Genomic DNA, 57,671 nt, shown 5'->3' on the forward strand with positions numbered 1-57,671 from the left:
GGCATTGGCTGTGTAACCCATCGAACTGCCTACAGAGATAGGAAGGTTCGTGTACCAAACAGGACCGATGCTATACTCGAAAGAAAGGGGCTGTTGCGTATAGTCACACGTGAGCATCTTCTGCATCTCTTTAAATGTATGATTGACATTATACATCAAACCAACATTAAGACTATTCACAAAAGTGCCCTCATCTTTATAAACTTGTGTCGTGATATAGCGTTCCTTTGGCATACGATAAACCGTATGGCTATAGAATAAAGCTAAACTCGGTGTTATATTATAAGTAAGCATTCCACCGAAGTTAAGGGCAAAATCTGTCCCTGCACTACCCATAGCTAAGGAAGGACCACCATATATATATGTATTCCAACGACGATAGGGATTATAACCAGCAATTGCATTGAGAAGGTTCAATTGATAATCCAAGGATACCAATACATTCTCCATCAGATGCTTTTTCGTTGCTGTATGACCACTATTCTCAACCCAAATGGGATCAGTCAGATATTCACCGTTCAAACGAATACCATGGTAGGCATTCAGATTATAGCCGGCGAACAGAGTTCCATTCTTCAGCAAGGGGGAAGCACCAGTAGAATACCTCCATGTACGTACGGTTGTATTCCATCCCAAACCTCCACCAAGGAAGAAGCCACTCAACTGAGAGTAGCGATTAACCACTCCTATACTATCGAGATTGAACTTCTCACGACTCGGTTTGTCACGGAAGAGCATGGTTAATCCCAATTTGATGGCTAACTCCTCATATTGCTTACGTTGGTCAAAGCCCTGATACTGCTCAATAAAGGCGTAAGAGGGTTCTACGTTCAAACGCAAATCGTTTGTCAGCTTCATCCACAACTGAGTTCCTACACGATAACTGACATAATTACTCTTTACATAATGGTTGTGCTCCTCATTAACAACCCTCATTCTACCAAATTCATAGCCGGCAAGAAGATTCACTCCTACTTTATTATCCCAATTGAAGTTACGATTGAAACCAAACGGATTAAAAAGAAGGTCGAGTGCCATTCCCCTCACGCCCAATAAACTTTTTGTGCGCAATGGGCCATGAGATGGGACTTTGGAATTATCTGCCCAATCTGCATTGGTGATATGAATACCCGAGCGGACACCAAGAACCGGCGACAACCACCATCCGAAATAAGCGTTGGCAGTGTAACCAATTGAGTTGCCCATAGAGAGATTCGTTTTATTAAAGTAAGCTGGGCCTATACTATAGTCGAAGAACATGGGACGACGCCAATGTTTCTTGGCATACTTCTCTTGGAACATACGTTCATCTTCCTCAAACTTCTTCATGAAGTCACCCAAATCATTCTTCTTGGATACTTCCGGCCAGAAATACCAGATATATGAGAGGTTTGCTCCATAACCAAAATCAAGGCTATTGAACTTCGTACCTTCCACTAAATCTTGCTTGCGGGTGGCCAATCTGATAAAAGGTTCTACCGCGAATGCAGCATGTGGACTAGTCGAGACCCTAAACTGCAGGCCAAAGCGTGCATCATAGGACATCGCCGAAGTAGTGGCATAACTTGTAATAATGCTTCCGTCCGTAGCAGACAGTTTGGAACTCTGCAAGCCCAAACCGGCTACACCAGACACCGTTAGTCTGCGTTCCGGACGATAACCCAGCATATAATTCGTAAAATTAAAAAGGTAATCTACATGGGCTCCAAACGATTGATAAGTAGTCTTTGAAGTGAGTAGATTGGCTTCTTTCACAAATCCCCAACCGCCGGTTAATTGCAATCTAACCGAACTCATCGGACTCAAATCCTTACCGAAGCCAACATGGAAATTGGCAAATGGTGTATACCGGAAATGATCATTAGGCAGATAATTCGTAATTCCTCCGCCGAAATCCAGATAAGTATGGTCTAAAAAGCTCTTATTCACAAAGTTATCTCCGCTATATCGATGACGTCGATCCAATATGAAGCGCAGACCATTGAATCCTTTAGGTCTTACCGGCCCGTAATAAACGGTATCTTCGTGCAGAACAGAGTCGCCTATCATGGCCTCCAAGTCCTCCAAATCTGCCACAATCGTGTCACTTTGCTGCACAGTTGTGGGGTTATCTATATAGGTATGCTTGATGCTTGGAAGAAAGTGCGTACCTGCCTTCATAACAAAAGGCGATAACGCAACAACCAATACGACAAATACTCTTCTTTTCATCTTACCTTATCTTAATATTACTATTGTTCTCTTATTTATCATCGCCTTATTCTTCAGCATCCAGTGATGCTGCTTTCGGCTTCTTCATCAGGAGTTTGAATCTCTCTCTATATAAATCTTTCTTCGTTTCATCATAAGGATATCTCTTCCGAATATCATCCGGCACATTCGCATCCGAGGTGAAGAACTTGCTATAAAAAGTTCTATCCATATCAAAACAGTGCTGGAAATAAGCCAAGAAATTAGGCATACCATTGGATTGCAACTTCATTCCCAAATCTGTTCCGTAGTCTTGCAAAAGTGTAGCATAATCGTTTTCAGATTCAATATCAGGATCATTAGCAGCAATAATACCCATCATATACCACTTCTTTGCAAGGTTATCCGGCAACGAATCCACAAGCGGAACCAATGAAGGATAACTAAATTCCAACTCCGGCGCAAGCTCTATACTCAGAATGGCATCATTAAGATGGCTGGTTCCTCTGATATAAGACAGTGCCCTTTGCGAAGCCTCATCTTCTTCTTGCGTTTTATTCTGCTTAAAGAACAAGGCCTCAAGATCAATTAGCATCTTTAAAGCATGAAATTCTTCTGTATCGGGCAGCTTATTGGCCAAGTGATTGGCTTCAGAAAGTTTCCGAGATTTCAGATACATCAAAGCCTGATTAGCCACAATTTCACGGAAATTGACCGTATACATATAAGAACTTTCAAAAGATACTGGTCGAGAAACCTCCAGACCTGCTTTCATATCAATGAATGGTTCCAAAACGGAAAGATCCACACTGTCTTTCTCCAACAGATAACAAGCCACTCTATTGGCAAGATAAGCAGCAAAAGGACTATATTTCATTGTCTTTCTTGCCTTATTTTCATTATAGGCACGATATGTCAATTTGCGCAATTCGGCACTATCAGTAATCTGATTGAATAGGTTATAATAGTCTCCATTAGAGAATACTTCCGTACCTCCTACAGCATAACGAGGGTCATTGTTATAAGTCCAAAGGACTTCTTTCGGCTCCAAAATCTTGTTACGACGAAGCGTATAAGTACTCTTAATCAATCGTTGGTTCTTCATAATTTGCTCAATCGTGGGGTTGCTGACCATCATTCGACCGATATTTGTCAGATTATTAGACTGTGCATAACGCCTCAACTCTTCAGACTCGGACTTCTGCCCACGCTCCATCAAGGAGTCGGCGACATCAAACCATGTGTAAACCTTAGGCTCTTTAATATTCAAACCGGCACTCCGTATATTTGCTCCCACCATCTTCAGAATCTTTTGGGCACGCCTTCTTGCCAAGTCTATATTAGAAGCTTGGTTACCTTCAGGCGATGCTGTGCCCTGAATGCTAAAGTTCATCAATGAATTACCGTAAGATCGCAATTCCTTCACCAATAATTCCAATGTCTGCTGATTTGTAATATCCTCTGTCAGCTCATCTTTTCCTACGATAAAAGTCAATTGCAAATCGCGCGGAACCTCACTCAATCTGGCGCGTACTTGCTCATAGAGTTTCGGCTCCAATTTCATTTCTTTTGCCGTGAAACCTACGTCAAGCATCTTCCATGGCCTGCGCACATTGTTGCTTCCTTCCTTATTATCTCGATAATAAACATGCGTATAATCTTCAAGACTAAGTGTAGATACCCATTTATAAAGGGCATCAATGTCCGGCTTAGGATAAGTGAAGTCCCATCCGAAACTGAAGACATCGTCTGTCAACGTATTACCATAAACATAATAAGAATGGAGTGAGTCCCAACGTTCAAAATCGTAACTCTTTCTTTTTATTTGATTGGCATGATACTTATCGCCTTCAAAGACCAGAGGCTCTAAATACTGTATGGTATCATTCGTCTTTGTATCAACAACTATCGGCTGGAAAATCAGACGGGAATGCTTTGTCGTATACCAAGCTGGCAGGGCAACATTCACCGTCCACCGCATATTAGGTCCGTCATCAATAGGAGGTAATTCCTTGAAGCTCATACCCCTCCGTTTAGAAACGACACTCACATTCTGAATCATGATACCATCTGCTCTCGATGGGGCAAAAATAATCTCATAATTCAAACGAGCTGCAGTGACATCTACTAACTTCAGAAAGCCTTCACTAATTAAGAGCAAAGCTCCTCCGGCCGACACATCTGCCTCGAAATGGCCTTCGTAGTCCGGTATGACAATATCATTACTCTTTATCTTAACAACACTTCCAAAAGTCCGGTTTTGGGAATTATAGAGTTGTGCCTGTCGGCGTGCCTCGGCTTTGTTATCAAATACATAGACCGGAACTGACAGGGGAAGTTTTCCCTGCCCGTCTCCCGACAGTCCTTTCATGGCCTTGTACACCGTACCCGTTATATGCATTGCCTGCGCATGTCCCTTTGTGGCAAATCCAAGGAACAGGAAAACAGACAACATTCCATAAAATATATTCTTTTTCATCATCAGTTCCCTTTAAAAAACTTTACCATATTGCGTATGAAAGTGTAACACCTATCTTTGTCGGCAGTATGCGATGACTCCAAAAACCTTCTGCTGCGGGCGCATCGCCATTCACCACTAATGCAGAACCGTCTAACATTGTTTCTTTATGATGGGAAAAGACAACGCCTACACCGGCATGTGCATCTATCGACAAACGGTCGGTCAAAGGAATCACATAACCAAAAGAGAGGCCGGCTCCCCATGCTGTGCCATCATAATTCCGGTTGTTCCATGTCATATCATAAGAAGCGGCAAGCAGACTAAGACCAACGAAATGATGGTACATAGGCCGTCCGCCAAAGTAATAACGATATTCGGGCTGTACACCCACCACTTTCATCTCCTTATGGAAATAGGGCTTATTGTTCACAAAGACAGACAAGCCAAGGGTCGAACGATTACCCATCGTCATTTCTGCTCCCATATTATAAGTTTGCAGAGCGAGCATCGTAAGATCGGTATTCACAGAGAATGTCTGTGCCTTTGCTGCATGATTTACTCCCAGCAATAATGCAAGAAATATAATTATCTTCTTCATCTCGACTCTTCTTTATGATTCCTTATTTACGTCTTTATTCTCTTCTTCACCGCTTGTACCCGTCTCAGAGTCTCCGGGATTCTCTTCCTTACCGGCAGTATTCGTTGCTTGAGGCTCCTCCTCGTCTTTCTTCTTAGATTTGGATTTCTCCTCGTCTTTCTTCTGCTTCTTCAGTTTTTTCTCTTCTTCTTTTGCTTTCAAAGCTTCTTGCCTCTGTGTCTGCTTCACCTGTGCCAAGGAATCTCGTTCCCGTTTGGCTCTCTCACGGTCTTGTTCTTTCATCAGAGCGGCTTCTGCTTCTTGAGATTTGCGAACAGTCTTCAATGAGTCTGCCTCGCGTTTGGCTTTTTCTCTATCGAGTTGCTTCTGCTGTGCAGCCTCTGCAGCTTTCTCTCTCTCCACTACTTTCAGTGAATCAGCCACTCTCTTGGCATTTTCTCTATCGAGTTGCTTCTGCTGTGTAGCTGCTACGGCTTTCTCTCTTTCCACTACTTTCAGTGAATCGGCCACTCTCTTGGCATTCTCTCTATCAATCTGTTTTTGGCGTGCAGCCTCTACGGCTTTTTCTCTTTCCACTACTTTCAGTGAATCAGCCACCTTTTTAGCTTCAGCCTTAGCCTTAAGTGCTTCTATATGTAATGCCTCATTCACTTTCTTCAAAGAGTCGGCCTGATACTTCCGCTCTATTTCGAGATGCTGTTTCTCAAATCGTTTCTCATAATCTACCTTTTCCAAAGAATCGGCTTTCAACCTACGCTGTTTCTCTAAAGCGGTATTGATGCTATCCATCCTCATCTTCTGGGCATCCAATGCTATGCGATAATCAGTATCAACCAACATACGATTCTTATACTTATTAGATAGCTTGGTTCCGAAATGATAGACTAAAGAAGCCTTGATAATATCGGTAGATGCGGCATAAATCCATGGCGAAAAGGTGAGTGCATAACCGCTCTCCGGTTTTGTTACGGTATAAACGTATTGATTTCCGGCAAATTCTCTGCGATATTCGTGATATTTAGCGAAAACTACACCGGCATTCACGCCCAAATCCAAATCAAGACTTGCGCCATTCTGATAACCATAAAGCTGCGTAATCGTACCGACCATAAGGCCTCCGAAGACACCCTGACCTTTCCTGCCGACGCTTCCCAACTTAATATCAAACTTGTTAGCACCGGCATAAGCGCCTACATAAAACACTCGTTTAGGCATATGGGCATGCCAATATTTACGCAGCTCCACACGACCGTCATAGAGGTCATACACATAATAAGGACGCACTTTCGTATCGGCATGCCAATTAAAACGACCATACAAACCTACAGTCCATGTATTCCAGTTTTTATTACCTGTGGCAAATTCCACTCCGACATTAGGAGTCAGCACAAGCCAATCCACGATATTCGCTCTCAGGTTGAAACGTTCTATTACTTTCAACGTGTCCACCTTATTATAATATAACAAGCGTCCTTGGGCGAATAATTCCGGTGTTCCGAGGAAGAACAACAACATAAGCAACATAAAATGCCTACGTCCTCTTGACTTTATCATAACCTTTAAATTATCAATACGTTTCATATCTATCGCTATCCCTGCCGTTATCCAAAGGCGTCTATAATCTGTTTCGCATATTCATCAGAGGGATTCAGCGCTTGTATCTTATGTGCATAGCTGGAAGCCATCTTGTAATCCTTGCGCGTATAATAATAGAAAGAGAGCTGTTTGTAGCATTCTATAAGCACAGGCTGGCTCTCTCCGCTCTGTTCCAACAGTTCTGCCGCTTTCAGGAAATAAGGTTTGGACAGTCCCTTCTTATCCCCTTGGTCGAGCAAGCCGTTTACTTTTGCCTGCCAATAATATCCCAAATAGGTATCAGGACGTAACGCAACGATTTCTCCGTAAATTCTGTTTGCCTGAACAAGTGCATCAGACTGCTCCAATGTCAGCGGCTTACCTTCTTCCATATTATCGGTTGCCTTTCTCCAATAGAGACGTCCTAACTGAAACAACTCATAGGCCATGTTCTTATCCTCCTTATCCAACGACTTCACATAAGCCTCATAATACTTGATGGCATTATCGTAGTCATTGATATGGGCGTAAGATTCTGCAATCTCCTTCTTAATGGTGGGCAGGTCTGGATTTTTCTGTAAAGCGATATTAAATTGGTCTATCGCTTCCTTTCTCTTGCCTAATCCGTTCAGCACATAGCCATAATAGATGTAATCGCGATATTGCAATTTTGTCTCGTCACCATTATATAATAGGTCATTGGCATTCTTTTGGGCTGCTTCAAAATCGTTGATCTCCGTATTCGTGTATAGCAGCAAACGGTTGAACACGACGTTGCGGGGCTCACGTTGATGTCCCAATTCGGCCAATTCCAATGATTTTACGTAGTCTTTCTTCAAGAATTCAAACAGAGCGTAATGTGTCAGTTCCTCGATATCCAACGAATCGGCACCAATCTTTTCATACGTAGCAAGGGCATTGTCAATATCGTTGGCTGTATAATAAAGCTCTGCCACCTTTTTATCAATATTGATATCCGGTCTGTTCTGGCCAAGAACTCTCAGTTTCTCTATAGCCTTTGCGATATCCGTCTTTTGCACCAAATCCGCATATTTATAATAGGCATCAGGGTCACGCCTGTCAAAATACATGGCACGACCATAATAATATAGGGCTGAATCGGGAAGATTCTTCGCACGTGCTATATCGCCTCCAAGGTTTAAGGCTTTCGTACTGATACGAAAACAACGCTGTGCCCGATTAAAGAAGTACGTTGCTTCATCCGTTTTACCGGCATCCAGAAAGACTGTACCCACAGCTGCAATCAAATCCGTATTGTCCTTGTTTTTTTTAATCAACTTCTCTGCATTCTCTTTTGCCATTTCTACGTCATCTTTCAAAAATGCTTTGATGACCAAAATGTCACTACTTTCCATTATGTTTTGCGAAAAGATGGGCAGGCAAATCAATAGAGATATTGCACATAGCAACCATTTCTTATCCATTCCTATTCGTTATTTATCATTTTACATTATAAGCAAATCCCTAATAAAGAAGAGGCAAAGACAAGAAACTTGGAAAAACCCATCGCAGAAACTTTATCTTTTATACCTCGTAGCTATTCCATGATAACCAAAAAGTATCCCGTCCTCACAACGTGTGAACCTCGACACTCTTGAAATCGGAAAACAGCTGCAAAGGTATTATATTTTTTCTAATAAAAAAGAAATAACCGCGTTTTTTAACGCAACTGCCCTTATTTTCCTCTCTACTCACGAGTGCACGAGGTGTTTTATAACATAATTTTATAAATTTAAACTATATTATTTCATCTAATACTTCATGTGGCAGCAGGCATTCAGAGATGCAGGTCGTGCCCCATGCGGTCTCTCTTTGTCTTCAAGTAACGATAGTCGTACTTGTTGGGAGAAATCTCTATGGGTACGATTTCGCTAATCTCCAATCCATAGGCCTCTAATCCCACGCGCTTCACGGGGTTGTTGGTCATGAGGCGCATCTTGTGGATACCGAGGTGGCGGAGCATCTGTGCACCACATCCGTAGTCGCGTTCGTCGGGCTTGAAGCCGAGGTGTACGTTGGCATCCACGGTGTCGAGTCCCTCTTCCTGCAACTTATAGGCAGCCATCTTGTTCATCAGTCCGATGCCGCGACCTTCCTGTTGCATATAGATGAGCACGCCTTTGCCTTCTTCTTCAATCATTTGCAGCGACTGGTGCAACTGCTCTCCGCAGTCGCATCGCATACTACCGAGGATGTCGCCCGTAGCACAGGAGGAGTGTACACGCACCAAAATGGGCTCATCGGGCTTCCATTCGCCTTTGACAACGGCCATGTGTTCCACGCCGTTAGCTGTCTGACGGAAAGGAATCATCCTAAAATGTCCGTAACAGGTAGGCAGGTCTACCTCTGTGCCTACTTCTATCAGTGATTCGCGTTCGAGCCGATAGGCAATCAAATCTTTAATGGATATCATCTTGAGATGGTGCTCCTCGGCTACTTTTACCAAATCAGGCATACGCGCCATGGTACCGTCTTCGTTCATAATCTCCATGAGTGCTCCCGCGGGATAGAGACCTGCCAACTTGCAAAGGTCTACAGCTGCCTCGGTATGACCACTGCGGCGCAACACACCGTTGTCTTGGGCATAGAGCGGATTGATATGCCCCGGACGTCCGAAAGTTTGCGGTGTGGATGCAGGGTCGGCCAAGGCACGAATGGTTGCAGCACGGTCGTGGGCAGAGACCCCTGTGGTACAGCCCTCGAGTTTGTCTACTGTCACCGTAAAGGGGGTACCGAGTACCGATGTGTTGTCTGTCACTTGGTGAGGCAAGTCGAGTTCTTTACACCGCGAAATGGTAATGGGAGCGCACAGCACCCCTCTGGCATGTTTCAGCATAAAGTTTACTTTCTCGGGGGTAATTTTCTCTGCTGCAATAATGAAGTCGCCTTCATTCTCACGGTCTTCATCGTCTACTACGATAACGAACTTACCGTCGCGAATGTCGTTTACGGCTTCTTCTACACTGTTTAACTTGAAGTTCTCCATATTGATGTGATGATTGGGTTTTTCGATTTATGCGAGTTGCCGCTCGACAATGCGAGCGATGATGTGTTCGTTGGTGCGGGTAATGGTACGCAGGTCGCGTATCAGGCGCACACGGAACATCCATATTCTGACATACAACACTGCGCCTAAGGGTATGACCACAAACGATGCGATATTGAGCCATTTGCGTTCAAAGGGGCGGGTGTGGGCTTTCAGCGACATGAAAGGGTAAGCATTGAGTGCGCTGAGAATCACTTTGTCGCGCGTGTTGGAAAGGTCTTCGATAATGTTCTCCAATTCTTCGCCGATGCGCTCTATTTCGTGGTCGGGTTCGTATTTGAAGAATAGTCTGATGACGTTGGGCATTGACAAGAGGCGATGCTTGCCGGCGTAAGCCCGTATGTCGGCTGTCATGGTTTCAAGTCTTTCGGCATCGGCGCGATAATCGGGGTCGTTGATGATGACTTCCTTACCGGCTACATGCCGTTTGAGGCGCAATCCAAACAACCGCATGAAGAAATTGCGGTAAAGGTCGATATTGAACACCACAGAATCGTTGTTCGCCTTATAGGTAATGAAGATGGAAAGGGGAATCAATACCGCAGGAGCCAGCCCCTTGCCGAACCACACTGTCCACATGCCTCCTCGCGCCATGCGATATCCGGAGTTGTCTAATATATAATAGATGATATACACCAGCACAGAGATAATCACGGGAACGCCCAATCCGCCCTTGCGGATGATTGCGCCGAGGGGCGCACCGATGAAGAAGAAGATGAGACACGATAAGGCCAGCGTAAACTTACTGATGGCTTCGATGTCGTGTTCTCGTATGAGTTGGTCGCCGTCGGAGGTAAGCATGGCACGGAAGTCGAGGTTGCTTGCTTCCATTTTCACCGTATTGAGTGCACTGTTAATGAGATTTTTCCGCTGCTCATCCGGCAGACGTTGGTAGAGGCTGTCGAAAACCACACGACCTTCGGCTACCTGCTTCAACGCCTTCAGCGAGTCGCTGCGACGGAGATGGTGCACTGTGAAATGCTGTGCTACCATATCGCGGTATATCTCCCGCCCCACACTGTCATACTGATGATTGAGCGAATCGAGGTCTTTTCGTATCTGGGAGAGGCTCTTTGTCCGCGCATTGTTCGACATGCTGCCCCCATCTTCTAAGCTGAAGTCGCTGTCGAAGTCAAGTACGATACGCTTAGAGAGAAAGGTCTCACGCCGATAAGGCACTGATGCGCTACTGCCAAACTCCGTAGAACGCATGTTCTCGAACCATTCGCCGCTGTAGAGTGTCAGCAATAAGTGTTTCCTGTCTGCTGTTGTCTGCAACCGGCCGGAATCGGCAAGGATGATGGCGGCATCTTCGTAGCTATCTGTCATGCGATATATCATGATGCCATACAAGACACCCGTATCTCGGTTCTTTTTCTGCACATAGAGATTGGATTGCGGAATGCCATCGTAAAAGATGCCTTCGGGAATCTCGAGCTCGGGGTTCTTGTGACGCATGGATTGTATCAACACGTTCAGGCGACTGTTTGCTTCCGGTCCCACGTTGTTTTGGAAATAAAAAGAACCTATTGCGATGAGGCACGATAGGAGTATCAACGAGCGGAAAGACTGCATCAGGGAGATACCGGCAGCCTTAATGGCCGTGAGTTCAGAGCTTTCTCCCAAGTTGCCAAACACGATAAGAGACGACAACAGGATAGCCAGCGGCAAGGCCTGTGGTACTAACATCAAGCCCATATACCAAAAGAACTGTGCAAGAATCTCAAGAGCCAGCCCCTTGCCGATGAGTATATCGACCCAACGCCACAGGAATTGCATCATTAACACAAACTGACAAATCACGAATGTGCCCACAAACAGCAGTCCGAACTGTTTGGTAATGAAAATGTCTAATTTCTTTATACGAAACATTCCTCGTCGTGTATCCGACAGCCACTAAGGCAATCACCGTGCAAAATTAGTATAAAAATATCAGAAACCCGATTTTTCCTCTGATTATCCCATCATTTTTTATCCCCTGCGGCTGACTGCTGTTTAAGTGCTTTACCAAGTCGAGATACACAGCAAGAAAGCTAATGACACAAACAAGCATAGCTCTGAGCACATGAAAGCTATGCTTTGACGTCTTAAAAGCTATCTTTTTACACGGTAGGAGCTATGCTTTTTCAACAGAATTCGTAAAGCATTGTTTATCTGTGTGTTATCTCTTGTGTAACCGTATCACACATTCGGTATTTTACGGGGAAATGAAATAGGAATGAAAACAACGGCCTGCGCGGCAATGACAACCCCTTATCGCCTCTTTTGCAACATGACTTGTGGCGGCGACAGCAGATTCTTTTTCCTTTTGTTTGGAAGTTATCGGAAGATTCTTTATATTTGCGTAGTCCTCAATATCTTACCATCATGAAGAATCTTACGCTTGTTACATTGCTGTTGGCATCGCTTTTCTTTGCCTCATGTGAGAAACCTTCGCTTGAAGGAGACGAAAAGAAACCGAAGAAACCGCATACGGAGAAACCCGACGACAAAGGAAAAGAAGACGAGAAACCTCCTGAAAATCCGAAAGATTACATCACTATCCATGATTTTCTCACCAAAGATTATTCTTCGCAAATATGGGTAGCCGGCTATATCGTGGGTGCTTGCAAACGTTCCATCTCCAATGCCGAGCTCAAGGCGCCTTTCTCTTTTCAAACGGCTCTCTTGCTTGCCGACGATAAAAACGAGACGGATAAGGGGAAAATGATGGCGCTCGAACTGCGTACCAAATCGGTGGCAAGACGAGAATTAAACCTTGTCGACCATCCCGAAAACCATCGCAAGCGTATCAAAGTCTATGGATATCAAACCACTTATATGGGCGTTCGGGGTATGAAAAAGTGGGGAAGCCTTTACGAATGGATGAAGTAAACGCGATACAACGAAATCCGTTACCTCATGCACCTCATCAAACAATGCAGCCGCGTCCTGTAACGAACACGGCTGCATTTGTTTCCGCAATGACGATTCACCTATATTCATCGCGAACGGAAGTGGAGATGGAGGGAGTTGAACCCTCGTCCAAACAGGGAAACCATACGCTTTCTACACGTTTATTCCGGACTTTTATTTTCGTGTTATGACAAGACCCGGACCACCCATCATAACCTTATCCTCTGAAATTTCATCAAGCCGATGAGGCGCGACTTGACTATTTCCGATGAAACCGCATTGCTTTTTCGGGCTATTTCGGAAACACAATTCCCGAGCAATGTCTCGTTCCGTTACCTTGTAACAGAATAAAGCCTTACATCTACTGTGCTTCGATCAGGCAGCGAGAGCGTATTGTTTTTCGCCAGATAATTCTTTGACCGATGAGATTAGGGAGCCAACGGCCAACGCTCCACGTGCTTACGTACCATCTCAACCCGCTGTCAAATCCGGTCATCCCCTGATGCCATCCGGCTTTCCTATAGCTGCTGCGGATAAGCCACCGACCTCGCATCTTTACGATGGTAAGCGCAAAGATAGTATTTCCAATTCTATTTTGCGACGATAGAACACACTTCTTAAGGAAATATAACAACTTTCATGGGTGAAAACACTTTTTTTCCATTCTTTAAACCTAAAAGAAAAGCAGGGATTTCACAAAAAGAAACATAATTGTATTTATTTGTAAATGTTACACTCGATATGCCCATATACAGGGCGTTTCCGCAGACGAAATGTCCGATTTTGCAAGATGGGGAGATTGAAGAATGTCCGATTTTGCAAGAAGGATGTCCGATTTTGCAAGGCCTCTTCGTCAGTTTCCTCCTAATTTTGCCCCAAGAAAACGTCTTCAATCATGATAGAAATCAAACATAAGCAACAAAACGACGCTCCGAAGAAGCGGGAAGACCATCCGGAGTTGTACGACGAACGTATGGAACTGCTCGACACCATCCATGAAATGGTGGAGCAGGAAGTGGTCAAACACATCGGCAGCGTGCGTGCGCCACAGGATAGCGTGCGCCAACAAAAGCCACCGCCAGACAAGGCAAAGCCCGACCGCCCGCCTGTGCGCGGAGTGCGGAAGTGGCTTCAGTGGCTGTCTGATTACCTGATATGACACCTTATATATATAAGGACAGCAGCGGGGAAGTGCTACCGGCAACGCTCATAACCTAATCCTTTTTCATAACTCTCGCTCCGGCGGCCTCCCCGCTCTTTCTATTCGCCTCTCAAGTGATGAGAAGAATGGTAACAGCAAACCCGACTACGGGAGGGATAAAACTCCCGAAAACAACAAAATATACTTTTAATATCAACCCAACACCCAAGCCCCCGATACGGCGTTGCTCCGAAAGGAGATTTAATAGGGGGGCATTATTATTATGAAGAATAAAATACTCACACTCCTCCTCACCATCATAGCGATGATGTGGGCAGGTAATGTGCAGGCGCAGCAGTCGTTCGAAATTGACGGCGGGGAAATCGATTTCACCACTTCTGCCAACCTCACGGGGCCGTGGCTCCAATCGGGCAAGGTGAGTTGGGACGCTATGACCAAGACGCTCACCCTCGACAACGCCATCCTCGTGGCAAAAAAGAACGCATTTAATTTTATTAACATCAGGCATATAGGATGGACATTGCGCCTTATCGGCAGCAACTCCATCACCACCTCCGGCTGGACAGGAATAACAACAGTGGATGCAGACCTTAAAATCAAAGGCGGAGGTAGCCTCAAGATTGATGCCCAAGTATATGCCATTTCACATACCGGTGCCGACAAAGGCGTGACCATCGAAAACTGCACGGTGGAAACAAGCAAGAGTTTTAGCGGCACGAAGGGTAACGGGTCTTCACTTGTCATAAAGAACGCCACGGTGAAGTTCAGCAAGGTTATGAATTTCAAATCCATCAGTCTCATCGGTTGCGAAATCAAAGTACCCGTGAACGGCAGGGTAGACACGAATGATTATGGTATGCAGATTATCGTCGATAAGGACGGTGAAGAGGCCAAATCTGTCGAAATAGAAGCTGGGCCTGCCATCAATTACGACCTTTCTATTTGCGGCACGAAAGTAACCTCAGCCAACTGCGACAACCTCTCCGCGCTTGACGGCGTAGAAGGAACGGTGAGTTACGATGACGACACGAAGACCCTTACGCTGAATAATGCTACCATCCGCACAGCTGGCAATATCGCCATCTACAACATGCTTGATGGCTTGACCATCAAGGTTATCGGCACCAACAACATTGCAACAGAAAGCAACAGAGTCATCTTCTGCGGTAGGGGCACCACCTTTACCGGCAGCGGAACGCTCAACGCAGAAAACCGGACAACAGCTTTTGTTATGTTTGGAGCTGTTACCATAGACGGCTGTACCGTGAACATCAAAGGCGACATCATGGGATTTAACGGCACGAGCGGCGAGAACCTCACTGTACGAAACGCTACGGTAACGGTAGAGGGAAACGTTGCCGGCTCTATTCGTCTACTCAACAGCCTCACCTTGGAAGGCTGCGCCATCACCCAACCCGTCGGAGCCAAGTTCGACCTTCGGAAACACGCCGTGACACTCAACGGCGAGATAGTAAAGAGCAAAGTGGTTATCACCAAAGGCGCAACGGGCATCAACACCCCGACAGCCGACATACCTGCTTTCAAGCGCGGCATCTACACACTCGAAGGTGTCCGCCTCAAAGACAAGTTTAACAGCCTGCCCAAGGGCGTGTATATCGTCGACGGCAAGAAGGTGGTGAAGTAGTAAGAAACAGCTGTGTTCCGTACTAAGTAACTATGGTGCGGAGCATCGCTCGCCAAAGGTGCTAAACACCCTTGAGCAAAGATGCTCCGATACTGTTGCACCAAAAGTCTTACAATAAATTCCGTAAAAGGCTATAAAACATAAATATCAACCCAACGCCCAGGCCCTCGATACGGCGTTCCCGCATAAAAAGAAATCCGCGGGTCATTAGGGGGGCACCATAAAGCAATGAAGAAAAATTTATTTTTTGCAAACGCAGCGAAAGCAGCTTTCGCCCTTGCAGCAGTGTTCATGATGTCAATTGCTCTCGCTTCTTGTGGAGGTGATGACAAAGACGATCCGAACCCCGGCCCCAGTCCCAAACCTAATCCTAATCCCGAGTTGAGAGAAAACGCCTTAACCCTTAACGGTAAGGACTATGCCATCGCCAAGGCTTCTATTATAGATATTGGCCAAGACAATTACTTCAGGATAGAGCTCGCTACCCCTTTAGTTGTGAAAATAGGCGTATATATGAGACTTGATTTGAAACTCCATGCCACTGGCAAGCCCTTTGATCTGACAAAACTTTACCCCGAGAAGGATGATGATGACCCTGATTACCGTCCATATGGAACTTGGGAACTCGAAGTCTATCAAGATGGGAAGACTTTCTTTGCCTGTGACGATCAACCCGATAAAGGTACCCCTTGTATCAGTGGCACTGTCACCATCACGGGCAACGCCAAAGAGGACTTCGCCATCGAGTTCAAAGACGTACGCGCCAAGGGTAAAGATGGTAACGAATACACGTTCTCGGCATACTTCAAAGGCAAGCCGGAAAAGAAGACCGTCTGACACCGAATCGCCCCCCTCTTCCTGTTGAGGGGGGATTATGAAAGAAAATTTCCAATTAAATATCATTAAGAATAAAAGTTATGATGAAGAAAACATTTTTAGCGAGCGCAGCAAGCAAGGTTTTTGCTCTCGCTACAGTATTTATGATGTCAATTGCTCTCGCCTCTTGCGGCGGTGATGGCAAAGACAACCCGGCACCAGACCCCGGTCCCAATCCTGGTCCCAATCCCGATCCGGGTTCCGAGTTACCGCTACCTAAGGACAAAACGGTTCATTTCGACGACAGAGAATTTCCCATCAAGCTGGCCGAATACGAACATCTGGGCGGCACGATGTACAACATCCACCTCTACATGGGTGAAAAGGGTATGTACGCATCACACAAAGTGGTTATTCATGCAGACATGAAACATCACTTCACCGGTAGCAAGATCGACCTGTCTAAAAAAGAAGGCATCCACGACGGACAATACTGGGGATTGGAATACTATAATAGAAACGGTGAACCTCTCTTAGAAACATGGGGCGACCCCAGCTACACCAAGAACCCCATTTTCAATACCGGTAACCTCTCTATAAGAGGTAAAGTTGCCGAGGGTGTTGAAATCCTGCTCCTCAATGGGCGCTTCAAGGACATGAAAGGTAAAGATCGCACCATGACGTTGAGCTACTCGGGCAAGATAACCCAGGAGTATGAAAACATACCCGCCGAAGGATATGTTACCATCAACACCTACAGCGAAGAAAGCATCAAAAGCGGTAGCTTCGAAGACAAAGATAAGGGTAACTATGTGTTACACTTCAATATCGGTAGCAGAAAGGAAAAGGTAGTGATTTTTCTGAACAAAGACTACCACATCGGCAAGCGCATTGACCTGACCCAAAAAGAAAGTTCGCATAGCGGGTCGTACTGGAAAGTGGAGTACTACGACGCATCCGGCAACCTCGTGGCCAGCAATAGCGGCGACCCCAACGATACGGACTCCAAACCCCTCAAACACGGCATCCTCGATATCACCGGTAAGGTTGACGGCGATCTCCACGTCAAGCTAAAGAGCGGAACCCTGCAGGGCAAAGGAGAGAACTACAATGTCAACCTGCACTACAGAGACAAGCTGACCGAGATACTGCCTGATACACCCAAAAGCATCGCGGGGACTGTTAACATCGATGGAGAGAATTACATCATTTGGAGAAGCAAATCCGAACTTGACACACCCCACACAGGTTCTGTCAAGTTTCTGGTGACTTATTACCTCAGGAACAAGACGGATTATCCAAGAGCGGTCATCAGGATGAGCGAAATTCACTTCGGAAAAAGAATTGACCTTTCTTTACCGGATGCAAATCCGGGGACAATGACGTTTTGGGAAATAAGATACTACGACGAAAACGGAAAACTTGTGTTTGATACCAGTGCCCTTGACCATAAGCAGCACTTCAAAAGAGGTACTCTCTGGATTACCGGCAACACAATCACTACCATTAATGTAGGAGTGGATAACGGTGTTGTCATGGGTAAAGACAGCAAGCTACATACCTTCTCGATGTGGGCCAACAAGGCACCTAAGTAGATAGAATAACGCCGAATCGGCCTGAGTGCGCCTATGGGGCGAGACGAGCTGAGTGCCCTATCGGGCAGACATCTGACAAATCTATCTAAAATCAAATAAATCATAATTTTAAATGAGAAAAGATTTGAACGATTTGAATTCGATTTATTCACATACGGTCTATCAACCCTTCTGCACCGATAGGCGCACTCAACAAACAATAACAAACCGAACATTTTAAACAATATGAAGAAGCTAACAATCCTATCATTTGCCATCGCTCTGATGGGCATCATGGCAGCAATGCCGGTAAGGGCACAGCAATTCCGTTTCTGTGAGAACGAGTACACTGCCGATGCCACCATCCCGCTCGGCGGAGGCACGGCAACGTGGAACCAAGCCAAAACAACGCTCACCCTGAAGAACGTTAAAGCAGAGAACGTATCCGGCTACTTCATTTTTTGCGAAGGCCTCGCCAACCTGAAGATTGTGCTCGAAGGCAGCAACAGCGTGAAGTGCAGTAATTGTTTTCTCCTTTGGAAGGGTGGAAACACGGAAATTTTGGGCAAAGGCTCGCTTACGGTGTATTCCAACAGCAACGAGGCCATCTACATGGGAGACCATACTGCCCCTCGCACGCTCACCATCAAAGACTGCACGCTCGACGTGCAGGGAAAAGAAAAGAGCATCTCAGGTTATTGCAACGGAGACAATACGGAGACCCTCAACCTCGTGGTAGACAACGCCACGCTCAAGGTGAAAGGTGCCACAGGTGGTTGGGGCTGGAAAGATGCTGGCATAAGCTACCTCAAATCCTATCAGCTGAAAAACTGCCACATCAGCACCGTCGGCGTAAAGTTCGGTAAGCAAAGCAACTTCACCTATTATGAACTCCTTGGCACCGATGGCAATACGTACTATGGCGAGGTGGAAATTGTTCCGGGCAAAGCTCCCACCGATATCTCTGCCGTAACGGCCGACGCATCGCAAGGTAAGCGCGGCATCTACACCCTCGACGGCATACGCTTCAACGGTACACTCAACGACCTCCCCGCCGGCATCTATATCATAAATGGCCGCAAGGTGGTGAAATGATACACTAAAAATCTCGGCTGAGTGCGCCTGCAGCGAGACGTGTTGATGAGCCGTCTCGCCAAAGCCGACTCGATAGGTACGGATTGATAAATAAAAATCACCCGATTTAAGAAACAAATAACCATCAACCTTTAAAAACAAACAACAATGATGAAAAATCAAATTAAAAACCTTTTGGTTGTAAGTCTGTTGTTCGGAGCGCTCCTGCCACAAACGGCCAACGCTCAACTGGGCGGTCTGCTCAAGAAAGTGAAGAAAACCGTCACCGAGACGGTGGAAAGTACCGTGAAAGAAGAGAAACAGAAAGTAGAAAACAAAGTAAACAACAAAGTGCAGCAGTTGCAAGACGGCGTAAGCAACACCGTGGAAAGCAGCGTGCGGAACGCGTCGGATGCGGTGAAAGGTGTAACATCCCTCGGTGCGTCGTCTTCTCGCAACACCTCGTCGTCATCATCGGGTAGCGTATCGTCCTCGTCGGGCAGCCTCGGCCGAAACATGAGCACCAACGTGGGCAACGGGCCGAAGGTATATGTGAGCATGAACCGCGGTTCGGCTCGCGGTGCCGGCACGCAAGACAGTCCCTACCGCGACTTGCAGAAAGCCATCGACAACGCCGAGGAAGGCAGCGTCGTTTGCGTGGCCGAAGGCAACTATCTCGGAAAGCTCGACTGCGGCTACATCGAAATTAAGAAGTACATCAAGGTGGTCGGCGGCTATAGCGACAACTTCTCGGAGCGTAACCCGCTGCAGCACGTCACCCGCATTCAGCCCACCAAGGAGCAAAACGGCACCAACGGTTCGCGCGGTCTCTTTACCATCGATGTGAAAGGCAATCCCAACGGCGAGGTGCTCATCGACGGTTTCTTGCTCGACCTCGGCATGCAGAACAACTACCAGCGTGCCGACCCCTCCGACCCGCGCTGCGGATGCTGCGAAGGCTGTGAGACCGGACGCATCACCCCGGGTGGCGAAGTCAACGGCCTGTCGCACCAGCTGATGAAAGGCAATACCGAGGGACGGCTCATCGTGCGCAACTGCGTCTTTGCCAACGGCCTCTACTTCGGTTTGCAAATGACCAACCTCGGCGGCCATTGGGAGATATACAACAACGTGTTTATCTCCAACGTCTATGCCGCATGCAGCGTTTCGGGCGCAGCAGCCATGGGTAAACCCATCTCCGCCTCGGTAGACTTCCACCACAACACGGTGCTCTTTTCGTGGTGTCGCACGAAAGAGATGGAAGACATGGGCTACGGCTATCGATACATGATTGGCGTCCATGGCGACGTGCACGACAACATCTTCGGATGCAGTAACCTCGGTGCCCTCGACCGCACACACATCGACTCCAACAAAGCCCACGAGGCCGACCGCAAGACCTCGGCCTACAACAACATGTTCTTTATGAACGCCGCCGACCTCGTACTGCCCTCCACGGGCGGCAAGTGGACGCTCGTCAAGGCCGCACGCTTCGACGAAGTAGACCAGATGGCCAAATGCGAGGGCAACATCGAAGCCCCCCAAAACAGCAACATCCTCAAAAAGATAGACCCTGCCTACCTCAAGGGATTCGCTACACTCAAGGTGGTTAGCAACACTTCCTTTGATGCCAACTCGGCCGCCAACCTCTATCGTCAGGTCAACGGCATGAACATGCAGGGCACATCAACCACACGCGTGTCGATGTATGGCAATCGCTACGATGCCGACAAAGCCCTCTCGCTCTTTGGCGCAGAAAGTCGTTACGGCGCACAACTACCATAAATAAGCCAACAATTTTAATAACAGCAATATGAAAAGACAAACAATCTTTGCAAGCGCGGCGAAAGCAGCTTTCGCCCTTGCAGCAGTAGTAATGATGAGCACCGTATTTACCTCGTGCTCGAAAGACAACGACGAACCGAAGCCCGAACCGAAGGCCAACACCGTAACCATCGACGGCGCAGAGAGACCCATCGTCAAGGCCGAATACGCAGACATGGACGACGGCGACTACTGCCTCGACCTCTACGCATCCGATGACGATAATAAAATGGTGGAAATTCAACTGAACAAAGACCTGCATATGACCGGCAGCGCCATCGACCTGACCCAAAAGGAAGCGAACCACGACGGAAACTACAATTGGTTGGTAGAATACGATAAGCCCGACGACACTAAGCTCATCTATACTTACGGCAGGCCCGGCAATGATTTCCCCGTCTTCACCACCGGCACGCTTACCATCAGCGGCTCGCCCGAAGGCACCATTAACATCAAGCTCGAAAACGGGCGCGTAAAAGGCAAAGACGGCGCGGAACATACCCTCACCATCAGCTACAGCGGCACGATGACGAAATATGTAGCCCCCGAGCCGAAGGAAAACACCGTGACCATCGACGTCGCAGAGAGACCCATCCTCAAGGCCGAATAAGAAGACTGAACAAAGACCTGCATATGACCGGCAGCCCCGTAGACCTGACCAAAAGGAAGCGAACCACGACGGAAACTACAATTGGTTGGTAGAATACGATAAGCCCGACGGCAATAAGCTCATCGATTCTTACGGCGCCCCCGGCGAGGATGACTACCCCGTCTTCACCACCGGCACGCTTACCATCAGCGGCTCGCCCGAGAGCACCCTCAACATCCGGCTCGAAAACGGGCGCGTAAAAGGCGAAGACGGCGCGGAACACACCCTCACCATCAGCTATAGCGGCACGATGACGGAGTTGTAAACGCCCCACGCCCGCGCCCCCCGAAACAAGGAAACCAAAGGGGCGCGGGGCTTCCAACTACTTGGAAGCCGGTAAAAAACACTCAAGACCCCAAAAGTGACCCTCACAACGTGCAAAAAATGGCTTAAAAACCCAAAAGTGACCCTCACAACGTGCAAAAAATGGCTTAAAACCCCAAAAGTGACCCTCACAATGGGCAAAAAATGGCTTAAAAGCCCAAAAGTGACCCTCACAATGGGCAAAAAATGACTTAAAAGCCCAAAAGTGACCCTCACGACATATTAATCATTATCAATTAAAACACTAAAAAAATGTTATTAAAAGAAATTCAAAAAGCTCGTCTCCGCAACATGGAGCACTACCAGTTTGGCATTCACATCTACGAAATGTGCAAAGAAGCCAACATCGAAAAACTCAACACCCTGCTGCCCGCGCTCAAAGTGTGCATAGAGGGCGAGGCCGAGGCACTGAACCTGCCCCGCGGACAAGAGTTTATAACCGAAATCAGAGAACTCGACGCCGTGCGCGACGAAAGCTATCGCGCCCTGCAACTGTGCGTAGAATTGGCTAAACACAAACGCGCCGCCGACATAAAGAAAGCAGCCGCCGAGGTGGAAAAAGTGATGAAACGCTATCCGGGCGTGGCTACGCAGAGCAACGATGCCGAAACAGGCAGCATCAAAAACCTTGTGGTAGACCTGAACGACGCAAAAGTGAAACCCCACGTGCTGAAAATCGGAGCCAAGGCCGACCTCGACCAGCTGGCAGCCGATAATGAGGCATTCGACAAAATGTTTCGCGCCAACTTCATTGATACCACGCTCAACAGCGCGTTCGACATCAAAAAGCTGCGCGCCACCACCGATGTAGCCATCAATGCCGTGCTGCGACGCATCGACTCGCTCGACGACCTCGAGCCCGAAACCGTAGGTCTGGTAGCACTCGTAAATCGATACAACAGACTTGTCGAAAACCGCCAAACCACCCTGGCCATGCGCAAAGCAGCCGCCGAGAAAAAGAAACCCAGCGACGGCGAGAAACCCAAAGACAAAAAAGGAAAGAAGGGCAAGAAGGAAGAACCCGACACGGGCGGCGACGTGAAACTACCCGCCGAGGGCGGCATCCTCGTAGACAACAGCCTGAAAACACTGCGCAAAGCCATCATCGCAAAAGCCACCGAAGGGGAATACTACCTCGAACTGCGGCTCGATGAGGAAAGCAAAGAAAGCTTCTGCGTGAACTTCAACCCCCTCACAGGCAACGAAAAAGCCATCGACATGACCCGCGAAAGCACCGTCGTCTGGGCATTGTCCTACAACAAAGGCGGCAAACGCCTCTTCTACGCCGACGGCAGCGGCCAAAAACACAAATGCGATGCCGGCACCCTGCTCTACGACATCGACGTGGAAAGCGGCCACTATCAGGTGAGCATCACCGATGCACGACTGAGCCACGGCGAGATAGGCGACGGCAAACCCCACACATTCGCCCTGCGCATCAACGGCACGGCCGAGGTGAAGAAATAATACGATTAAAAACAAACAACACTCAAAACAATTTAACCCAACGCCCGAGCCTCGACACGGTGTTGCTCTGAAAAGAGATTTAGCAGGGGGCAAGTTGAAAGTATGATTAAAATCAATCAAATAATAACGGTATCGGCAGCCATTGCGCTAACATTTGCCATCGCAACGCCCGCAGAGGCGCAGTTGGGCGGTCTGCTCAACAAGGCCAAAAAAGGCGATTAAGAAAAACGTAGAGAAAATCGACGACAACACGACCGCTACCCCAAATAACAGTCGCAAAGGCAAAAGGGAACGGGCGGAATCGCTGGTTGTTCTGCACCAAGAGGATTTCAATCCCTCGGAAGCCGCGCTGGCTGCAAACCCGCTTGCCAAGAGCGAAACCGTGCCCGAGAAATTCTCGAAAAGCTACAAAGACCTGTATGCCGCCTACGAGCATCTCGATTCGTATTATTTCCCGCTGCAACCCTACTACAAATATCCCACCCTATATGCTTTGGGCGAGGAGCAACTCATTTACCCGTGGGCACGCTTTCTTAAGGAGGCTAAGAAAATTCTGGCTTTCCCTGTGGGTACCACTCTGGGTGATATCACAATAGGGCTTGTAGGCTACGACGACGGAGTGACAGAACTTGTTTCGGCAGACGGACAGAAATTGGCAATGCACGCCGACGAGTTTTTCCGCTATCCCATGGCAGCACGCTTCTTTGCCGACCCCAACTGCGACGAGTCGGTGTGGAACCTTGCCATGTTGCTTGCCTACAACAACGGTCGCTTCAGGGCAGTGAAAGCATATACCACGACACAAAACTCCGGCGTGGCAGATGCAAAGCGGGGATGGATGTTCCCCTACAGCGATGGAGGGGAATGCAACGAACGTGAAGCGCTGATGAAACTCATGGCACGCTCTGTTGTAGACATCGACCTTATTGCCAAATGCGTGCTGCAACTCTATCAAGGCATGGAGAGCGAGAAAGAGGCTACCAAAAAGGCACTCTATTTGATTGCTGCCAACGAACTGTATAAACAAGTGCTGATGGAGCACGATAAATTCTCCGCGAACTCCTCGAAGCTGAACAAGCAACTGATGTACTACACCCGTTACAACGGCACCCCCGAATATTCTGAGATTGTCGACGCAGCCATCGTGAAGCCCGAACCGCCTACGATGGCCCTCAAGCCCGGTGCCTTGGATAAGCAACTCAATGCTCAAGTGCTGCGCATCATCCGGCAGCAATATCCGGACATTATTCGCGTGGTGGTTATCAACGATGCGTGGAAAGTGCACACCAACGGCATTGTGCCCACCGACCGCGCCGTAATGGCATGGGCTGTTTATCGCAATAAAAAAGGTAAACTCGAAGCTCACGACTACAGTTTCTGCCAGGATTATCAAGGCGGTGGCAGATATGGCGCCCTGCGCTACAAAGGCGTCGGCACGACTACAGTTTATGTAAAGCAGTAAGCACCAACAACGTAGCATCCTATATAATGTAAACCCCAACGCCCAAGCCCCCGCAAGGCGTTCCCTCTCTCTCAACAAGAGAGAGGGTTATCGGGGGCAAAAACGATAATGAAAAAGTATTTACTAAAAAACAAGTTGGCAGCCACAGCCGCACTACTGTTTGCGCTGCTCGCCCTGCCCGCAACCATGCTGGCACAAGATTTATCTTTTGGCAGCGTAAAAGTAACGTATGCTAACTGTAACAACCTTGTAGATGCTTTTAAAACCTACTATAAAAATATAGGCATCTTTGGCAACGCCTTCTGCAATGCCAGCGGAACGGTGAAGTACGACTTCGCCACCAATACCCTTACACTCAACAATGCCAACATCACCCTCACCACCAATCCGGGAACAGTCAACGGCATCGTATTTAATAGCGATATGGACGTGCTGAAGGTAAACCTCATCGGCCACAACGTTATCAACAGCGGAACGGCAGCCTTTCACCAAACGCGCAACGTCAACACCGGCCGCGACCCGGAGCTTATTTTTACCGGAACAGGCACGCTGAAAATAACCAACAAAGGCACGCTAAGTAGCAAGTATGCCGGCATCAATCTGTATGCCGACGGTAAAATGTCGGTGCAATGCAAAGAACTCAGCGTTACCAGCATAAACGGCCTGGGCATAGGTGCCAACTATAACTACGCCTCTAACGGCAGGCTTACGCTGAGCATCGGCAACAGCGCCACATTGATAGCCAAAGGTAAAGCAGGTTCTATTGCGAAAGTCAACAACTTTTCGATGGGCAGTAGTTTAAAGTTTCACAAGCCTGCGGGCGCACGCTTTAACAACAGCAAGCACGCCGTGTGCGACGCCACCGGAAACGTGATAACTGCCGAGGTGGTATGTGCCCCCAGCAACTGGGTTCCCTCCGGCATCGAAGCCATAAAAGCCGACATACCCGCCACGCGTCAGGGCATCTACACCCTTGACGGTGCTCACCTCGACGGCGAACTGAAAAACCTGCCCCAAGGCATCTACATCGTAGACGGTCGCAAGGTAGTGAAATAATACATTAGATAAACAACTTAATCCATTTAAAATTAAAATGTATATGACAACAAAAACAATCTTCGCAAGTTGTGCGAAAGCAGCTTTCGCCCTTGCAGCAGTAGTGATGATGAGCGCAGCATTCACCTCGTGCTCGAAAGACAATGACAACAACGATGGCAGAACGACTCCCCTGCCGGAGCCCAAGGCGCAGACCATGACCATCGACGGTATAGAAAAGCCTATAACCAAAGCTACTTACGAAGATAGGGGCACCGACAAGTGCTGGCTTCGACTCTTTCCCAGTAACGACGAGGACGAGGTTCTGAAATTAGAACTGTCCATAACACGCCACATCACTGGTAAACTCATCGACCTGACCCAAAGAGAAAAGCCTGTAAATGATACGGAATTGTATTGGTCGGTAAGATATTTTGTGAACGGTCATAACACCACGCTTTTGGGCAGTTGGGGCAATCCCGATGCTTCCTCTCCCCTCTTTACCACCGGCACGCTCACCGTGAGCAATCCGACCGGCAACAGCTTCACCATCGTGCTGAGAAACGGGCGCGTGATAGGCATCAACGACGGCAAGGAGCACACCATCACCGTCAGCTACAGCGGCCCGATAACGAAGGAATAAAACACCCTTGGTTTTCCTCCCCTCGGGGAGGAAAACCAAGGGGACGCGGCGCTTCGTAGCACATGCCGGAGGGTCAGACTTCCAACAAGAGCAGAGGCGTGCGACAGACGGCATCCGTTTCTTTTCATCATGATTCTCATAATAACCATGCTTGTTTTGTCCACGCTTTGCTCTTCCTCTCGAAAGAAAGGCCGAACCACATTCAATATCTATGGAGAGAGACTCTTTCATTCACCATTCAAACATAAACAAAATGATTTTTACCAACAACCTCATCACCTTAACATTGCTTGCTCTATGCAGTTTGCCTATATGTGCACAGCCGTCCGTCAGACAAGATAACGTGGAAGTGCGCGTGGCCGCTAAGACTTTTAATGCCGCCAAGAGCTTTCTCGGAACAAAGATAAATGCCGACGACACATGGACAGACGTAGGAAACACCTTTACTCATAACCCCAATTTCAAAAGCCATGCTCAAAGAAATGTGCTGTGGTTTCCCGATTACCGGCTGCAACCTTTCCAATCTTCTGCCAAAGCTAAGGCGGCTGACCCGCAAGCCGATTCCAAAAAGATAGACAGAGGATTTACGCAAGACTACTCGCACATTCATGCCTTCTACGAACACCTCAGTAAATGGTATTACCCGTATCAGCCGTATTACCACTACCGAGACTTCTATTGGATGCACAACGACGACGACAACAAACGGATGCTCACGGAGTTCAATCACTTTGCCAAACAGGTGGTGGCCTCCACGGGGCGCCGTCCGGCAAAGTTCGCCTACCACGCCGTGACCCTGCCCGACGGTACCCATGCCCACGTACCCTACGATGAGCGGTTCCGCACGGCATGGACAGCACTCTACCTATCTAACCCCACCAGCATCAAAGCTTTCCAATACTATGCCATGACGCTCCTGTCTACCGACCCCATATTGGCTCATTGCTTCGAGAACGTAGCCCCTGCCGCGAAAGGTGGGAAGTACACAACTCCTCATCGAGAACAGTTTGAGAAGATGCGCACAAACAGAGACAAGATGACACTCATCATGGCGGCCAACTACTTGAAATACGAAGACTTGTGCCAATTTATCCAACGCAACTTCCAACGCTTCGAGACGGCAGAGACCGCCTACGGTAAGCTGTTGGCCGGCTGGGTAGGTCACGTGACCTATCAGAATGTATTCAAAAACCACCGTAACCACAAGGAAGACAGCGCAGAAGTGCAAACGTTCAACCGCCTTGACGCAGCTTTCCTGAAAGGTTATCCGGCTTTACGCGACCAATTAGCGAAAGAGACCGGTCTATGGTCTGCTCCTGTCGCCGATACCAAGTGCTCCGCCACAGAGAAGAAATGGCCTGTGGGCAAGCGTGGCAAGGGACGTCGCCGGTAACAAACGTCTACGGGCAGTTGTCGGAAGGAGAAACGTCTCCGTCGGCAATGGAGGCGCAGATGGCAACAAGATTGCTTTTTTCATCATCATTTTCCCTAAATTCCTCTTTCGCAGTCTCGTTACGCCATTCCTCCTTCCGCAATTTGCCCTTCATTAGAGATATTTCATTTTATTCGTTTTTATTCATTTGTTTCGGCAATTACAGACTAAAGCGTTGCCGCTTAGGCTAAAGTGATTGCTTTGTTTTCAAGTTAGTTTGTCCTCAAGGTCGCTGTGAAGCCATACCTTGAGGTTTTTTCATCCTCCCTCTATCCGTTTGTCACACACGCCAGCTCCGTCATTGTGGAGCACAACAATACCATATCATAATGGTACGAGGTGTAATGTAAGCTCTGCAAGAGCGCAACATGTCAGTCCAGCGTGCAGCGCTGGGTAGATGATGTTCCCCTAAATGGAGCGCTGTAGGTGCGACAGAATCCCACAACCGATGCGATTTGCTGTGAGAAAGGTTGCCGATCCATCCACATAAAACGCCATCCGTACGCGGTACAAACGGCATCTGTACAGAGAACGAATGCGGACTTATCATCCGTAACTTTACGACCTTAAACTCCCAATCGGTCATGAGCGGCTGTACCGATTGGGGGTTGAACGGGGAGGAATCGGCATGTTAAAGTAAGTAAATAGGAATATCGGTCAATGGAAAATGCGTATTTTCGCAAGAAAATACAGGCAGCGATGCACGAAAATATAGCTCCAAGACCCGCACGAGGTGGAGAACACATTGCCATCATCCTCTCAGGAGGTATTGGCTCGCGTATGGGAACAGACCGTCCCAAGCAGTACATTGAGGTGCAGGGTCGTCCTATTATCGCCTATGCCATCGACGCCTTTGCTCGGCGCAACGACATAGGTCGGATTGTGGTCGTGGTCGCCAATGAATGGAAATCCTACGTGGAAGCCGCGTTGCAGCACGTAAAGCAGCCCATTGCCTACGCATCGCCCGGGGCAACCCGCCAACTTTCCGTCTTCAACGGGCTGGAGGTGTGCCGGACGCAAGGATGTGCAGACAATGCCATCGTTATCATCCACGATGCTGCACGTCCGCTCCTCGGTGCCGACATCATAGACCGTTGCATCGCCGGCATTGAGGAAGGCTACGACGGTGTGCTACCCGTCGTGCGCGTGAAAGATACCATCTACCAAAGCGAAGATGGGAAAACCATCAGTCGCCTGCTGAACCGGCAGCAACTCTTTGCCGGGCAAGCCCCCGAAAGTTTCAGGTTAAAACCTTATTATGACCTGCACACAAGGATAAGCCCAAACGAATTGTTACGCATCAACGGCAGTTCGGAAGTAGCCATACTTGGCGGATTACGGGTGAAGATAGTAGAAGGGTCGGAGCGTAACTTCAAGATTACCACCCCCGAAGACCTGTCTCACTTCCGCCAGCTATTGGAAAGCGAGACCGGCGATACGGCCATGCGATAACGTCGGCTCTGCAGGCGACCGTTCCCTCCCTGCCCTCCGCGGCAGTCGCCATGGGGAGAAAAAGAGGAACAACCTGCCGCAAAGAGGGGCGCAGTTTCAACATACAAGCATGAAAGCAAACGTTTTATACCATATCGGAGACCTACGCTATACCGATGTAGCCCTACCGGAGCTGCACGACGGCGAGGCACTCGTGCGCGTCCGAGCCTGCGGTATTTGCGGGTCAGACGTGGCACGCGTTTTCACGACCGGTACTTACCATTTTCCCACCATCATAGGCCACGAGTTTTCAGGCGAGGTCGTCGAAACATACTCTGCGGCAGACGCAGAGTGGGTAGGCCGGCGCGTATCTGTTTTCCCCCTGATACCTTGTCGTCACTGCGATGCCTGTCACCACGGGCAGTACGAGATGTGCACTTGCTATAACTATCTTGGCTCGCGCACAGATGGTGGTTTTGCCGAATACGTAGCCGTGCCCGTATGGAATCTCTTTCGGCTTCCCGACAGCGTATCCTACGAAGAGGGTGCCATGATGGAGCCGGCTGCTGTGGCCATGCATGCCTTGAAGATAGCCCGCGTCGGCATGGGCGATACCGTAGCCATCACCGGTCCGGGAACCATCGGCATGATTCTGACGCAACTCATTCAACGAATCGGCGGTACGAAAGCGGTGTTGATAGGACGCACACAGGCGAAGTTAGACTATGCTCGGCGTATAGGCATCCGGCATGTATGCAACTCCGGAACCGAACATGTGGCAGATAGGGTCGGTCAACTCACCGGAGGGCGTGGAGCAGACATCGCTATCGAGGGCACAGGAGCCAGTGAGCCGATGAACCTCTGTCTGAATCTGGTACGGAGTGAAGGCCGCATCGTGGCCATGGGCAATCCGCAAGGCGACATGCTGTTTCGCAAAGATGCCTATTGGAAATTGCTAAGAAAACAACTCACTCTTCGGGGCACATGGAACTCCACCTATGGACTCGGCCGCGACGATTGGCAGGATATATCGGCATTGCTCGCCGAGGGAGCACTGAACCTGCGGGGACTCATCACCCATCGGTTACCCCTCGCCGAGCTACAACAGGGGCTGTCGCTCATGCGCGATGCCGCAGTCTACACGAACAAAGTAATGATTGTCGATGAACAAGGATAGGAAAAACAAACTCTCGGTGTCGCTCATGTGTGCAGACCTGATGAATTTAGAGCGAGACATCCGCCGGTTGGAAAGGTTGAACGTGGACTACCTGCATGTAGACATCATGGATGCGAAGTTCGTACCGAACCTTACTTTCGGGCCGGACACCGTGAACAGCATCCGGTGCATCAGCCACCTGCCCCTCGATATCCACCTACTGATGGAACATCCGAGCGTGATTATCAGGTCGGTGGATATACGGGAAGGCGACATCGTGACCCTGCACCACGAATGCAAGGACAGCATGTTGGAAAACATCGCATTCATCAAGCAGCGGCATGCTTTGGTGGGTCTGGCACTCAACCCCGACACCTCAATAGAGGAAGCACGCAAGTATCTGCCCTATACGGATGTGGTGTTGCTGATGCTCATTGTACCAGGGTTTGCCGGCTCAACCATGATTCACGGCATCATGGACAAGGTGAGGAAAACGCGCGAATACTTGGAAAAGAAAGGTTACGACAACATACGGATAGCCGTGGACGGCAGCGTGAGCCACGAAAAGGCCGAAATGATGGCCGCGATGGGGGCAAGCGTGTTTATAGGAGGTACGGCCGGCGTGTTCATCAAAGGCAAGGAGATAGAGGAAACCGTGCCGCTGTTTTATCGAGCGATACGATGATACGCAACAGCAAAAACCACCGCCCATGTAGGCTGATGCACCCCAAGCCCCAAGAAGGTAGTAGATGACAAGGCGATCGTTTAGAAGTGGCAATCTTCGCCAAACCTGTTGAGAAAAGGGAAAGAATGAGGGTATAAGGGGCATAAAATAAGTTAATAAGGTTATAGGTTGAAGAAATTTGTTTATTTTTGCAAACATATCACATAGGTCTACACCGATTTGTACAACTCTGCGGGCAGGAAAGTCGCCCTAAGGCGGAGGAGTGGATGGGTGGGGAAAGTGCATCTTTCCTTTACTTTTCTGTCGTTTCAGCAAGATAGAAGAGGAGGAGAGATTGTAGAGAGACGGCATAGAGGAACCGTCTTGTCGGTGACACTACCCCGCACAAGAGCAAAGAGGTTGCCTGCCCGATATGCTTTGCCATCCGCTCATCTCAGACAAGACCAAGCTCGCGAGTCATAAAAAATCAAAGTACAAAGAGATTGCTTACACAGAAAATCCGATGGAGATACCTCAATAAGGCTTCTTTCTGCAAACTGTCATGCAACCGGCATCCCCATCGGGAATCGATTCACAAACCATTATCTGTATACCCATGAAAAGTAAGACATACGACTATCTGATAGTCGGTGCGGGACTTTTTGGTGCGACATACGCCTATTTCGCACGGAAAGCAGGGAAGAAATGCCTCGTTATAGACAAACGGCCACACCTCGGGGGGAACATCCATTGCCACGAAGTGGCAGGTATTCACGTGCATCAATACGGGGCGCATATCTTTCACACGTCGAACAAACGGGTATGGGAGTTCGTCACATCGCTGGTGGAATTCAACCGCTATACCAATTCGCCCGTAGCCCACTATCGGGGGAAGCTGTACAACCTGCCTTTCAATATGAATACGTTCTACCAAATGTGGGATGTCACCACTCCCGAAGAGGCATACGCGAAGTTAGAAGAACAGCGTGCAGAGGCTGTGGAAAACATGAGGATGGCCGGTGCGATAGAGCCTCGGAACCTCGAAGAGCAGGCGCAGTTGCTCATAGGAAAAGACATCTACGAGCGCCTCATCAAGGGCTATACGGAAAAGCAATGGGGGCGGCGATGCACAGACTTGCCGGCTTTCATCATCAAACGTCTGCCCGTGCGCATGGTATTCGACAATAACTACTTCAACGACCGGTACCAAGGCATCCCTATAGGGGGGTATAATCGACTCATCGATGCGTTGCTTGAGGGAGTGGAAACACGTGTGGAGGCAGACTTTTTCACCGACAGGCAAGCTTGGGAGGCCATGGCCGACAAGATTGTGTTTACGGGGAAAATAGACGAGTATTACAACTATCGGTTCGGAAAGTTAGAGTATCGCACGGTACGCTTTGAGCAGGAAACACTCGACATGCCGAACTATCAGGGTAATGCTGTGGTCAATTATACCGATGCGGAGGTACCTTTTACCCGCATCATTGAGCATAAACACTTTGAAATGTTCGGCGCAGAGGTTTACGAAACGCCCGAGACGGTGATTTCGCGCGAGTATTCCACGGAATGGAAAGAGGGCATGGAACCCTATTACCCCGTGAATGACAACCGCAACACAGCCCTCTACAAACAATATGAAGCACTGACACGGTCAGAGGAAAATGTGGTTTTCGGTGGCAGATTGGCTGAATATAAATACTATGACATGGCTCCTATCGTGGAAAAAGTGATGGGGCTATGGCCAGAAAGTTCGCAAGAGGTATAGGAATCGTTGGCTCATCTGCAGGAAACGAAGTGTTGGCAATGATAGCATAAAGTATAGAATTTTCTATGAAAGAGCAACTCATCAACTCGAAATGTAATGATATCACGATAGCTAAAGGTATCGGTATCATGTTGATGGTTGTAGGTCATTCCGATTCTGTAGCCTTTCTTCATTACTTTATCTATTATTTCCACATGCCTCTTTTCTTCTTCTGCAGCGGCTTCTTTTTCAATAGGAAAACGTCCGTCTATGAGTTCACAAAGAAAAGAATCAAGGGTTTGTATCTCCCTTATGTGAAATGGACATTATGCATATTCTTACTGCATAACATGTTCTATACTCTAAATATCTATAATGAGGCGTTTGGTACCTCGCCTTATTCCTCAACGTACTTCGGTCTCCATGATTTCAAGCACTATATTATCCCGCTTTTCATCAATATGAATGGAAGTATCACAAGGATTTTAGGGGGATTTTGGTTTATAAAGGTATTGCTGTGGAGTGCTATCATCGTGAGGTTGATAGGCAGATTAACGACATCTAAAGAGCGTGTAGTGGGACTGATTTTGGGCTTTGCTATCATAGCAGTAGTATCTCGTAAGTACAGCATCAACATTCCGGTGATAGAAGATATATCCATTGTCTGCTTAGGCATTGTGTTCTACTTGTGCGGTTATTATTGGAAGAACAAAACACAAAAAAAACAAAACTTCCGTTATTTTAACAGTCTAATACTGTTAGGCACTCTGTCCCTCCTTGCACTGAGCTTTATATGGCCGGCATCTATGTTCTGTGATTATCTGATGATCTTTCCTTATGTGGGCGTTGCGCTCATAGGTATTTATATCGTTTTGGGGGTCTCGGCTTATTTAGACCGAAGGAAGCCCCGGCTATTGTACTATATAGGAAATAACACATTGACCATCTTGGGGCTTCACTTCTTGGCATTCAAGATTGTGGCACTCATCCAAATCTATTACTATCACCTCGATTTTACCTATCTTGCCAAGTTCCCCGTTGCATGGAGCGGGCAAGATGGTGGGTGGTGGATACTCTATTCCATAACGGGCATTGCCATCCCTGTGGGTATAAAATGTATTTATGATAGGATAAGGAACCAAACTGCGAAGTGTCTCAATGCGACTTAGAGGGTCGTAAAGACCTTTATCATCAATAAGGTGACGACTGAGTCACTGATACGACACAAACGAATCATTTATGGACAAAAATCATATCATTACCGTAACATCGCCCTTGCTCCCCTCCCTCGATGAGTTCAACGACTTGCTGAAGGAGATTTGGGAAAGCAAATGGATTACCAACAATGGGACATTTCACCAACGATTAGAGGACGAACTGTGCAAGTATCTCGGCGTACCGTATATCAGTCTTTTCACCAATGGCACACTACCGCTGATAACTGCGCTTCAGGCCATGCATATTACAGGCGAAGTGATAACGACACCCTACAGTTTCGTGGCAACGACCCACGCCCTGTGGTGGAACGGTATCAAACCCGTATTTGTGGATATTGACCCGTGCACAGGTAACATTGACCCGAGTAAAATAGAGGCAGCCATCACACCGCGCACTACAGCCATCATGCCCGTACACGTCTACGGAAAACCCTGTGATGTGGAGGCCATCCAAGAGATAGCGGACAAGTATGGATTAAAAGTTATCTATGATGCAGCTCACGCTTTCGGAGTAGAAGTAAACGGTAAGAGCATCATTAATGCTGGAGACATGGCCACGTTGAGCTTTCATGCCACAAAGGTGTATAACACGGTGGAGGGCGGCGCCCTTGTAATGCACGATGAAAAAACAAAAAAACGCATAGATTACCTGAAAAACTTTGGTTTTGCAGGTGAAACAGAAGTAGTCGCCCCGGGTATCAATAGTAAAATGGACGAAATTCGCTCGGCTTATGGACTGTTGAACCTTCGACAAGTAGATGCCGCTATTACCGCACGGCAGAAAGTGGCTATTGCCTATCGTAAGGCCTTGCGCAACGTCGACGGCATTTCTTTCTGGAATGATATGCCCGGTGTCCGCCACAACTACAGTTACTTCCCCATCTTCATCGATGCAGAAAAATATGGTATGACCCGCGATGAACTTTACATTAAAATGAGAGGAAAAGGCATCTGGGGACGCCGTTATTTCTATCCCCTAATAAGCGAATTCTCCACCTACCGTGGATTAGAAAGTGCCAATCCTACCAATCTTCCGCAAGCCACAAAGATGGCAAACAGCGTAATCTGCTTGCCGATGCATCACGCCTTGAGCGAAGAAGACATCCAAAGGACCACTGATTGTGTCACTAATATTTAAATCTTATGAAAGTAGGAATCATGCAGCCTTATTTTATGCCATATATCGGCTATTGGCAATTGATAAATGCTGTAGACAAATACGTTGTATATGATGACGTGAACTATATAAAAAAAGGTTGGATTAACCGAAATAATATCTTGGTTAATGGGGAGGGGAAACTGTTTACAGTTTCTTTAAAAGAGGCTTCACAGAACAAATTGATAAATGAAATAGATATCTGTGATGATTTTAGTAAGTTGTTGAAAACGCTTCATTTCTCTTACTCGAAAGCACCATACTATCATACTGTTGCAGAGCTGATGCAAAAGATATGTGCATTCCCAAATAAAAACTTAGCGGCTTTCTTATACAATAGTATCCGAGAGGTATGTAATTATCTCAGCATAGATACTGAAATCGTGCTTTCTTCAGATATAGAAAAAGATAACTCGTTAAAGGGACAAGATAAAATATTGTATATATGCAAGCAATTAGATGCAACAGAGTATTATAATGCAATCGGGGGAAAAGAACTATATGATGAAGTGTCGTTTACAGCCAATAATATCAAACTATCCTTTTTAAGGACAGAATTTAAAGAGTATTCACAGTTTGAACACCCATTTATCAAAGGATTATCTATCATTGATATGCTGATGTTCAATTCGGTTGAAGAGATGCAAAAGCATTTAAATTATTATGTTTTAGAATAAGGCTATAAAATAATTATTTAAGACAATGCTTAAAGGAGAAACTATTTATTTGAGAATGTTAGAGCCAGAGGATTGGGAACTAACCTACAAATGGCATAACGATACGGAGATACAACGCCTTACTTGTGGCCCGATACGTATTGTATCAAAGGAAATAGAGAAGGCATGGGTAAATTCAAAAGCAACAAATAACCGTAATGACCTCTATCTCGCGATATGCCTAAATTCAGATAACAGAATGGTGGGATATACTTCGATAAGCGAGATAGACAATTTTAATCAGTCATGTTTTTGGTCGGGATTGGTTATCGGTGATAAAAAGAGTCAAGACGGATTTGTGTTAACAGAATGTACATACTTGGTTTTGGATTATATTTTTACTCAAATGAATATGCATAGGGTTATAGATACATGCTTGGTAGAGCACCTTTTTTCAAATGCTTTAGCTTATGCCTGTCATTTTCAGAAAGAAGGAGTTGAACGAGAATCCATATATAAGAATGGGCGTTTTAATGATGTGGCAACCTATTCATTGCTACAAAGCGAATATTTGGAACATAAGAAAAAAGGAGATTATGAGGTACATTCATTGATGGTGAATCTTGCGACACATATAAAACGATTAAAAAAATCGGAACAATGATTTCCTTTAAAGAGCTAAAAAAGAATTTAAAGAAAGAGGCAGAAATATTACCTCAGGTAAAAGTAGCACTGGTAGGAGATACTGCAACTCAATTCCTTGCAACCGGCATACGGGGAATGGGAATAGAACGCGGCTATAACATCCATTTATTTGAAGCAGAATATAATCAAGTAGAAAGACAACTCCTCGACTCCACAAGTGAGTTGTATGAGTTCGATGCCGATTATGTCGTTGTTTTTCAATCCACTCATAAGCTCGCAGAAAGACACAGTCTGCTTAGTTCGAAAGAACAAAAATGTTTAGCGGATGAGCGCATCAGATTTATTACGGAATTTTGTGGGAATCTTCTGCGTAAGAATAAAAAAATTATCTATTTCAATTATCCGGAAATAGACGATACTGTTTTTGGAAGTTATGCAAATAAAATTCCATCATCTCTACTGTATCAAACTCGCAGATTGAACTACAAATTAATGGAATTATTACCGCAATATCCCAATTTGTTTATTTGTGATATTGCAGGATTACAAAATAAGTTTGGGCGTAATATGATGTTTGCTCCCAATATCTATGTAAGCACAGAAATGGTCTTATCTGTTGATGCAATTCCTTATGTAAGCAGTAGAGTTATAGATATAATTGCTGCATGTCAGGGACAATTTAAGAAATGCTTAATACTTGACCTTGATAATACATTATGGGGTGGTATCATTGGTGATGACGGCATCGAAGGAATTCAGCTTGGGCATGGATTAGGTATCGGAAAAGTCTTCACCGAATTTCAGATGTGGATAAAGAAATTGAAGCAACGAGGAATCATTATCTGTATTGTATCGAAGAATGATGAAGAAAAAGCAAAAGAACCTTTCAAGAGGCATCCTGACATGATTCTGAAGCTTGAAGATATTGCGGTCTTTCAGGCAAACTGGGAAACAAAGGTAGACAATATCAGGACAATTCAAAAGATACTAAACATCGGCTTTGACAGTATAATATTCTTAGATGATAATCCCTTTGAGCGAAATATTGTCAGAGAGAATATTCCAGGCATTACTGTCCCTGAACTTCCAGAAGATCCGGGAATGTATTTAGAGTATCTTTATTCTTTAAACCTTTTTGAGACCGCCTCTTATAGCGCTCTTGATAAAGACAGGACTCAACAATATCAGGTAGAAGCACAGCGCGTTTCATTTAAGAAAACATTTACCAATGAAGTCGGATTTCTACAGTCTTTGGGGATGAAATCTTCGGTTACAGGATTTACGGCATTCAACATTCCCAGAATTGCACAACTTTCACAGCGAAGCAATCAGTTCAATCTTCGTACAATAAGATATACGGAATCTGATATTGCAGGTATGGCAAATAACCAAAAGATCATAGACATGGCTTTCACGTTAGAAGATAAGTTCGGAAACAATGGTCTTATTGCAGTGGTTATAATGAAAGAGACTGAGCCTACAACATTATTTATAGACACTTGGTTTATGAGTTGCAGGGTTCTTAAGCGTGGAATGGAAGACTTCATCCTAAACAACATGGTGGAGGTTGCCAAGATAAAGGGATATAAAAAAATTGTAGGTGAGTATCTGCCAACAGCTAAAAATAAGATGGTAGAACACCACTATACCTCTTTAGGCTTTAAAAAGATAACCGGAACAAAAACAGCACGATATATTCTTGATACAGATGAATACCAAACAAGAGCATGTCTCATTCAAAGAAAGTGAATAATGGATATCTTACAGTTAGCTAAACACTCTCAACAAATTCAGCATATATACAGCATTACACCTGAAGTGTATTACAGTTTTCAGCGTTGTAGTAATGACTATAATCCTCTTCATACCGATGAAGATTTTGCTAAGCGTAAGAACTTCTCTGAAAGAGTTATGTATGGCAATATCCTAAATTGCTTTGTAAGTCATTTTGTAGGAATGCTTTTACCTGTCCGTGATGTTATTCTCATTGCACAAGACATTCAATATCACAGACCCGTATATTTATACGACGAAATATGCATGGAAGCTACTGTTAACAATGTTTCCGATACAGTCAACATCATAGAGTATAAATTGAAATTCTTTAAGCAAGTGGAAGAAAAAAAAACAATAGTAGCCAAAGGACATGTACAAGTTGGTTTGTTAAAAGAATGACAGATGAACGAACAAGAGGTCTTACGACAAAGAGCTGGAAATATACGGAGAAACATTATTGAGGCTGGATATCATTCCGGTAGCAGTGCACATTATGGTAGTTGTCTCTCGTTGGTAGAAATACTAACATCTTTATATTTTAAAGTGGCAAATATAACGCCAAATGCAGAAAGAGATCGCATAATATTGAGTAAGGGACACGGTGCATTGGCTCTGTACTCCACATTATATGAAAAGGGTTTGATAAGCAAGACGGATTTATTTTCCTTTGAAACAAATGGCAGTAGCTTTATCGCTCATGCACATCGAGATATTAGCAAAGGAATAGAATTCTCCGGAGGAAGTTTAGGTTTAGGTATTTCATTCGGTATGGGAGTTGCACATGCCTGTAAATTAAAGGGAATCAACAACAGAGTTTATATTATTGTAGGCGATGGAGAATTAGATGAAGGATTAGTATGGGAATCTCTAATGTTTGGTAATCACCGAAGTCTCAAGAATACGACTATAATTGTAGATTGTAACGGTTTGCAAATTGATGGGAAGACAGATGATGTGATGAAACTAACACCATTAAAGGAGAAGTTTGAATCTTTCGGTTATCAGACAACGGAGATTGACGGGCATAACATAAATCAGCTATGCGAAGCATTATATCAGTCTTCCCTCTCAGGCCCTTGTGCAATTATTGCTAATACGGTGAAAGGAAAGGGTGTATCTTTTATGGAGGACAACGCTAAATGGCATTATAAATCATTATCTTCCAGCAAATATAAAAAGGCCATTCAGGAACTATTGGAAAATGAATAAAAATATAGATATATCCCAATATATAGGCATGTCTCAGTCCATTGCAATATTTGGAATGTACTTGCCTGATCATATAGAGCAGTATTGTGGACTTCATATTATAACGGCTGACATGGCAGTCAGTGCCAGCCTTGAACGTCTATCATACCAATATGCGGAGAGTTTGACCAATGTTGGTATAGCAGAGCAGAACATGATAGGCATCGCTGCCGGAATGGCATCAGAAGGTTTCAAGCCGATCTGTATTGCACAAGCCTCATTCATATCTATGCGAGCTTTTGAGATGAATCGCCAATATTTAGGCTATATGCATAGTAATATAAAGCTGATAGGACTTAATTCTGGCTTTTTATTGCAGTTTATGGGTAATACGCATTATTGTATTGAGGATTTATCGATTATGCAAACCATTCCAAACATGGTAGTCCTTTCACCGGCAGATGCAGTAGAAGCAGTGATGGCTCTTGATGCTGCATTAAGAATAGACAGTCCTGTTTATATTAGACTGACAGGTAATTCTATGCTTCCGGTAGTATATAAAGAACCGTTCTGTTATCAAATAGGAATCAACCATATTCTAAAAGACGGTAATGATCTTGCAATATTTGCAACAGGATCGATGGTAGGTATCTCCTTAGAAACTTCAAAAATATTGTATACGAAGTATGGAATCATGGCTGCAGTTATTGATGTTCATACCATTAAGCCCATAGATACAGAAGCCATTAATAAATATGCCGGAGTGAAACTATTTGTAAGTGTGGAAGAACATAATATAATCGGTGGATTAGGTTCATCGATTGCTGATTATATTTCTCAAAAAGGAAGCTATCCACTTCTATTAAAGTTAGGCATTTGCGATGTTTTCTCAAAGCCTGGTGATTACAATTACCTCTTGGAACAACATTGTTTAACACCAATATTGTTATCTGAAAAGATTTATCAGAAATACAGTAGCTTATGAAGAAAATTTTAATAACAGGCTGTAACCGCGGATTAGGTAAGGAATTACTGGAGCATTTTGCGTCTAAAGGATGGGATATCATAGTCTGCAATAGAAAGCAGTATGAAGATTTTGATCAGTTTTCAGAAGCTATCGAAACGAGGTATTCTATCAATATCCATACATATTATGCGGAATTAGACAATAAGAAATCTCTTCAAGAATGCCTAATCAAGATCACTTCGGAGCATACGACTATCGATGCCCTCATCAATAATGCCGGTTATTATTCTAATGGATCGATATTCAGCTTGGAGTATGAAGACGTAGAGAGGTGTTTCCAAGTAAACTATTTAGCTCCTTTCACATTCTGTAAGGCAGTTGCAGAATTGATGATCCGACAAGGAAACGGGGTTATTATAAACATTTCATCAATATTAGGTCAGACTGTTACGAAAGGCGGTTCAAGTTATGGAGCAAGTAAAGCTGCATTGAATTATCTTACACAAACGTTAGCACAGGAATTGGCATCTTTTGGAATAAGGGTAAATGCAATTTGTTGTGCCGATTTAGAAAGCGGAATGTTTCATAAGCTTTCACCCAAACAACAAAAAGAGCGTATTCAACGAATTGCCATGAGGCGTCTTGCCAAATTAAATGAAGTTGCAGATGCCGTAGATTTCTTGGTGTCGAACAATGCCAGTTTTATAACAGGAGCACTCCTAAGAGTTGATGGGGGGGGGTATAAATTTTAATAAAAACAAATAAATTAAACAATGAAAAAAAAAGAATTACTAATTAAATTAACAACCATCTTCCGTGATATTATGGATGATGAAGACATTACTCTTACAGATTCAACGTGTGCTGACGATATTGATGAATGGGATTCCCTAACAAATATACAATTGATTGTCGCGATAGAGAAAGAATTTGGTATAAAAATAAAATCAGGACAGATTCAATCTTGGAATAATGTTGGAGAAATGGTAGAGGATTTACTTAAAGAGCTAAAGGATAGAAATTAAATGATATTCCCTGAGAAGATAAAAGCTAAGAGTCTCAATAGAGGAGAAAAGTTAGAGAGAAGTTCCAATTTAGAGCTGTTCCGCATCCTATTGATGCTAATGATTATTGCGCATCATTATGTGGTGAACAGTGCACTATTGGGCGACATCACCCCCACGAACCTTACAGGTAATGCACTGTTTTTAAGTCTATACGGTTGGGGTGGAAAGACGGGAATCAATTGTTTTATTCTCATTACCGGTTATTTCATGTGCCGCAAGGATTTCTCATGGCGCAAGTTCTTTAAATTGGTCTTTGAGGTTTATTTCTATGCTACAACCATTTACCTCATCTTTCTCCTTACCGGTTATGAGACATGTTCTCTTTCTGACATTTCCCGCGTAGTACTCTATATCCCCGCAGATGTTGGCCATGGTTTCGTAGGTTCATTTATCTGCCTGTATCTCCTTATTCCGTTTATCAATAAAATGATACAAGGCATGGATAAGCGGCAATATCAACAACTTTTAATCATATTATTGGTCATCTTTACCGGAGTGGGTACTTTTGTGCCCGGGCGATTCTATGAATACATCGGATGGTATGTAACCGTTTATCTCATCGGTGGCTATATACGTATCTACGGCATCCCCCCGTTGTCAAGTCTCAAACGGAGAATCTGTTTCCTCGTCGTAAGCCACGGATTGGCTTTTGCCAGCATTTTGTTTATCCTTTATTATTACAAACTGAAAGGAGGAGCGGACAACATTGGGAATATCTATTATTTCGTAAATGATTCCAATAAACTATTTGCTGTCTTATGCTCCGTATCTCTCTTTGTGGTATTTAAGAACATTAACACAAAAAAAACAAACATATACATTAACAAAGTGGCAACGGCAACTTTCGGTGTATTACTGATACACGGCAACAGCAATACCATGCGTCGGTTTCTTTGGTACGATTTATTAAACAATGATTCTTACTACAACTCACAATATCTTTGGATACATGCTATACTCTCTGTTGTGGGTGTTTATGCTGTTTGCGTAATGATAGATTTATTGAGAATCCGACTGATAGAACGTCCCTTATTCGGATTGTTGGATAAGAAGCTCTTCCTGAAGAGCAGCAAATAAGAGTATGGCATCAGAATTAAAGAGTAAGACAGTACACGGACTGCTATGGAGCAGTATCGAAAGGTTCTCTACGCAAGGCATCAGCTTCGCGTTCTCCATCATTTTAGCCCGTATCTTAACTCCAGAAGACTACGGTGTCGTAGCTATTGTAACGGTGTTTACAACGATTGCAAGCCTTTTTATCGATACGGGGTTTGGCTCAGCATTGATACGAAAGCCGGAAATCAGCGAAGAAGATAAATCTACAGCATTGATTTTTAATGTGCTTATCTCTGTGGTTTGCTATCTGATTCTTTTTATTCTTGCCCCCTTTATTGCCGACTTCTATCATAATCCGCTTCTGTCCCCATTACTTCGTGTCACCGCAATACCACTCATTATCGGTGCTCTTTGTGGCGTACATCGTTCTCTTCTGACCAAGACAATGAACTTCAAGTCTATTGCGAAGATAACACTTACCAGTACTGTTCTTTCCGGAATTATCGGTGTTGTGATGGCCTACCAAGGCTATGGCGTTTGGGCTTTAGTGGCACAAAACGTTATTTCCGTTGTCATTTCCTGTATTTTTATTTGGATTGCTGCGAAATGGAGACCGCGAACATGGTTCAATAAGGAGTCTTTTCACTATCTTTTCGGATACGGCTCAAAGTTGTTAGCTTCTGGACTTCTCGATACGGTGTACAACAATATCTATCCATTGGTCATCGGTAAATTTTATACACCGGCGCAATTAGGCTATTTCTCGAAAGCTGTCACTTTCACGACTTTACCCTCTTCTAACCTCACGGGCGTACTGCAGCGGGTCACGTTCCCATTATTAAGCATGATACAGAATGAGGATGAAAGATTAAGGACAAATTATCGGCGGATTCTCCGCAATGCAGCATTCGCCATATTTCCTCTCATGATGGGTTTGTGTGCATTGGCATCTCCGCTGGTTAATCTACTACTGACGAGTAAATGGGATGCTTGTGTCATCTATCTGCAAATTATTTGTTTCGGTATGATGTGGTATCCTGTACATGCCATCAACCTCAATCTGTTGCAGGTGAAAGGGCGCTCGGATTTATTCCTGCGGTTGGAGATTCTCAAAAAGATAATGGGTGTAATCGTTCTCTGCATCACCATTCCGCTGGGTATTACAGCCATGTGTATCGGCATCGTAGTAAGTTCATACCTGGCCTTATTTATCAACACCTATTACACGGGAAAACTGATTGATGTCGGGTACATACGACAGATGAAAGATGTATTGCCGATTCTCATCAATAGCATGGTGATGGGGGCTGTTGCCTATCTCGCAACGCTGATAACAAATTCCAATGCCATCAAATTGGTTATCGGCACACTTGCAGGAATCGTTTACTATCTCTCTATGTCTTATCTCTGCAAGTCTGACGAATTGAAAGAAGTATGGGGAATCATAAGAAGGAAATAAAATGACAGATACACCGGTAGTAACCATACAATGCTTAGTATATAATCACGAGCCCTATCTGCGCCAATGCTTAGATGGCTTTGTCATGCAGAAAACAAACTTCCCGTATGAGGCCATCGTACACGACGATTGCTCAACAGACCAATCTGCAGCTATTATCCGAGAATATGCAGAAAAATACCCCGACATCATCAAACCCATATACGAAAGTGAGAACCAGTATTCCAAGAAACATGGCAGACTGGCGGAAATCATGAATGAACATACGAGAGGAAAGTATGTGGCATTCTGTGAAGGAGATGATTATTGGACAGATCCCGATAAGCTACAGAAGCAAGTCGAGATACTGGAAAAAGACGACAGCATAACAATGGTTTATACTGGGTTTAATACAGTAGACTTCAATAGTAAACCCATCATCCGACCCAACCATGAGTATATCAAACAGCATGCTCCAAGCGGAGATATCTTCGGGATTTTGATGGAACGAAACTATGTGATGACATTGACGATGTGTATACGAAGAGAGATTCTTCATACCGATAGTTACCTACAATCGCCTTTTAAATATGACTATACGGTTGCCTGTGATGCTGCCCTTCACGGGAAAGTCATCTTCCTGCCGGCAGAAACAGGATGTTACAGGAAAAATCCGGATAGCATCATGAACACTTCAGGAAAAGAGGTCGGTCAGCATTTGCTACAAGTATTCCGTCATTATGCCCTATTATTCGTAACGACTGCCACCGGTATGACCCGCAGCAGATATAAGAGAATACAGGTTATCCACCATATTTTGAAGTTTATCATACAGTGTGATGTTCCCTTCTTGCACACGTTCCTTAAGAAATCTCACTCCACCATACCCTATTTTGTGTTTGGTTACGCAAAGCTGACACGGTTATTCAGACGAGTTTACAATAAGATAGCTCCCTAATTATGGAACAGATAGCCCATAAACCAACATTATCCATCATTATTCCAATATATAATGGTGCACGGTATTTACGGGAAAATATACAAAATGTATTAGCCCAACCCTGTAAAGACTTTGAGTTAATCCTCTTAGATGATGGTTCTAAGGACGAGTCATTGTCGATTTGCAAAGAGTTCGATAGCCCTTATATCAGACTGTATACACACGCCAATATGGGAGTCTCCAGAACAAGGAACAAAGGGATTGAACTATCAAGGGGCGAGATATTGATATTCATCGACCAAGATGATGTCATGCGCTCGAACTTCTATACCGAAAAGATGCGCGACCAATTGAAAGAAACTTTCGGTCAGGGTATTGATTTGATTATAACCGGTGCATGGTCGGGTGATGAGAATTTAGACCAGGGCATATTCCTTTCTATCGAAAAGCAACGGAAAGGTATTTATAACGGACGTTGCAATACGACAGCATGGGGAACAACCTTCACCTTTAACATGAATATTTTCTCGCGCCGTTTATTCTTCGATGAAGAAAATAAAGCGACTGCTGTTCGTTTTTTTGAACTTCCGCTTGATGTTGAAACAATTTTCCGACACTTAACTCAATATGCTGCCCGCAAAATATTGTATGCTGATAATTTTAGCTTCTGTATCAGACGTAACAACGAAATTTCCGTTTCCTCTAATTGGAATTGGATAAAAGTACATCCCATAAAGTGTGAAGCCTATTATGACCTAATACAATGGCATAAGAAGTATTATCCTCATGATGTAGCAACCATTCATGGAGCAGAGAAAGCTTTCTTGCAGACCGTCACGGATATGATTAAGACGAATTATGAAGTTCAGGCTGATTTAGTTTCATTTAAAAAGGAAATCAGTAAAAAAAAGTATTATCATGATTTGCAAGAGATGATCATTGCTCACCCTGAAGAGTCCATTCTTGTCAAAGCATTACTGACAGCCCCTATACAGGTCGGCAGACTTCTACATATAGGATGGTTTCGACATCTCATTAGGAAAAGATGGACACTTTACGAAAAGTTAGGCATCGGACAGAAAAAGACTGATTTACGAGGAATGTATGAAAGATAGAGAAAGCACACATCAACGGGAGAATTGAATGGATGCTGAAACATTATCCAACCGTTTTAGGCAAATAATTCAATGATTATCAAAAGTAAATGGATACAATAAAACAACTTCTAAGAAGCCTTTTGGGCAAAAAATATGGATGGATTGCACAAGAGTATAATCAGTTAAAGACTTATCTATACTCCTTTCTGCATCCATACTATTATACCCCCAAGCGATATACAGATACGTTCCTTATATATAATAGTAAAATTACAGATGAGGCGATTATCCACAAAAAAGCCCCCTCCATCATCTACATCTTTTGGACAGGCAACAACGAAATCACCCCCAATCGTATGGCAGGTATCAAATCATTGGAGAAAAATGCACATGTTGAAGTTAAATTGATTACTAACAAGAACTTAAAAGATTATATTATTGAAGGAGATCCCTTACCGGAAGCCTATCAATATCTTTCTTTTGTTCATAAATCAGACTATTTACGCTCCTATTTTATGCACCATTATGGCGGAGGATATGCAGATATCAAAACATATTCACACTCGTGGAAACAGGCATTTGACAAACTGAATGAATCTGACGCTTATGCTATCGGCTATGGGGAAGTAGGATTTTGGGGAGTGGCGAACCAAGATATCGAACAGCAAAACCTAAAACACGACTTACGAAATTATTGGAGATTATTGATAGGAAACGGGGCTTTTGTCTGCCGTCCCCATACAAAATTCACCGAAGAATGGCACAGAGAAGTAAATCGAGTATTGGCATCACATTCGGAGGCATTAAGGAAACATCCGGCAAAAGATGCATTCGGAACAAACACCGATTACCCCTTACGCTGGACAGAGATACAAGGTGAGGTCTTCCACCCGCTTTGTCTTAAGTACCATAAAAAGATTTTAGCAGACAACCGCCTGAAACCGTCCTTTAAAAACTATAGATAGAATTCATTGAATGCACCTCTTAAAGAAGATATGGGTACAAATCCGCGACATTTATTTCTATTTCTTTAGAAATGCAATTATTATCAATGGGTACGTAGACGATTTGACGTGGTTGGGTATCCGGCATCGCAATTGGGGAGACGATTTAAACTATTATCTTATACCTCTTATCAGCGGACGGCCTGTCATCTTCTATCATCATTTTTGGTTAGCAAGGAAACTACGTTTTAAGAATTACCTTTGCATCGGTACGCTTCTTGATGCAGTTAATTATTCCAATCCACAAACAATCGTATGGGGAAGTGGAGTCTCCGGACAGGAGAGAACCTTTGTATTACCAAAGAAGATTTTATCTGTTCGAGGTAAAAAAACAAGAGAGTTCCTTACCCGTTATCAGATAGACAGTCCTAATGTATTGGGAGATCCTGCCTTACTCTTACCTTTATATTATACTCCTCCTTCTCCTCCTAAGAAATACAAATTAGGGATTATACCGCATGTCGTTGATCTCGATTATCCCGCCATACAGGAAATACAAGAAAAGTTTCCGCATGAGGTTCTCATTATTAATTTGGCACGATACGAAAAATGGACTGACATCATTGACCAAATCTCTATCTGTGAATGCATTGCTTCGAGTTCTCTTCATGGCCTTATTGTTTCCGATGCCTATGGTATTCCTAACTGCTGGATTGAGTTGTCCGGAAACCTTTCCGGAGGATATTTCAAATTCTATGATTATGCTTCTTCAGTGCAACGGCTATTGGTGAAACCTTACTCGGTAAGCACATCCAATGATATCGCCTCATGTATCAAACTCTGCAAAGAATGGAAAACACCTCTCATTGATACTCAATCAATTCTACAAAGTTGTCCTTTCTACAAAAAGGAGAAGCATAAAAGAAAAAGCCAAACATAGGAAAATATGCCGACGCTCTCAGTGATCATCCCCGTATACAATGCAGAAAACACATTAAACGAGTGTATTGACAGCATCCTCATACAAGAGTTTCATGATTTTGAAATACTACTCATTGATGATGGCAGCAAAGACAACTCTCGTGCTATTTGCAATGATTATGCGATAAAAGACAGTCGGGTAAAGATTCTCTATAAAGAGAATGGTGGAGTAAGCTCCGCAAGGAACATGGGATTAAATCATGCGCAAGGGAAATGGATAACTTTCATTGATGCCGATGACTATATTGAACCCGAATATTTCCACAACATCAATGATGAAGCATTTGATTTAATCATCAAAAGCTATAAGGAATTAAGAAACAGCCTTATCACTACCCCCACCGCAAATATACACAGCGATGCTTCTTTGACTGCTCCAACCGATGTATCAGACTTTATTTCAAGGCATTTAGCAACCATGGTGTTAAGAGGTCCTTGTGGGAAATTTTATAAACGGGAACTGATAGGCTGCACCCGATTTAACGAAAACATGAAAGTAGGCGAAGACTCTTGCTTCGTATTCAACTACCTTACGACAGTAAAAAAGATAAAATTGCAGGCGGGAGCATCCTATATCGTTCGATGTGCAAATGCGTCTGCAGCAAATAAATATGGCTGTACCGTCGAATACGCTATTCAATCGCTTCAATTCCTATACGATGCTCATCTTGCACTCCAAGAGGCACATGCCATTTCTTCAGAGAGTTTCTTGTCATATATCGGATACTTTAAACTCATCTCTAAAAGCGATTGGAAAAAAAACCTGAAAAAATGGTATGCTGATAATACATTAAAAAGAATGTATCAATATATTTGGCCGCATTTAGCCGCCAAGCAGAAAATAGAGTATCGTATTCTTTCAACATTACTTTCTTAATTTAAAATATCTTCGTATGCTACCTAAAATAAGTGTTATTGTTCCTATATATAATGTCGAAAAATATATAAGAAGAGCTTTAGACAGTATCTTAGCCCAAACGTTCTCAAACTTTGAACTACTGCTTATTGATGATGGTTCTACAGACAGTTGTAAAGAGATTTGCGATGAATATGGAAACAAACATCAGCATATCAGAGTCTTCCATAAAGAAAACGGCGGGTTAAGCTCTGCACGTAATTATGGATTGGAAAGAGCATTAGGAGAATATACCATATTCTTCGACCCTGATGATTGGGTAGAACCACAATGCTTGGAAGAACTTTACAGCATTGCGGAAAAAACAAAGGCGGATGTAGTGATGTGTGCCATCTATTACAATGATAAATATCGCCAAACTTATTCTTCCCAAAGACCCTCAAGCACGCAATCTGCAGAAATATTAGAGGATTTAATAATAGGGAAGGTCGGTTGTTTTACTTTTAATAAATTAATCCGTCGAGAATGTTATACAAAGTACGGTATTCTTTACCCACAAGGTATCTATGGAAGGGAGGATCAGTATGCAATCTGCAATCTGTTCAAAAATGATATAAAGATAGCATATACTCCCCGAGCTTATTATCACTATGTACAATATCCTCATTCATTATCAAGATTCTATGACGAAGAGACATTGCAAATGGATATCCGTACCAGAGATATGTTTGTAGAACTGTTTGCCGATACTGAATACAAAGAGCTGGTTGATAGAGAAAAAACCAAGAGTATTATCAGTCGTGCTTATTTGTTTGGTGAGCATGTGTACAATTCCCGTCAGTTCCAGAAAAGGTTTGGACAGTATCAATCGCTTTTTATGAAAGGGCAAGAACCGCGCTATATGACTTTTTTGTACTATATGGCATTCCATGGATATTACCATTTGTCGAAAAAGCTCTTTAATATAGGTTTTCAAACGAAGCAGGCATGCAAGAAAGGGCTTAAATGCTTGCATATTCTTAAGAATAAATAATCGGGTATTCTTATTTTAGTAATAGAAGAGCGTCCTCATGATACCTATATTATTTATCGGCCTCTATTTCATTGCTGTTACAACACTTCAAAAAAGTGTTCAGATACAGAAAAACCTATTGATACTTGTCTGTATCATCTTAACTTGGATGATTGGTAACAGAGATCTTGCTTGGGCAGATACCTTTGTATATGTCATGGCATTCAACCAAGCGCCAACCATTTTCCAAATCCATGCTGATACGATTCCTTTTGGCTATTCAGAGATAGGGTATTTCTATTTGGCTTCCATTATCAAGACCATCTACAATGATTCTTTCTTTTATTTAGTCGTAATGGGCGCAATATCCATGTTCCTGCTATATAAGTCTCTGACCAAATATTGTATCTTTCCACTTATCGGTATATGCGACTATATCGGGAGATTCCTCTTAAACAGAGATTTCACGCAAATGCGTTCTTCATTGGCAATTCTATTGATTATCTTCACAATAGACTTTATATATAAAAAGGAGATATGGAAATTCTTAGGAGTCGTATTCCTTGCTTATCAGTTTCATCGTATGGCCATTATCGCCCTACCTGTTTATTTCCTTTATAAAGTAAGATTTAATAAAACAACGATTGTTATCAGTCTCATTGCTGCTTTTATCCTATCTCAAGTGATAGCAAGCTCTATTTCGGGAACCGTCGATTCGTGGAGTGAAGATTTACAATATGAGACTTATACGCAAGGAAGCTATGTAGAAGAAGCCTTGGGACTTAGAAATCCATTAATCTATTTCCAATTAGCAGTACTTCTCGTCTTTACTTTCATGGAAGAAAAACTAAAGCAAATTGCCCCTTATTATTATCTTCTACGAACAGGATATTTCTATTCTACAATGATTCTTATCTTTTTCTGTAATTATACAGCATTATCCGGTAGAACGTCAACTATGTTTGCAACCATGGAAATGTTTATCTTGCCGGTTATAGGAATGGCATTTAAAAAGAATGTTCGTATTCTTTATTATATGGTTTTAGGCGTTATACTCATCTATTTCTTCTATAGTAAGTATAATGGGGCAATGATAGAGATGGCCGGTTCCAACCTTTCATAAGAGAAAATGAAAATATTTATCGTCTGTACACGGTTATGCTTTGGTGGAGCAGAGCGTGTGGCTGCCATGTTGGCCAATGGTCTGTCTCAACGCGGACATCAGATCACTCTTATTGCCAACTTATTTGATGAAATCACCTATCCTATTTGTTCCGACGTTGAATTAAAGAATCTCTTCCCCCAACGAAAAAACAAATACCTCAAATGGATTACTTCCTTTTTCTTATTACGTAAATACGTAAGACAAGAGAAGCCGGATGTTGTCGTGGGCATCATGTGGACATGTTCTCTACGAGCAAAATTTGCATGTATAGGGAAGTCTATTCCCGTGGTCAGCACCATACATGATGCACTTGAACGACCGGCATCGGCGAAGTTTTCACATATGGAATCTTTTCACATGTTTCAATTGAACAAGCTGTATGACCATGTCACCGTACTGACAAATGCTGATAAAGCAATCGCAGAGAAGATGTTTAAGAATACGCATGTCATGCCCAATCCTCTATCGTTAGAACCGCTAGGAGATGTTCCCCCAAAAAGAAATGTCATCTTGGCAGCAGGGAGATTAGAAGATTGGTATTACAAAGGATTTGATTTGTTGATAGAAGCGTGGGGAAAGTTGTCGGCCAAACATCCGGATTGGATATTGCAAATAGCCGGTGTCGGAAATGAAGAAAGTCAACAGCTCTTAATCGATTTAGCGATAAAAAGCGGAATGGCACCTCATCAATTCCAATTATTAGGCTTTAAAGAAAATATTATCGATGTCTACAGAGAGGCCGCAATCTTTGTCCTAAGCAGTCGGTACGAGGCTTTCGGATTGGTATTATTGGAAGCCATGTCGCAAGGATGCGCTTGTATTGCTTGTGATTATAAAGGCCGGCAACATGAAATTATCCGTCATGGAAACGAAGGATTGTTATGTATACCGGAACAAGTTGAGGACTTAGTTGCAAAGTTAGACACCCTTCTTACAGACATAGCTTATAGAGAAAAACTTCAAAAAAATGCGATAGAAGCATCAAAACGTTTCCTGCCCAATAAGATAATAGACAAGTGGGAAAAGCTGTTGTTTGAAATCACCCGATAAACAAAACCATCATCCATAATAACTTTCTTTAAAATAAAAAGGAGATGAATATTCCCATAACGATATTAACGCCCGCGTATAACAAGGGGAAAACGATAGAAAGAACCTATCAAAGTCTTTTAAACCAAACTGTTTTCGATTTTGAATGGGTACTTATCAATGACGGAAGTACGGATGATACGTTGGATATCATCAAGACCTTTCAAACAGATAAATTCCCCATTCGCTTCACAGACAAACAAAATGAGGGATTGAACAGAACCTTCAATCTTGGAGTAAAGCAAGCACACGGGGATTTGATATTAAGACTTGACCCTGACGATTACCTAACCGAAGATACCGTTGAGAAAGTGCTTCAGTATAAAAAAATATTAGATACGAATCCACATCTTTGCTCCATTGTTTTCCTTACGAAATTTTCGACAGGAGAAATCGTTGGCTATCATCCTTATACAGAGCTTCATCAAACGAACTTCACTGATTATCGTATTATCGATAAAGCAAAAGGAGACCGATTGGAAGTCGTAAAACGAGAAGTATTCTTAGAATTTCCCATGCCGGAAATTCAGGGAGAAAAGTTCTGTTTAGAATCATATATGTGGCAACAAATCGCAGAGAAATACGATGCGATATATGTACCCGAAGCCATTTACATAAGAGAATATAACGAAGCGAGTATCACATCAAACCTAGCGAAAGTACTTTCGGATAATCCCATTGGCACCATGCTTACTTATTCGCAGTACATCAAAATTCTATCAAAAAAGAAAAAGCAAGGCGCAAAGGTAAATTTCGAGATTTTCAAGAATGGAATTAATTATTTCAGATTTGCATTCCATTCACACCGCCCCTTATCGGAAATACTTAAAGGCGTTTCTGCCTCTGTTGCATTACTTTGCTTTCCTGCCGCTTGTTTGTTGTATATCATAGATGCAATGGATATCAATTTAGTGTACAACATTCTGTTCTTTCTGAGAAAAAACAGACCCGTAAAACATAAATAACATTCTCTTGCTATAGCTATATCTATCAAAGATTCCATAAAGGTCGTCTCATACGAAATCCCTGAAAGTATCTATTGATAGCATAACATCTACAGACATTTTTTATATACACCCTATTACGTATGCTTAAAAACATCTTTCTCTTGTTGCGCCCCCAACAGTGGTTGAAGAATATCTTTATCTTCATACCGTTGTTCTTCAGCCGTCACCTGCTGGAGATACACGATGTGGGTATTGCCGGTATCGCTTTTATCGCTTACTGCTTCATGGCAAGTGCCATCTACTGTTTCAATGACATCTTAGATGTAGAATCCGACAGAAAGCACCCGCAGAAATGCAAGCGTCCGTTGGCAGCCGGTAAAATCTCAAAGACAGGCGGTTATCTGCTGATGGGCACCTGTATCGCCCTGTCTTTGGCGTTTGCCTCACTCATATCCACACGAACCGTGCTTTACGGACTGCTCGGTGTCTACTTTGTGATAAACCTTGCTTATTGTCTTTACTTAAAGCAGAAGGCTATCATCGACGTATTCATCATTGCTGTCGGCTTCGTACTGCGCGTGTTAGTAGGAGGTTTTACCACCGGCATCTATATCACCCATTGGATTGTACTCATGACCTTTCTCCTCGCCCTCTTTCTTGCATTTGCGAAAAGACGCGACGATGTGGTTATCTATGCCAACACCACAACGATGATGCGCAGAAATGTAAATCGCTACAACCTTGAGTTCATGAATCAGGTCATTTCCCTCATTGCCGCCATTACAATGATTTGCTACATCATGTACACGGTCAGCGATGATGTCATCATGCGCTTTCATTCACAATACATCTATCTGACTGCTGTTTGGGTATTGGCCGGTCTCATCCGTTATCTGCAGCTCACCATTGTCGATGTGAAAAGCGGAAGCCCCACAAAAGTGTTGCTCAAAGACCGCTTCGTGCAGGCATGTATCGTCGGATGGATACTTCATTTCGCCCTTTTCATCTATCTGTAACCGCTCGCAATGCCCCAAACGTTCCGTCATATAGCCGTGTTGCTCTATGCAACGCTCTTCTATACGGTCTTCTTATCAGGCCTTTCATGGCTTGTGGGAGGTACGATAACGCTCTTCCATCTGCCCCTTTCATTCCTGTTTGGCTGTCTGTTTTTTGGGAAAGAGACAGGCCGACACGTAAGAGAGATCGCTTCAGCATTGATCATCATCATCGTATCGATAGGTCTCTCAGCACTTATCTATGACTACAGTGCCGACGGACAATGGTACCACATGCCTGCTGCCTATGCTCTTTCCCATGGATGGAATCCCGTCTACGAAAGTCACAACCCCATCATAGCCGATGTTCATACGGCCAATCTCTGGATAGATCACTATTGCAAAGGCATTGAGACGATGGCTGCCACCATTGTCGCTGTGACAGGAAACGTAGAGTCGGGGAAGGCAGTCAACCTCATCATGCTGACGGCCACTTTCCTTTTACTATGCGATTTCCTTTCTTCTGATTTCCCTCTCAAGTCCAAACGGAAGATTCTCTTTTATGCTTTCGTCTTGGCTCTTTCTCCTATTGTGGCCTGCGAACTGTTTACGTTTTACATCGATTGGGTGACTTATTACAGTGTGGTGTGGTTGTTCATCATCTTATACCGACTGAACAGGAAGCCGAATCATAGGCTGCTGTATCTTCTTTTCATGACCATCTTCATCGGGGGAAGCACAAAACTCAACATCACCTTTTGGATGGGCTATTTCGTTTTCTTCTTCCTTATCTTCCTATGGGTGAAGAAGAAACGTGCACTTATGAAGCAAGTATTTCTCACGGCCATGCTGAGCGTGGTCTCCATGCTGTTCATTGCCTGTTTCAATCCCTTTATTACCAACTTTAAAGACCATCACAATCCCATCTATCCTTTCGGCGATAAACAGTTGGGAGCACCCGTTACAAGTGCCATTATCTCTGGATGTCAACCTCGATACATCGTCAATGAGCCCAGAGTAAAACAAGTCTTTATCGGACTGACAGCACGACCCAACGGCGGCTATAGGTCTGCATACATTCCGCCTTACAAGATAACAGCGACCAACATCATGAAATCCGGTGCCATGACAGCCAACGTTGGGGGTGGCGGATTGTTTTTTGTAGACATCCTGTTGTTGAGTATCATACTATTATTGTTGTGCCGCAATCATCCCGCTCGTAAGCCCGTGTTACTAACAACGGCCATTCTCTTTCTGGCACAGTTCGTCTTGCCCTATGGCTCTTGTTACCGATATGTACCCTTTGTCTATCTCATCCCGTTGCTGTTCATGCTCTATTCCGAGCTGGCCGGTTTCAGATGGCGCGGTGCCCGCTATATAAGAAGGGGCTTGTATGTGCTCGTACTTCTCAATATTACCCTCGATACAGCCATTGCAACGGGCTTTGGCATCCGTCATACATATATTATTCGCACGTATGTGGAGAAGATACGACAACAGCCAAAAGCAGCCACCTTCAAAACCACCAACTGGAGTTTTATCCATAAAGTTTACGGGGGAAATGTGGAAGACACGACTATCACAAACCCATCAAAGGCTTCGCGTTTCGTACCTATTCCCCATCAGAAGGGCGATTCCATCTGGGTAGATGCGACAAAGATTACTCCGCTGCCATCGTTTAAGAATCCTTTGTTGAAAAAAGTAATGGAGTTATAACCGTGAAAATTACGTATATCTTTCCTTGGGCTTACTCTGTACAATAGACAACTTTACCCCTAAGCTCATTAACACATTAAACAAACGAAGAGAAGGTTCTTTAATACATACATAACATAAGCCATAAACTTCTATGAAGTACGAGTATATAAAAGAAGTTGATATTCACCTCCCTATTGCAGAAAATTACAAAGATGTGTGGACGTTCATACAAAGTGATTATTTTAGAATGAAAGGTAAAACGGCTAACTTTTCTGCTACGTTGGCTTTTCTTTTTATAGAACCCACCTTTTGGTTTCTATTCTGGCTTCGTATAGCTTCGTATAAAAAGAAAAATCTTTTATGGATGATTGCAAAATTTATTCATAGGAGGAATATGTTTAAATATCATATGCTTATTCCTGCAAGCACCCGTATTGGGTTTGGAATATATATAGGACATCCATTGTCTATAGTTATAAATTCTTCTGCCATCATAGGAAATAATGTAACAATAAGCCAATTTACCAATATTGGAGCAAATCATACAAGGGCTGCTTACATAGGGGATAACGTATATATGGCACCATCTGTATTACTTATAGAAGCGATTTCCATTGGCAGTAATAGTACTATAGGGGCAGGCAGTATTGTTCCTAAAAACATACATTCTAACTGCACAGTGGCAGGAAACCCTGCAAGAGTAATTAAAGAGAATACACCTGCCCGCTATTTAGGAACTCCATGGAAATTTAGTCCTATTGAAGAAACAATTAAACACTTGTAGCGATGTTATCAACACTCATTATACTTACTTTTTATCTGCTTCTTTGCGCAAAGAATACAGATTTTGTCCCAACAGACTTTACACTTGACAAAACAAATCTACTGAAAGCGATACTTCCTTTTGGCATCATTCTTCATCATATATCATTTAATGCTTCACAAAGTGTATTATACGATTTTCGTTTTACAGGTCCCTATATTGTGGGGTTGTTCTTTTTTATGAGTGGTTATGGGTTAGAATGCCAATATCGTAAGGGTAAAATAAGTTTCAGGGCGTTACCTGCGAAACTAAAAAAACTTTTTATTCCTTTTATAATTCCCGTGATTTGTTATTTATTTTTAGCTATTGTGGTAGAAAAAGAGACTGTTCACAACATTCTTAAAGGAGTTTTTTTAGATGGTCAAATCTTACTTCCTCATACTTGGTTTATCAGTGTTTTAGTAGCAATCTATATTTGTTATTTTAGTACGCGTCAACTTATCAAAGACAATAAGATTCATCTTCTTATTTTATTTATTCTTTTCACCTCCTTTGCCATTATGATAAAAACATCTAATAATAGCCATATTTATACAAGCAACTATGCTTTCTTAATAGGAATGGTCGTGCAACAGAATGAGAAGCAATGGATTATATGGGCTTCGAAATGGTATGTTTATGTCTCTGCTTTTATCCTCTTTACCTTCATTTCATTTTCTTATATAGAAAATAGACCCATCTTTAAAGGGGCAGGAATTATTGGAGTACCGCTTTACGTATGTACTTTTATTCTGTTAATCACGAAGATTCCAGCACATTACAGCACAAAAATCACTCGTTTTTTCTGTATGATTAGCTATGAAATGTACTTATTTCAAGGCATTAGTATTTTGCTTATCTACCATTTTAATATAATTCCTTTGTGGCAATCTGTGGTTTGCATACTCACATTAAACATCCTTTTATCGTTCATTTCTCATAAAGTAATAATATATTCTTCTACATTATGCCACAAAAGATAGCCTATATCATTAATCATTTAGGAGAATCAGGGGTAAACAATGTAGTACTTGATTTAGTGACACAATTTCAGTTGCACGGACATCGCTGTGTGGTCTACTATTTAA

Annotated in this window: 51 protein-coding genes, 1 other RNA gene and 1 pseudogene (1 of these 53 running past the window's edge); 44 read left to right on the top strand and 9 right to left on the bottom strand. The window is 44.2% G+C overall.

Features of this window, described 5'->3' with window-relative positions; translation table 11 throughout:
• The 7 genes and pseudogenes from HMPREF0658_RS11665 to HMPREF0658_RS06455 all read right to left on the bottom strand — a co-directional run.
• Window positions 1–2,211: pseudogene (locus HMPREF0658_RS11665) on the bottom strand (hypothetical protein); the annotation flags it as partial.
• 46 nt (window positions 2,212–2,257) lie between these two features.
• Window positions 2,258–4,672: an OmpA family protein gene (locus tag HMPREF0658_RS06430; protein WP_006949510.1), complete on the bottom strand. Its 2,415-nt coding sequence runs from the start codon at window positions 4,670–4,672 to the stop codon at window positions 2,258–2,260.
• Between the two features lie 19 nt (window positions 4,673–4,691).
• The gene (locus HMPREF0658_RS06435) at window positions 4,692–5,249 is read right to left on the bottom strand and encodes a DUF3575 domain-containing protein (RefSeq protein ID WP_006949511.1); all 558 of its coding nucleotides are present in this window, start codon (window positions 5,247–5,249) and stop codon (window positions 4,692–4,694) included.
• A 12-nt stretch (window positions 5,250–5,261) separates the two neighbouring features.
• Entirely contained in the window at window positions 5,262–6,803 is a 1,542-nt protein-coding gene (locus HMPREF0658_RS06440) for a DUF3575 domain-containing protein (protein ID WP_024991115.1), read from the bottom strand.
• 47 nt (window positions 6,804–6,850) lie between these two features.
• Complete coding sequence (locus HMPREF0658_RS06445; RefSeq protein WP_244860908.1) at window positions 6,851–8,200, bottom strand: tetratricopeptide repeat protein; 1,350 nt, start codon at window positions 8,198–8,200, stop codon at window positions 6,851–6,853.
• A gap of 422 nt (window positions 8,201–8,622) precedes the next feature.
• On the bottom strand, window positions 8,623–9,831 hold the full coding sequence (locus tag HMPREF0658_RS06450; protein WP_006949514.1) for a bifunctional 3,4-dihydroxy-2-butanone-4-phosphate synthase/GTP cyclohydrolase II: 1,209 nt from the start codon (window positions 9,829–9,831) through the stop codon (window positions 8,623–8,625).
• Window positions 9,832–9,858: 27 nt separating this feature from the next.
• Window positions 9,859–11,763: an LptF/LptG family permease gene (locus tag HMPREF0658_RS06455; protein ID WP_006949515.1), complete on the bottom strand. Its 1,905-nt coding sequence runs from the start codon at window positions 11,761–11,763 to the stop codon at window positions 9,859–9,861.
• A 495-nt stretch (window positions 11,764–12,258) separates the two neighbouring features.
• On the opposite strand from HMPREF0658_RS06455, the gene HMPREF0658_RS06460 reads away from it, so the two are divergent.
• A complete protein-coding gene (locus HMPREF0658_RS06460) occupies window positions 12,259–12,765 on the top strand; it encodes a DUF6359 domain-containing protein (protein ID WP_006949517.1) in 507 nt (168 codons plus the stop codon).
• 120 nt (window positions 12,766–12,885) lie between these two features.
• On the opposite strand, the gene ssrA is transcribed toward HMPREF0658_RS06460, so the two are convergent.
• Window positions 12,886–13,286: a transfer-messenger RNA gene (ssrA, locus tag HMPREF0658_RS11045) on the bottom strand.
• 395 nt (window positions 13,287–13,681) lie between these two features.
• Here ssrA and HMPREF0658_RS06465 point away from each other — a divergent pair.
• The 13 genes from HMPREF0658_RS06465 (at window position 13,682) to HMPREF0658_RS06520 (ending at window position 27,854) form a co-directional block, all read left to right on the top strand.
• Window positions 13,682–13,945 carry a hypothetical protein gene (locus tag HMPREF0658_RS06465; RefSeq protein ID WP_006949519.1) on the top strand — a complete coding sequence of 88 codons (264 nt, stop codon included), beginning with the start codon at window positions 13,682–13,684 and terminating at the stop codon, window positions 13,943–13,945.
• A gap of 265 nt (window positions 13,946–14,210) precedes the next feature.
• Window positions 14,211–15,593 (top strand): hypothetical protein, encoded by a 1,383-nt coding sequence (locus HMPREF0658_RS11385; RefSeq protein WP_006949520.1) that lies wholly within the window; start codon window positions 14,211–14,213, stop codon window positions 15,591–15,593.
• Window positions 15,594–15,821: 228 nt separating this feature from the next.
• Window positions 15,822–16,430 (top strand): hypothetical protein, encoded by a 609-nt coding sequence (locus HMPREF0658_RS06475; protein ID WP_006949521.1) that lies wholly within the window; start codon window positions 15,822–15,824, stop codon window positions 16,428–16,430.
• 80 nt (window positions 16,431–16,510) lie between these two features.
• A complete protein-coding gene (locus HMPREF0658_RS10670) occupies window positions 16,511–18,004 on the top strand; it encodes a hypothetical protein (protein ID WP_006949522.1) in 1,494 nt (497 codons plus the stop codon).
• 225 nt (window positions 18,005–18,229) lie between these two features.
• Window positions 18,230–19,078 carry a hypothetical protein gene (locus HMPREF0658_RS06485; RefSeq protein ID WP_006949523.1) on the top strand — a complete coding sequence of 283 codons (849 nt, stop codon included), beginning with the start codon at window positions 18,230–18,232 and terminating at the stop codon, window positions 19,076–19,078.
• 147 nt (window positions 19,079–19,225) lie between these two features.
• The gene (locus tag HMPREF0658_RS06490; protein ID WP_006949524.1) at window positions 19,226–20,842 is read left to right on the top strand and encodes a hypothetical protein; all 1,617 of its coding nucleotides are present in this window, start codon (window positions 19,226–19,228) and stop codon (window positions 20,840–20,842) included.
• Window positions 20,843–20,870: 28 nt separating this feature from the next.
• A complete protein-coding gene (locus HMPREF0658_RS06495; RefSeq protein WP_006949525.1) occupies window positions 20,871–21,491 on the top strand; it encodes a hypothetical protein in 621 nt (206 codons plus the stop codon).
• Window positions 21,492–21,576: 85 nt separating this feature from the next.
• The gene (locus tag HMPREF0658_RS11860; RefSeq protein ID WP_081439472.1) at window positions 21,577–21,795 is read left to right on the top strand and encodes a hypothetical protein; all 219 of its coding nucleotides are present in this window, start codon (window positions 21,577–21,579) and stop codon (window positions 21,793–21,795) included.
• 311 nt (window positions 21,796–22,106) lie between these two features.
• Window positions 22,107–23,321, top strand: coding sequence for a DUF6261 family protein (locus tag HMPREF0658_RS06500; protein WP_006949527.1), 1,215 nt, complete (start codon window positions 22,107–22,109; stop codon window positions 23,319–23,321).
• Between the two features lie 154 nt (window positions 23,322–23,475).
• Window positions 23,476–24,783: a hypothetical protein gene (locus HMPREF0658_RS06505; protein ID WP_006949528.1), complete on the top strand. Its 1,308-nt coding sequence runs from the start codon at window positions 23,476–23,478 to the stop codon at window positions 24,781–24,783.
• A gap of 108 nt (window positions 24,784–24,891) precedes the next feature.
• The gene (locus HMPREF0658_RS06510) at window positions 24,892–25,839 is read left to right on the top strand and encodes a hypothetical protein (RefSeq protein ID WP_006949529.1); all 948 of its coding nucleotides are present in this window, start codon (window positions 24,892–24,894) and stop codon (window positions 25,837–25,839) included.
• Window positions 25,840–25,882: 43 nt separating this feature from the next.
• Window positions 25,883–26,461, top strand: coding sequence for a hypothetical protein (locus HMPREF0658_RS06515; protein WP_024991113.1), 579 nt, complete (start codon window positions 25,883–25,885; stop codon window positions 26,459–26,461).
• Window positions 26,462–26,714: 253 nt separating this feature from the next.
• Window positions 26,715–27,854 carry a hypothetical protein gene (locus HMPREF0658_RS06520; RefSeq protein ID WP_024990793.1) on the top strand — a complete coding sequence of 380 codons (1,140 nt, stop codon included), beginning with the start codon at window positions 26,715–26,717 and terminating at the stop codon, window positions 27,852–27,854.
• A gap of 7 nt (window positions 27,855–27,861) precedes the next feature.
• Here HMPREF0658_RS06520 and HMPREF0658_RS11520 read toward each other — a convergent pair whose 3' ends face one another.
• Window positions 27,862–28,008 (bottom strand): hypothetical protein, encoded by a 147-nt coding sequence (locus HMPREF0658_RS11520; RefSeq protein WP_006949532.1) that lies wholly within the window; start codon window positions 28,006–28,008, stop codon window positions 27,862–27,864.
• 584 nt (window positions 28,009–28,592) lie between these two features.
• On the opposite strand from HMPREF0658_RS11520, the gene ispD reads away from it, so the two are divergent.
• The 30 genes from ispD to HMPREF0658_RS06670 all read left to right on the top strand — a co-directional run.
• Complete coding sequence (gene ispD, locus HMPREF0658_RS06525; RefSeq protein ID WP_024990794.1) at window positions 28,593–29,345, top strand: 2-C-methyl-D-erythritol 4-phosphate cytidylyltransferase; 753 nt, start codon at window positions 28,593–28,595, stop codon at window positions 29,343–29,345.
• Between the two features lie 109 nt (window positions 29,346–29,454).
• Window positions 29,455–30,501, top strand: a complete 1,047-nt coding sequence (locus HMPREF0658_RS06530; RefSeq protein ID WP_006949534.1) for a galactitol-1-phosphate 5-dehydrogenase — start codon at window positions 29,455–29,457, stop codon at window positions 30,499–30,501.
• Complete coding sequence (locus tag HMPREF0658_RS06535) at window positions 30,488–31,165, top strand: ribulose-phosphate 3-epimerase (protein WP_006949535.1); 678 nt, start codon at window positions 30,488–30,490, stop codon at window positions 31,163–31,165. The genes HMPREF0658_RS06530 and HMPREF0658_RS06535 overlap by 14 nt, the downstream gene beginning before the upstream one ends.
• 595 nt (window positions 31,166–31,760) lie before the next feature.
• Window positions 31,761–32,912: a UDP-galactopyranose mutase gene (gene glf, locus HMPREF0658_RS06540; RefSeq protein ID WP_006949536.1), complete on the top strand. Its 1,152-nt coding sequence runs from the start codon at window positions 31,761–31,763 to the stop codon at window positions 32,910–32,912.
• Window positions 32,913–32,977: 65 nt separating this feature from the next.
• Window positions 32,978–34,060, top strand: coding sequence for an acyltransferase family protein (locus HMPREF0658_RS06545; RefSeq protein WP_006949537.1), 1,083 nt, complete (start codon window positions 32,978–32,980; stop codon window positions 34,058–34,060).
• Window positions 34,061–34,130: 70 nt separating this feature from the next.
• Window positions 34,131–35,246, top strand: coding sequence for a DegT/DnrJ/EryC1/StrS family aminotransferase (locus HMPREF0658_RS06550; RefSeq protein ID WP_006949538.1), 1,116 nt, complete (start codon window positions 34,131–34,133; stop codon window positions 35,244–35,246).
• A 5-nt stretch (window positions 35,247–35,251) separates the two neighbouring features.
• Window positions 35,252–35,941, top strand: a complete 690-nt coding sequence (locus HMPREF0658_RS06555; RefSeq protein WP_006949539.1) for a WbqC family protein — start codon at window positions 35,252–35,254, stop codon at window positions 35,939–35,941.
• 25 nt (window positions 35,942–35,966) lie between these two features.
• Window positions 35,967–36,584 carry a GNAT family N-acetyltransferase gene (locus HMPREF0658_RS06560; RefSeq protein WP_006949540.1) on the top strand — a complete coding sequence of 206 codons (618 nt, stop codon included), beginning with the start codon at window positions 35,967–35,969 and terminating at the stop codon, window positions 36,582–36,584.
• Window positions 36,581–38,314 carry an HAD-IIIC family phosphatase gene (locus HMPREF0658_RS06565; RefSeq protein ID WP_006949541.1) on the top strand — a complete coding sequence of 578 codons (1,734 nt, stop codon included), beginning with the start codon at window positions 36,581–36,583 and terminating at the stop codon, window positions 38,312–38,314. Before HMPREF0658_RS06560 ends, HMPREF0658_RS06565 begins: the two co-directional genes overlap by 4 nt.
• Before the next feature lie 3 nt (window positions 38,315–38,317).
• A complete protein-coding gene (locus HMPREF0658_RS06570) occupies window positions 38,318–38,740 on the top strand; it encodes a MaoC/PaaZ C-terminal domain-containing protein (RefSeq protein ID WP_006949544.1) in 423 nt (140 codons plus the stop codon).
• 3 nt (window positions 38,741–38,743) lie between these two features.
• A complete protein-coding gene (locus tag HMPREF0658_RS06575) occupies window positions 38,744–39,550 on the top strand; it encodes a transketolase (RefSeq protein WP_006949546.1) in 807 nt (268 codons plus the stop codon).
• Window positions 39,543–40,514 carry a transketolase family protein gene (locus HMPREF0658_RS06580; protein WP_006949548.1) on the top strand — a complete coding sequence of 324 codons (972 nt, stop codon included), beginning with the start codon at window positions 39,543–39,545 and terminating at the stop codon, window positions 40,512–40,514. The genes HMPREF0658_RS06575 and HMPREF0658_RS06580 overlap by 8 nt, the downstream gene beginning before the upstream one ends.
• Complete coding sequence (locus HMPREF0658_RS06585) at window positions 40,511–41,248, top strand: SDR family NAD(P)-dependent oxidoreductase (protein ID WP_006949550.1); 738 nt, start codon at window positions 40,511–40,513, stop codon at window positions 41,246–41,248. The genes HMPREF0658_RS06580 and HMPREF0658_RS06585 overlap by 4 nt, the downstream gene beginning before the upstream one ends.
• A 21-nt stretch (window positions 41,249–41,269) precedes the next feature.
• Window positions 41,270–41,521 carry an acyl carrier protein gene (locus HMPREF0658_RS06590; RefSeq protein ID WP_006949551.1) on the top strand — a complete coding sequence of 84 codons (252 nt, stop codon included), beginning with the start codon at window positions 41,270–41,272 and terminating at the stop codon, window positions 41,519–41,521.
• Window positions 41,522–42,640 carry an acyltransferase gene (locus HMPREF0658_RS06595; protein WP_006949552.1) on the top strand — a complete coding sequence of 373 codons (1,119 nt, stop codon included), beginning with the start codon at window positions 41,522–41,524 and terminating at the stop codon, window positions 42,638–42,640. It begins immediately after the preceding gene.
• 4 nt (window positions 42,641–42,644) lie between these two features.
• Complete coding sequence (locus HMPREF0658_RS06600; RefSeq protein WP_006949553.1) at window positions 42,645–44,078, top strand: lipopolysaccharide biosynthesis protein; 1,434 nt, start codon at window positions 42,645–42,647, stop codon at window positions 44,076–44,078.
• Between the two features lies 1 nt (window position 44,079).
• Window positions 44,080–45,015: a glycosyltransferase gene (locus tag HMPREF0658_RS10675; RefSeq protein ID WP_006949554.1), complete on the top strand. Its 936-nt coding sequence runs from the start codon at window positions 44,080–44,082 to the stop codon at window positions 45,013–45,015.
• A 2-nt stretch (window positions 45,016–45,017) separates the two neighbouring features.
• Complete coding sequence (locus HMPREF0658_RS10680) at window positions 45,018–46,112, top strand: glycosyltransferase family 2 protein (RefSeq protein WP_006949555.1); 1,095 nt, start codon at window positions 45,018–45,020, stop codon at window positions 46,110–46,112.
• Window positions 46,113–46,201: 89 nt separating this feature from the next.
• Window positions 46,202–47,059 (top strand): capsular polysaccharide synthesis protein, encoded by an 858-nt coding sequence (locus HMPREF0658_RS06615; protein WP_006949556.1) that lies wholly within the window; start codon window positions 46,202–46,204, stop codon window positions 47,057–47,059.
• Between the two features lie 10 nt (window positions 47,060–47,069).
• A complete protein-coding gene (locus HMPREF0658_RS06620) occupies window positions 47,070–47,978 on the top strand; it encodes a polysaccharide pyruvyl transferase family protein (protein WP_006949558.1) in 909 nt (302 codons plus the stop codon).
• A gap of 6 nt (window positions 47,979–47,984) precedes the next feature.
• Window positions 47,985–48,896 carry a glycosyltransferase family 2 protein gene (locus HMPREF0658_RS10685; RefSeq protein WP_006949561.1) on the top strand — a complete coding sequence of 304 codons (912 nt, stop codon included), beginning with the start codon at window positions 47,985–47,987 and terminating at the stop codon, window positions 48,894–48,896.
• Between the two features lie 16 nt (window positions 48,897–48,912).
• Window positions 48,913–49,908 (top strand): glycosyltransferase family 2 protein, encoded by a 996-nt coding sequence (locus tag HMPREF0658_RS06630; protein ID WP_006949563.1) that lies wholly within the window; start codon window positions 48,913–48,915, stop codon window positions 49,906–49,908.
• Between the two features lie 37 nt (window positions 49,909–49,945).
• The gene (locus tag HMPREF0658_RS06635) at window positions 49,946–51,010 is read left to right on the top strand and encodes an EpsG family protein (protein ID WP_006949565.1); all 1,065 of its coding nucleotides are present in this window, start codon (window positions 49,946–49,948) and stop codon (window positions 51,008–51,010) included.
• Between the two features lie 6 nt (window positions 51,011–51,016).
• Complete coding sequence (locus HMPREF0658_RS06640) at window positions 51,017–52,102, top strand: glycosyltransferase family 4 protein (RefSeq protein ID WP_006949567.1); 1,086 nt, start codon at window positions 51,017–51,019, stop codon at window positions 52,100–52,102.
• A 44-nt stretch (window positions 52,103–52,146) separates the two neighbouring features.
• Complete coding sequence (locus tag HMPREF0658_RS06645; RefSeq protein ID WP_006949570.1) at window positions 52,147–53,106, top strand: glycosyltransferase family 2 protein; 960 nt, start codon at window positions 52,147–52,149, stop codon at window positions 53,104–53,106.
• A gap of 122 nt (window positions 53,107–53,228) precedes the next feature.
• Entirely contained in the window at window positions 53,229–54,104 is an 876-nt protein-coding gene (locus HMPREF0658_RS06650) for a UbiA prenyltransferase family protein (protein WP_006949572.1), read from the top strand.
• Window positions 54,105–54,113: 9 nt separating this feature from the next.
• Window positions 54,114–55,799, top strand: coding sequence for a hypothetical protein (locus HMPREF0658_RS06655; protein ID WP_006949573.1), 1,686 nt, complete (start codon window positions 54,114–54,116; stop codon window positions 55,797–55,799).
• A 133-nt stretch (window positions 55,800–55,932) separates the two neighbouring features.
• Entirely contained in the window at window positions 55,933–56,565 is a 633-nt protein-coding gene (locus tag HMPREF0658_RS06660) for a serine O-acetyltransferase (RefSeq protein WP_006949574.1), read from the top strand.
• A gap of 2 nt (window positions 56,566–56,567) precedes the next feature.
• A complete protein-coding gene (locus HMPREF0658_RS06665) occupies window positions 56,568–57,566 on the top strand; it encodes an acyltransferase family protein (protein ID WP_006949575.1) in 999 nt (332 codons plus the stop codon).
• Window positions 57,551–57,671, top strand: the beginning of a protein-coding gene (locus HMPREF0658_RS06670) for a glycosyltransferase family 4 protein (protein WP_006949576.1). Its footprint extends 935 nt past the window's final position; the window shows 121 of its 1,056 coding nt (coding positions 1–121); its start codon is at window positions 57,551–57,553; its stop codon lies beyond the right edge, outside the window. The genes HMPREF0658_RS06665 and HMPREF0658_RS06670 overlap by 16 nt, the downstream gene beginning before the upstream one ends.

The organism is Hoylesella marshii DSM 16973 = JCM 13450, assembly GCF_000146675.1.
GTDB lineage: Bacteria > Bacteroidota > Bacteroidia > Bacteroidales > Bacteroidaceae > Prevotella > Prevotella marshii.

Coding starts and splice junctions, on each gene's coding strand:
- HMPREF0658_RS06535 (WP_006949535.1), top strand. CDS start 30,488: ATGAACAAGGATAGGAAAAACAAACTCTCGGTGTCGCTCATGTGTGCA.
- HMPREF0658_RS06440 (WP_024991115.1), bottom strand. CDS start 6,803: ATGATAAAGTCAAGAGGACGTAGGCATTTTATGTTGCTTATGTTGTTG.
- HMPREF0658_RS06640 (WP_006949567.1), top strand. CDS start 51,017: ATGAAAATATTTATCGTCTGTACACGGTTATGCTTTGGTGGAGCAGAG.
- HMPREF0658_RS06435 (WP_006949511.1), bottom strand. CDS start 5,249: ATGAAGAAGATAATTATATTTCTTGCATTATTGCTGGGAGTAAATCAT.
- ispD (WP_024990794.1), top strand. CDS start 28,593: ATGCACGAAAATATAGCTCCAAGACCCGCACGAGGTGGAGAACACATT.
- HMPREF0658_RS06495 (WP_006949525.1), top strand. CDS start 20,871: ATGAAAAGACAAACAATCTTTGCAAGCGCGGCGAAAGCAGCTTTCGCC.
- HMPREF0658_RS06560 (WP_006949540.1), top strand. CDS start 35,967: ATGCTTAAAGGAGAAACTATTTATTTGAGAATGTTAGAGCCAGAGGAT.
- HMPREF0658_RS11385 (WP_006949520.1), top strand. CDS start 14,211: ATGAAGAATAAAATACTCACACTCCTCCTCACCATCATAGCGATGATG.
- HMPREF0658_RS06570 (WP_006949544.1), top strand. CDS start 38,318: ATGGATATCTTACAGTTAGCTAAACACTCTCAACAAATTCAGCATATA.
- HMPREF0658_RS06565 (WP_006949541.1), top strand. CDS start 36,581: ATGATTTCCTTTAAAGAGCTAAAAAAGAATTTAAAGAAAGAGGCAGAA.
- HMPREF0658_RS06520 (WP_024990793.1), top strand. CDS start 26,715: ATGATTTTTACCAACAACCTCATCACCTTAACATTGCTTGCTCTATGC.
- HMPREF0658_RS06575 (WP_006949546.1), top strand. CDS start 38,744: ATGAACGAACAAGAGGTCTTACGACAAAGAGCTGGAAATATACGGAGA.
- HMPREF0658_RS06555 (WP_006949539.1), top strand. CDS start 35,252: ATGAAAGTAGGAATCATGCAGCCTTATTTTATGCCATATATCGGCTAT.
- HMPREF0658_RS06460 (WP_006949517.1), top strand. CDS start 12,259: ATGAAGAATCTTACGCTTGTTACATTGCTGTTGGCATCGCTTTTCTTT.
- HMPREF0658_RS06585 (WP_006949550.1), top strand. CDS start 40,511: ATGAAGAAAATTTTAATAACAGGCTGTAACCGCGGATTAGGTAAGGAA.
- HMPREF0658_RS10670 (WP_006949522.1), top strand. CDS start 16,511: ATGATGAAGAAAACATTTTTAGCGAGCGCAGCAAGCAAGGTTTTTGCT.
- HMPREF0658_RS10680 (WP_006949555.1), top strand. CDS start 45,018: ATGGAACAGATAGCCCATAAACCAACATTATCCATCATTATTCCAATA.
- HMPREF0658_RS06645 (WP_006949570.1), top strand. CDS start 52,147: ATGAATATTCCCATAACGATATTAACGCCCGCGTATAACAAGGGGAAA.
- HMPREF0658_RS06650 (WP_006949572.1), top strand. CDS start 53,229: ATGCTTAAAAACATCTTTCTCTTGTTGCGCCCCCAACAGTGGTTGAAG.
- HMPREF0658_RS06430 (WP_006949510.1), bottom strand. CDS start 4,672: ATGATGAAAAAGAATATATTTTATGGAATGTTGTCTGTTTTCCTGTTC.
- HMPREF0658_RS06550 (WP_006949538.1), top strand. CDS start 34,131: ATGGACAAAAATCATATCATTACCGTAACATCGCCCTTGCTCCCCTCC.
- HMPREF0658_RS06515 (WP_024991113.1), top strand. CDS start 25,883: ATGACAACAAAAACAATCTTCGCAAGTTGTGCGAAAGCAGCTTTCGCC.
- HMPREF0658_RS06455 (WP_006949515.1), bottom strand. CDS start 11,763: ATGTTTCGTATAAAGAAATTAGACATTTTCATTACCAAACAGTTCGGA.
- HMPREF0658_RS06510 (WP_006949529.1), top strand. CDS start 24,892: ATGAAAAAGTATTTACTAAAAAACAAGTTGGCAGCCACAGCCGCACTA.
- HMPREF0658_RS06615 (WP_006949556.1), top strand. CDS start 46,202: ATGGATACAATAAAACAACTTCTAAGAAGCCTTTTGGGCAAAAAATAT.
- HMPREF0658_RS06590 (WP_006949551.1), top strand. CDS start 41,270: ATGAAAAAAAAAGAATTACTAATTAAATTAACAACCATCTTCCGTGAT.
- HMPREF0658_RS06630 (WP_006949563.1), top strand. CDS start 48,913: ATGCTACCTAAAATAAGTGTTATTGTTCCTATATATAATGTCGAAAAA.
- HMPREF0658_RS06635 (WP_006949565.1), top strand. CDS start 49,946: ATGATACCTATATTATTTATCGGCCTCTATTTCATTGCTGTTACAACA.
- HMPREF0658_RS06545 (WP_006949537.1), top strand. CDS start 32,978: ATGAAAGAGCAACTCATCAACTCGAAATGTAATGATATCACGATAGCT.
- HMPREF0658_RS06665 (WP_006949575.1), top strand. CDS start 56,568: ATGTTATCAACACTCATTATACTTACTTTTTATCTGCTTCTTTGCGCA.
- HMPREF0658_RS06465 (WP_006949519.1), top strand. CDS start 13,682: ATGATAGAAATCAAACATAAGCAACAAAACGACGCTCCGAAGAAGCGG.
- HMPREF0658_RS06530 (WP_006949534.1), top strand. CDS start 29,455: ATGAAAGCAAACGTTTTATACCATATCGGAGACCTACGCTATACCGAT.
- HMPREF0658_RS06620 (WP_006949558.1), top strand. CDS start 47,070: ATGCACCTCTTAAAGAAGATATGGGTACAAATCCGCGACATTTATTTC.
- HMPREF0658_RS06600 (WP_006949553.1), top strand. CDS start 42,645: ATGGCATCAGAATTAAAGAGTAAGACAGTACACGGACTGCTATGGAGC.
- HMPREF0658_RS06580 (WP_006949548.1), top strand. CDS start 39,543: ATGAATAAAAATATAGATATATCCCAATATATAGGCATGTCTCAGTCC.
- HMPREF0658_RS06450 (WP_006949514.1), bottom strand. CDS start 9,831: ATGGAGAACTTCAAGTTAAACAGTGTAGAAGAAGCCGTAAACGACATT.
- HMPREF0658_RS06595 (WP_006949552.1), top strand. CDS start 41,522: ATGATATTCCCTGAGAAGATAAAAGCTAAGAGTCTCAATAGAGGAGAA.
- HMPREF0658_RS10685 (WP_006949561.1), top strand. CDS start 47,985: ATGCCGACGCTCTCAGTGATCATCCCCGTATACAATGCAGAAAACACA.
- HMPREF0658_RS06485 (WP_006949523.1), top strand. CDS start 18,230: ATGAAGAAGCTAACAATCCTATCATTTGCCATCGCTCTGATGGGCATC.
- HMPREF0658_RS06655 (WP_006949573.1), top strand. CDS start 54,114: ATGCCCCAAACGTTCCGTCATATAGCCGTGTTGCTCTATGCAACGCTC.
- HMPREF0658_RS06490 (WP_006949524.1), top strand. CDS start 19,226: ATGATGAAAAATCAAATTAAAAACCTTTTGGTTGTAAGTCTGTTGTTC.
- HMPREF0658_RS06475 (WP_006949521.1), top strand. CDS start 15,822: ATGAAGAAAAATTTATTTTTTGCAAACGCAGCGAAAGCAGCTTTCGCC.
- HMPREF0658_RS11520 (WP_006949532.1), bottom strand. CDS start 28,008: ATGAAGGGCAAATTGCGGAAGGAGGAATGGCGTAACGAGACTGCGAAA.
- HMPREF0658_RS10675 (WP_006949554.1), top strand. CDS start 44,080: ATGACAGATACACCGGTAGTAACCATACAATGCTTAGTATATAATCAC.
- HMPREF0658_RS06445 (WP_244860908.1), bottom strand. CDS start 8,200: ATGGAAAGTAGTGACATTTTGGTCATCAAAGCATTTTTGAAAGATGAC.
- glf (WP_006949536.1), top strand. CDS start 31,761: ATGAAAAGTAAGACATACGACTATCTGATAGTCGGTGCGGGACTTTTT.
- HMPREF0658_RS06500 (WP_006949527.1), top strand. CDS start 22,107: ATGTTATTAAAAGAAATTCAAAAAGCTCGTCTCCGCAACATGGAGCAC.
- HMPREF0658_RS06660 (WP_006949574.1), top strand. CDS start 55,933: ATGAAGTACGAGTATATAAAAGAAGTTGATATTCACCTCCCTATTGCA.